General features: G+C 64.2%; 48 protein-coding genes, 1 tRNA gene, 5 pseudogenes and 1 riboswitch (2 of these 55 running past the window's edge). Of the genes and pseudogenes, 32 read left to right on the top strand and 22 right to left on the bottom strand.

What is annotated here, in order from left to right; translation table 11 throughout:
- The 5 genes from SFA35_RS21085 to SFA35_RS21105 form a co-directional block, all read left to right on the top strand.
- A protein-coding gene (locus SFA35_RS21085; protein ID WP_320572445.1) for a sensor domain-containing diguanylate cyclase crosses the window boundary here: on the top strand, positions 1–1,366 show its 3' portion. Its footprint begins 125 nt before the window's first position; the window shows 1,366 of its 1,491 coding nt (coding positions 126–1,491); its start codon lies off the left edge, out of view; it ends in the stop codon at positions 1,364–1,366.
- Complete coding sequence (locus SFA35_RS21090; protein ID WP_320572446.1) at positions 1,353–1,568, top strand: cysteine-rich CWC family protein; 216 nt, start codon at positions 1,353–1,355, stop codon at positions 1,566–1,568. The genes SFA35_RS21085 and SFA35_RS21090 overlap by 14 nt, the downstream gene beginning before the upstream one ends.
- A gap of 43 nt (positions 1,569–1,611) precedes the next feature.
- A complete protein-coding gene (locus SFA35_RS21095) occupies positions 1,612–2,304 on the top strand; it encodes a pseudouridine synthase (protein WP_320572447.1) in 693 nt (230 codons plus the stop codon).
- A gap of 197 nt (positions 2,305–2,501) precedes the next feature.
- Positions 2,502–3,386 (top strand): alpha/beta hydrolase, encoded by an 885-nt coding sequence (locus SFA35_RS21100; RefSeq protein ID WP_320572448.1) that lies wholly within the window; start codon positions 2,502–2,504, stop codon positions 3,384–3,386.
- A 62-nt stretch (positions 3,387–3,448) separates the two neighbouring features.
- Positions 3,449–3,522: transfer RNA gene (locus SFA35_RS21105), tRNA-Gly, on the top strand.
- Positions 3,523–3,605: 83 nt separating this feature from the next.
- On the opposite strand, the gene cobF is transcribed toward SFA35_RS21105, so the two are convergent.
- Positions 3,606–4,373 (bottom strand): precorrin-6A synthase (deacetylating), encoded by a 768-nt coding sequence (gene cobF, locus SFA35_RS21110; protein ID WP_320572449.1) that lies wholly within the window; start codon positions 4,371–4,373, stop codon positions 3,606–3,608.
- 118 nt (positions 4,374–4,491) lie between these two features.
- Here cobF and SFA35_RS21115 point away from each other — a divergent pair.
- The 5 genes and pseudogenes from SFA35_RS21115 to SFA35_RS26815 all read left to right on the top strand — a co-directional run.
- Positions 4,492–5,616 (top strand): annotated as a pseudogene (locus tag SFA35_RS21115) (5-methyltetrahydropteroyltriglutamate--homocysteine S-methyltransferase); the annotation flags it as partial.
- Between the two features lie 65 nt (positions 5,617–5,681).
- Positions 5,682–5,814: riboswitch (cobalamin riboswitch) on the top strand.
- 25 nt (positions 5,815–5,839) lie between these two features.
- Complete coding sequence (locus tag SFA35_RS21120) at positions 5,840–6,052, top strand: CbtB domain-containing protein (protein WP_320572450.1); 213 nt, start codon at positions 5,840–5,842, stop codon at positions 6,050–6,052.
- Between the two features lie 44 nt (positions 6,053–6,096).
- The gene (locus SFA35_RS21125; protein ID WP_320579166.1) at positions 6,097–6,798 is read left to right on the top strand and encodes a CbtA family protein; all 702 of its coding nucleotides are present in this window, start codon (positions 6,097–6,099) and stop codon (positions 6,796–6,798) included.
- 192 nt (positions 6,799–6,990) lie between these two features.
- Positions 6,991–8,097: pseudogene (locus tag SFA35_RS26810) on the top strand (FIST signal transduction protein); the annotation flags it as partial.
- 3 nt (positions 8,098–8,100) lie between these two features.
- Positions 8,101–9,012 (top strand): methyl-accepting chemotaxis protein, encoded by a 912-nt coding sequence (locus tag SFA35_RS26815; protein ID WP_414058556.1) that lies wholly within the window; start codon positions 8,101–8,103, stop codon positions 9,010–9,012.
- Here SFA35_RS26815 and SFA35_RS21135 read toward each other — a convergent pair whose 3' ends face one another.
- Positions 9,013–9,921, bottom strand: a complete 909-nt coding sequence (locus SFA35_RS21135; RefSeq protein ID WP_320572452.1) for a LysR substrate-binding domain-containing protein — start codon at positions 9,919–9,921, stop codon at positions 9,013–9,015. It abuts the gene before it with no gap.
- A gap of 115 nt (positions 9,922–10,036) precedes the next feature.
- Between SFA35_RS21135 and SFA35_RS21140 the strand changes: the two genes are divergently transcribed.
- Together SFA35_RS21140 and SFA35_RS21145 are read left to right on the top strand one after the other, a co-directional pair.
- Positions 10,037–10,825, top strand: a complete 789-nt coding sequence (locus SFA35_RS21140) for a 2OG-Fe(II) oxygenase (RefSeq protein ID WP_320572453.1) — start codon at positions 10,037–10,039, stop codon at positions 10,823–10,825.
- 82 nt (positions 10,826–10,907) lie between these two features.
- Positions 10,908–11,765: a transporter substrate-binding domain-containing protein gene (locus SFA35_RS21145; RefSeq protein ID WP_320572454.1), complete on the top strand. Its 858-nt coding sequence runs from the start codon at positions 10,908–10,910 to the stop codon at positions 11,763–11,765.
- Positions 11,766–11,922: 157 nt separating this feature from the next.
- Here the strand turns inward: SFA35_RS21145 and SFA35_RS26820 are convergent, their stop codons facing one another.
- The 4 genes and pseudogenes from SFA35_RS26820 to SFA35_RS26825 form a co-directional block, all read right to left on the bottom strand.
- Complete coding sequence (locus tag SFA35_RS26820) at positions 11,923–12,114, bottom strand: hypothetical protein (protein ID WP_414058429.1); 192 nt, start codon at positions 12,112–12,114, stop codon at positions 11,923–11,925.
- A 108-nt stretch (positions 12,115–12,222) separates the two neighbouring features.
- The gene (locus SFA35_RS21155; RefSeq protein ID WP_320572455.1) at positions 12,223–12,981 is read right to left on the bottom strand and encodes a WecB/TagA/CpsF family glycosyltransferase; all 759 of its coding nucleotides are present in this window, start codon (positions 12,979–12,981) and stop codon (positions 12,223–12,225) included.
- 513 nt (positions 12,982–13,494) lie between these two features.
- On the bottom strand, positions 13,495–14,625 hold the full coding sequence (locus tag SFA35_RS21160) for a methyl-accepting chemotaxis protein (protein ID WP_414058557.1): 1,131 nt from the start codon (positions 14,623–14,625) through the stop codon (positions 13,495–13,497).
- Between the two features lie 6 nt (positions 14,626–14,631).
- Positions 14,632–15,126 (bottom strand): annotated as a pseudogene (locus SFA35_RS26825) (MCP four helix bundle domain-containing protein); the annotation flags it as partial.
- 236 nt (positions 15,127–15,362) lie between these two features.
- Between SFA35_RS26825 and SFA35_RS21165 the strand changes: the two are divergent.
- Positions 15,363–15,626, top strand: coding sequence for a hypothetical protein (locus SFA35_RS21165; RefSeq protein WP_320572457.1), 264 nt, complete (start codon positions 15,363–15,365; stop codon positions 15,624–15,626).
- 36 nt (positions 15,627–15,662) lie between these two features.
- Here the strand turns inward: SFA35_RS21165 and SFA35_RS21170 are convergent, their stop codons facing one another.
- Positions 15,663–16,751 (bottom strand): glycerophosphodiester phosphodiesterase, encoded by a 1,089-nt coding sequence (locus SFA35_RS21170; RefSeq protein ID WP_414058430.1) that lies wholly within the window; start codon positions 16,749–16,751, stop codon positions 15,663–15,665.
- 135 nt (positions 16,752–16,886) lie between these two features.
- On the opposite strand from SFA35_RS21170, the gene SFA35_RS21175 reads away from it, so the two are divergent.
- Positions 16,887–17,903: a DUF4917 family protein gene (locus SFA35_RS21175; RefSeq protein ID WP_320572458.1), complete on the top strand. Its 1,017-nt coding sequence runs from the start codon at positions 16,887–16,889 to the stop codon at positions 17,901–17,903.
- 12 nt (positions 17,904–17,915) lie between these two features.
- On the opposite strand, the gene SFA35_RS21180 is transcribed toward SFA35_RS21175, so the two are convergent.
- Positions 17,916–19,133, bottom strand: coding sequence for an SAM-dependent methyltransferase (locus SFA35_RS21180; protein WP_320572459.1), 1,218 nt, complete (start codon positions 19,131–19,133; stop codon positions 17,916–17,918).
- Between the two features lie 201 nt (positions 19,134–19,334).
- On the opposite strand from SFA35_RS21180, the gene bglX reads away from it, so the two are divergent.
- From bglX to SFA35_RS21195, 4 genes and pseudogenes are all read left to right on the top strand, one after another.
- On the top strand, positions 19,335–21,626 hold the full coding sequence (gene bglX, locus SFA35_RS21185; protein WP_320572460.1) for a beta-glucosidase BglX: 2,292 nt from the start codon (positions 19,335–19,337) through the stop codon (positions 21,624–21,626).
- Positions 21,627–21,805: 179 nt separating this feature from the next.
- Positions 21,806–22,837: pseudogene (locus tag SFA35_RS26830) on the top strand (cache domain-containing protein); the annotation flags it as partial.
- 378 nt (positions 22,838–23,215) lie between these two features.
- A pseudogene (locus tag SFA35_RS26835) lies at positions 23,216–23,746 on the top strand (methyl-accepting chemotaxis protein); the annotation flags it as partial.
- Between the two features lie 136 nt (positions 23,747–23,882).
- Complete coding sequence (locus SFA35_RS21195; RefSeq protein WP_320572462.1) at positions 23,883–24,506, top strand: flavin reductase family protein; 624 nt, start codon at positions 23,883–23,885, stop codon at positions 24,504–24,506.
- Here SFA35_RS21195 and SFA35_RS21200 read toward each other — a convergent pair.
- Entirely contained in the window at positions 24,503–24,736 is a 234-nt protein-coding gene (locus tag SFA35_RS21200) for a hypothetical protein (RefSeq protein ID WP_320572463.1), read from the bottom strand. The two genes, SFA35_RS21195 and SFA35_RS21200, sit on opposite strands and share 4 nt — an antisense overlap.
- Before the next feature lie 48 nt (positions 24,737–24,784).
- Entirely contained in the window at positions 24,785–25,123 is a 339-nt protein-coding gene (locus SFA35_RS21205; protein WP_320572464.1) for a putative quinol monooxygenase, read from the bottom strand.
- A 331-nt stretch (positions 25,124–25,454) separates the two neighbouring features.
- Here SFA35_RS21205 and SFA35_RS21210 point away from each other — a divergent pair, with 331 nt between their 5' ends.
- The gene (locus SFA35_RS21210; RefSeq protein WP_320572465.1) at positions 25,455–26,393 is read left to right on the top strand and encodes an AraC family transcriptional regulator; all 939 of its coding nucleotides are present in this window, start codon (positions 25,455–25,457) and stop codon (positions 26,391–26,393) included.
- Positions 26,394–26,396: 3 nt separating this feature from the next.
- Here the strand turns inward: SFA35_RS21210 and SFA35_RS21215 are convergent, their stop codons facing one another.
- Positions 26,397–27,287, bottom strand: a complete 891-nt coding sequence (locus SFA35_RS21215) for a helix-turn-helix domain-containing protein (protein WP_320572466.1) — start codon at positions 27,285–27,287, stop codon at positions 26,397–26,399.
- A 146-nt stretch (positions 27,288–27,433) separates the two neighbouring features.
- On the opposite strand from SFA35_RS21215, the gene pobA reads away from it, so the two are divergent.
- Both pobA and SFA35_RS21225 read left to right on the top strand, forming a co-directional pair.
- Positions 27,434–28,618: a 4-hydroxybenzoate 3-monooxygenase gene (gene pobA, locus SFA35_RS21220; protein WP_320572467.1), complete on the top strand. Its 1,185-nt coding sequence runs from the start codon at positions 27,434–27,436 to the stop codon at positions 28,616–28,618.
- A 134-nt stretch (positions 28,619–28,752) separates the two neighbouring features.
- Positions 28,753–30,240, top strand: a complete 1,488-nt coding sequence (locus SFA35_RS21225) for an MDR family MFS transporter (protein ID WP_320572468.1) — start codon at positions 28,753–28,755, stop codon at positions 30,238–30,240.
- Between the two features lie 223 nt (positions 30,241–30,463).
- On the opposite strand, the gene SFA35_RS21230 is transcribed toward SFA35_RS21225, so the two are convergent.
- The gene (locus SFA35_RS21230) at positions 30,464–31,096 is read right to left on the bottom strand and encodes a TetR family transcriptional regulator (RefSeq protein WP_320572469.1); all 633 of its coding nucleotides are present in this window, start codon (positions 31,094–31,096) and stop codon (positions 30,464–30,466) included.
- A 200-nt stretch (positions 31,097–31,296) separates the two neighbouring features.
- On the opposite strand from SFA35_RS21230, the gene SFA35_RS21235 reads away from it, so the two are divergent.
- From SFA35_RS21235 to SFA35_RS21250, 4 genes are all read left to right on the top strand, one after another.
- On the top strand, positions 31,297–32,448 hold the full coding sequence (locus SFA35_RS21235; RefSeq protein WP_320572470.1) for an efflux RND transporter periplasmic adaptor subunit: 1,152 nt from the start codon (positions 31,297–31,299) through the stop codon (positions 32,446–32,448).
- A gap of 3 nt (positions 32,449–32,451) precedes the next feature.
- Positions 32,452–35,616 carry an efflux RND transporter permease subunit gene (locus SFA35_RS21240; protein WP_320572471.1) on the top strand — a complete coding sequence of 1,055 codons (3,165 nt, stop codon included), beginning with the start codon at positions 32,452–32,454 and terminating at the stop codon, positions 35,614–35,616.
- The gene (gene adeC / locus SFA35_RS21245) at positions 35,613–37,067 is read left to right on the top strand and encodes an AdeC/AdeK/OprM family multidrug efflux complex outer membrane factor (RefSeq protein WP_320572472.1); all 1,455 of its coding nucleotides are present in this window, start codon (positions 35,613–35,615) and stop codon (positions 37,065–37,067) included. Before SFA35_RS21240 ends, adeC begins: the two co-directional genes overlap by 4 nt.
- A 299-nt stretch (positions 37,068–37,366) precedes the next feature.
- Positions 37,367–38,692: an OprD family porin gene (locus SFA35_RS21250; RefSeq protein WP_320572473.1), complete on the top strand. Its 1,326-nt coding sequence runs from the start codon at positions 37,367–37,369 to the stop codon at positions 38,690–38,692.
- 63 nt (positions 38,693–38,755) lie between these two features.
- Here the strand turns inward: SFA35_RS21250 and pcaC are convergent, their stop codons facing one another.
- From pcaC to pcaR, 7 genes are all read right to left on the bottom strand, one after another.
- A complete protein-coding gene (pcaC, locus tag SFA35_RS21255) occupies positions 38,756–39,148 on the bottom strand; it encodes a 4-carboxymuconolactone decarboxylase (RefSeq protein WP_320572474.1) in 393 nt (130 codons plus the stop codon).
- Between the two features lie 18 nt (positions 39,149–39,166).
- Complete coding sequence (pcaD, locus tag SFA35_RS21260) at positions 39,167–39,955, bottom strand: 3-oxoadipate enol-lactonase (RefSeq protein WP_320572475.1); 789 nt, start codon at positions 39,953–39,955, stop codon at positions 39,167–39,169.
- A gap of 11 nt (positions 39,956–39,966) precedes the next feature.
- The gene (locus SFA35_RS21265) at positions 39,967–41,331 is read right to left on the bottom strand and encodes a 3-carboxy-cis,cis-muconate cycloisomerase (protein WP_320572476.1); all 1,365 of its coding nucleotides are present in this window, start codon (positions 41,329–41,331) and stop codon (positions 39,967–39,969) included.
- Positions 41,332–41,380: 49 nt separating this feature from the next.
- Positions 41,381–42,670, bottom strand: a complete 1,290-nt coding sequence (locus SFA35_RS21270) for an MFS family transporter (protein ID WP_320572477.1) — start codon at positions 42,668–42,670, stop codon at positions 41,381–41,383.
- Positions 42,671–42,810: 140 nt separating this feature from the next.
- On the bottom strand, positions 42,811–44,016 hold the full coding sequence (gene pcaF / locus SFA35_RS21275; protein WP_320572478.1) for a 3-oxoadipyl-CoA thiolase: 1,206 nt from the start codon (positions 44,014–44,016) through the stop codon (positions 42,811–42,813).
- 168 nt (positions 44,017–44,184) lie between these two features.
- Positions 44,185–45,531, bottom strand: coding sequence for an MFS transporter (locus SFA35_RS21280; protein WP_320572479.1), 1,347 nt, complete (start codon positions 45,529–45,531; stop codon positions 44,185–44,187).
- A gap of 140 nt (positions 45,532–45,671) precedes the next feature.
- Positions 45,672–46,514: a pca regulon transcriptional regulator PcaR gene (pcaR, locus tag SFA35_RS21285; protein ID WP_320572480.1), complete on the bottom strand. Its 843-nt coding sequence runs from the start codon at positions 46,512–46,514 to the stop codon at positions 45,672–45,674.
- Between the two features lie 730 nt (positions 46,515–47,244).
- Here pcaR and SFA35_RS21290 point away from each other — a divergent pair.
- Positions 47,245–47,439, top strand: a complete 195-nt coding sequence (locus tag SFA35_RS21290; protein ID WP_320572481.1) for a hypothetical protein — start codon at positions 47,245–47,247, stop codon at positions 47,437–47,439.
- Between the two features lie 265 nt (positions 47,440–47,704).
- On the top strand, positions 47,705–49,177 hold the full coding sequence (locus SFA35_RS21295; protein WP_320572482.1) for an inorganic phosphate transporter: 1,473 nt from the start codon (positions 47,705–47,707) through the stop codon (positions 49,175–49,177).
- A 77-nt stretch (positions 49,178–49,254) separates the two neighbouring features.
- Here SFA35_RS21295 and SFA35_RS21300 read toward each other — a convergent pair whose 3' ends face one another.
- Complete coding sequence (locus SFA35_RS21300) at positions 49,255–50,721, bottom strand: helicase HerA-like domain-containing protein (RefSeq protein ID WP_320572483.1); 1,467 nt, start codon at positions 50,719–50,721, stop codon at positions 49,255–49,257.
- 190 nt (positions 50,722–50,911) lie between these two features.
- Between SFA35_RS21300 and SFA35_RS21305 the strand changes: the two genes are divergently transcribed.
- From SFA35_RS21305 to SFA35_RS21320, 4 genes are all read left to right on the top strand, one after another.
- A complete protein-coding gene (locus tag SFA35_RS21305; protein ID WP_320572484.1) occupies positions 50,912–52,801 on the top strand; it encodes a methyl-accepting chemotaxis protein in 1,890 nt (629 codons plus the stop codon).
- A gap of 145 nt (positions 52,802–52,946) precedes the next feature.
- On the top strand, positions 52,947–54,071 hold the full coding sequence (locus SFA35_RS21310) for a glycosyltransferase family 1 protein (protein WP_320572485.1): 1,125 nt from the start codon (positions 52,947–52,949) through the stop codon (positions 54,069–54,071).
- Entirely contained in the window at positions 54,064–54,840 is a 777-nt protein-coding gene (locus SFA35_RS21315) for a DUF2334 domain-containing protein (RefSeq protein WP_320572486.1), read from the top strand. Before SFA35_RS21310 ends, SFA35_RS21315 begins: the two co-directional genes overlap by 8 nt.
- A complete protein-coding gene (locus SFA35_RS21320) occupies positions 54,837–55,820 on the top strand; it encodes a lysylphosphatidylglycerol synthase transmembrane domain-containing protein (RefSeq protein ID WP_320572487.1) in 984 nt (327 codons plus the stop codon). Before SFA35_RS21315 ends, SFA35_RS21320 begins: the two co-directional genes overlap by 4 nt.
- 44 nt (positions 55,821–55,864) lie before the next feature.
- Here the strand turns inward: SFA35_RS21320 and SFA35_RS21325 are convergent, their stop codons facing one another.
- Positions 55,865–56,035, bottom strand: coding sequence for a hypothetical protein (locus SFA35_RS21325; protein ID WP_320572488.1), 171 nt, complete (start codon positions 56,033–56,035; stop codon positions 55,865–55,867).
- Positions 56,036–56,059: 24 nt separating this feature from the next.
- On the bottom strand, positions 56,060–56,908 hold the full coding sequence (gene purU / locus SFA35_RS21330; protein WP_320572489.1) for a formyltetrahydrofolate deformylase: 849 nt from the start codon (positions 56,906–56,908) through the stop codon (positions 56,060–56,062).
- A 261-nt stretch (positions 56,909–57,169) separates the two neighbouring features.
- Here purU and mvaT point away from each other — a divergent pair, with 261 nt between their 5' ends.
- Positions 57,170–57,382: the 5' portion of a histone-like nucleoid-structuring protein MvaT gene (mvaT, locus tag SFA35_RS21335; RefSeq protein WP_320572490.1), read on the top strand. Its footprint extends 168 nt past the window's final position; 213 of the gene's 381 nt are visible here — the first part of the coding sequence; the start codon lies at positions 57,170–57,172; its stop codon lies off the right edge, out of view.

Below are 57,382 nucleotides of genomic sequence, written 5' to 3' on the forward strand. Positions count from 1 at the left end.
CAACATCGTCAACACCGAGCTGCCGCTGACCTCCGACAACGTCTATTCGGAAATCCAGAAGGACATCGTGCGGCCGATCCTCATCTCCTCGATGATGTCGCGCGACACCTTCATGCGCGACTGGGCCGTGGCCGGGGAAAAGAACCCTGAGCAGCTGACGCGCTACCTCAGCGAAATCATGAGTTCCTACGGTGCCTACACCACCTTTTTCGTCTCCGACGCCAGCAAGACCTACTACGTCGCCAACGGCGTGCTCAAGACCATCCACCCGGACGACCCGCGCGACCGCTGGTACTACCGGGTCAAGGAGATGAACGCAGCGTATGATTTCAACGTCGACAAGGACATGGCCAACCACGACGACCTGACCTTCTTCATCAACTACAAGGTCTACGACTACAACCACCGTTTCATCGGCGTGGCCGGCGTGGGCCTGCGCGCCACCGCGGTGGTCAAATTGATGGACACCTACCAGGAGCGCTATGAGCGCCAGGTGTATTTCGTCGACACCACCGGCCAGCTGATGCTGACCGGCGCCAGCGGCGGTCCCGAAGGCGCCCATGCCGGCAAGCGCCTGTCCGAGCTCGCCAGCACCCGCGCCATGCTGGCCAAGCTGCCCAAGCCGGCCAGCGGCACCTACCAGTACTCGGCCGAGGGCGAAGGGCACTTTCTCAACGTGCGCTTCATTCCCGAGCTCAACTGGTACCTGTTCACCGACAAGCGCGAAGACAGCGCCCTGAGCAACGTGCGCTCCTCGCTGTACGTCAACCTGCTGATCTGCCTGGTGGTGACCCTGGTCGTGCTTGCCCTGCTCTATCGTGTGGTGCGCCGCTACCAGCGCCACATCGAAATGCTCGCCACCCTCGACACCCTCACCGGCCTGCCCAACCGCCGCGGCTTCGACCTGCTGGCCGCCCAGGCCCTGCGCGAAGCCCAGCGCGATCGCCAGCCACTGGCCGCGCTGATGCTCGACATCGACCATTTCAAGCGCCTCAACGACAACTACGGCCACCTGGCCGGCGACCGCGTATTGGCCGGCTTCGCCCAGGTATTGCGCGGCTGCCTGCGTTCATCCGACATCATCTGCCGCTGGGGCGGCGAGGAATTCATCGTACTGCTGCGCACCGACAGCGCCCATGCGCAGCAGGTCGCGGAAAAGGTCCGCCAGCGCACCGAGGCGCAATCGTTCGAGTTCGACGGGCAGACCCTGCGCGCCACCACCAGCGTCGGGATGACCTCGGCGCAGGATGGCGATACCCTGCAACAACTGATCGCCCGCGCTGACCAGGCGCTGTACCGCGCCAAGCAGAGCGGGCGCAACCGCCTGTGCCTGGAGATGCCTCGTTCGCCCTATGAACCCGCCTGAACCCCTCGACACCGGCCTCTGCCCGGCCTGCGGTGCGCGCAACGACTGCACCCTGGCCGACCCGCGCCGCCTCGACCAGCCTTGCTGGTGCTACAGCGTCAGTATCGACCCCCAGGTGCTGCAGGCGCTGCCCGACGCTACGCGCAACAAGGCCTGCCTGTGCCCGCGCTGCGCCCAGGTGCTGGAGCAACTGGCGCGCTGAAAACGGTTAACATGGCGCTCTTCTCAAGCCACCACCGACTGCCATGCGCCTCGACCGTTTCCTCGGCAACCTGCCGCGCTTCAACCGCAAGCAGGTACGCCTGCTGCTGATCGAACGACGCATCAGGGTCGATGGCCAGGTGGCCAGTGACCCGCTGCACGAGGTCCGCGAGTTCAGCCGCGTGGAGCTCGACGACGAAGTGCTGCAAATGGGCCGCCCGCCGCGCTACTTCATGCTGCACAAACCACCCGGCTGCGTCAGCGCGACCTTCGACCCGCAGCACCCGACCGTGCTCGACCTGCTCGACGAACCGGACAAGCACGACCTGCACCTGGCCGGCCGGCTGGATTTCAACACCTCGGGCCTGATGCTCATCACCAACGACGGCCAGTGGTCGCGCCGCCTGACCCAGCCGAGCACCAAGCTGCCCAAGGTGTACCTGGTGCACACCGAGCAACCGATCGGCGCCGACTATGCCTCGGTATTTGCCCGCGGCCTGTACTTCGCCTTCGAAGACTTGACCACTCAACCGGCCCAACTGGACATCATCGACAGCCACAGCGCCCGCCTGAGCATCGTCGAAGGCCGCTACCATCAGGTCAAACGCATGTTCGGCCACTTCCAGAACAAGGTCGTGGCCCTGCACCGCGAACGCATGGGACCGCTGGTGCTGGACCCGGCACTGGCGCCCGGGCAGTACCGCGCCTTGAGCGGCGCGGAGATCGCGCTGATCTAGCGGTTGCCCCGGCTGAACGGTGCTTGCGAGTACGCCCGTGCACTGCTTGAATCAGAGCGTCTGCCGCCTATAACAAACAGCCCGCCCCCCTCTCCAGGCAACTGCCTACCTGTCATGAACAACGCGCAGAGTCGACTGCGCGAACCTCGTTTTTGCCACGCTTTTTTGCCACGCTTTTTTGCCAGGAGTCTGACGACATGCGGCCAGAAATCGCTGTGCTGGATATACAGGGGCAGTATCGGATCTACACGGAGTTGTACCGCGCAGAAGCTGCCGACAAGACCATCATCCTGGTCAACGGCTCGCTGGCCACCACCGCCTCCTTCGCCCAGACCGTGCGCAGCCTGCACCCCGACTTCAACGTGGTGCTCTACGACCAGCCCTACGCGGGCAAGTCCAAGGCGCATAACCACCACCCGCGCGCGGTGACCAAGGAGGAAGAGGCGCTGATCCTGCTGGAGCTGGTCGAGCACTTCGAGGCCCAGCACCTGATGTCGTTCTCCTGGGGCGGCGTCTGCACCCTGCAAGCCCTGGCCCACCGCCCCCGGCGCATCGAAAAGGCGGTGATGAGTTCGTTCTCGCCGCTGCTCAACCCGCCGATGCTCGACTACCTCGAACGCGGCGCCGAATACCTCGGCGCCTGCGACCGCTACCGCGTCGGGCACCTGGTCAACGAGACTCTCGGCAAACACCTGCCATCGCTGTTCAAACGCTTCAACTACAAGCATGTCAGCAGCCTGGCCGATCACGAATACCGGCAGATGCACTTTCACATCAGCGAAATGCTCGGCGGCGATCTCGTCGACGCCATGACCGGCGCCGCCAAGATTCAGGTACCGGTACTGTTCATCAACGGCGAATGGGACGAGTACACCACCCACCATGAGGCGCAGCAGTTCGCCCGGCACGTGCAACACGCACGCTTTGCCTGTATTTCCGGGACCGGACATTTTCTCGACATGGAGCACAAGCAGGCGTGCCGCGAGATGCGCGAAGTGATGGTGCAATTCCTGCAGCCAACAGGTGCTGAGCGGCAGAAGCGCTATCGCCCGGTGGCACCGGGGCAGACGCAGGGGATTTGAGCGCAGAGGCAAATAGCGCTTCTTTTTGCGGACGACTTCTGGTACAAAGTCAGCCGCGAAAAGCGGGTATAGTTTAGTGGTAAAACGAAAGCTTCCCAAGCTTTAGTTGAGGGTTCGATTCCCTCTACCCGCTCCAATCTTTTTCGCAGGCTCCACCGCCATTTGCTGGCCCGCCGGGCGCAACGCTCTGCTTACATTCTGAACAACTCCCCTCGTTTATCAGCGCTTATCTCGATTACGCCGCAACAGATAACTGTCCATCACCCAGCCGTTGCGAGCCCGCAGCAACGGCCTGAGTTTTTCGATAGCGCCGGACACCTGTTTCAACGGCCCGGACAGCAGCACTTCATCGGGCATGCCTAGATACGCGCCCCAGTAGATCTGGTAATCATCACCGTCGAGCGCCTGGTAACTGCCCTCGGCATCGAGCATCACCACCAGGCTATCGCCGCTTGCAGGCGCTTCGGCCGCCAGTTGCCGCCCGGTGGTGATCACGACTCTGCCGCCGATCTCGTTCAGGGGCACCTTATGGCTCGCCGCCAGCGCTTGCACACTGGTGATGCCCGGAATCACTTCATATTCGAAGGTGACCCGCCCTGCTGCCAGGATCGCCTGCAGAATCCGCAACGTGCTGTCGTACAGCGAAGGATCGCCCCAGACCAGAAACGCGCCGCACTCGCCCTCGTGCAACTCGTTTGCAATCAACCGCTCGAACACCGCCTGCTTCGACGCGTTGAGCGCTTGCACGGCCTGCTGATAATCCGCTGTGCCGCGATCACGCTCGGGGTTGTGCGCCTCGACGATGCGGTAGTCGGTGCGCGTGACGTGCTCGGCGAGCATCTGTCGGCGCAGTGCGTTCAGCTGCCCCTTGCGCTCTCCCTTGTCCATGAGGAAGAACAGGTCGGCGCGGTTCAACGCCTTGACTGCCTGCAAGGTCAGGTGGTCGGGGTTGCCGGCACCCATGCCGATGACCAGTATTGTCTTCACCGTACCTCCTGAGGGGCTGCATGAGCAGATCTTGTGTTCAACGAGAGAATAATGAGTTTGTCTCATCCCCCATGGACTGTCGACAATGCCCCCATTCAATGCATTGGAGACACCCCCCATGGCCCGAGCCCACTCCTCAGGTTTCCCACACATCGGCGCCGACCCTGAACTGCGCGAAGCCGTCGACGCCTATCGCCAGGGCGACATCGACCAACCCACGCTGCGCGCCGTCGGCAAGGATTTACGTGCCAGGCATTGGGCTGCTCAGAGCCAGGCGGGTCTCGAGTGGCTGGCGGTGGGTGACTTCGCCTGGTACGACCCGGTGCTGGGACACTCGCTGGCCTTCGGTGTGGTGCCGCAGCGGTTCGCCGGCACCTGCGACAGCCGCGGGCTGCCGACGCTGGACACTTTGCTCGCCATGGCAAATGGCGCCAGCGCAGAACTAGGCACTGATCACAGCGACGCGCAGCAGGAACAGGAGGTAACCCAGCGGTTCGATAGCCATTATCCGTGCGTAGCCCCGCAGTTCAGTGCCGAGCAGCGCTTCAAGCTCAGTTGGGAACAGCTGTTCGAAGAGGTCGACGAAGCCATGGCCTTGGGGCACAAGGTCAAGCCCGTGGTGCTGGGGCCCCTGACATTTTTGTGGCTGGGCACGACCACTGGCGCAGCGTTCGACAAGCTGGACCTGCTGGAGCGGCTGCTGCCAGTCTACGGCGAGATCCTCGGCCGGCTTGCCGCCAAGGGGGTGGAGTGGGTGCAGATCGACGAGCCGATTCTGACCCTGGAGCTGCCGCAGGCGTGGAAGAACGCGTTCGAGCGCGCCTATCACATGCTGCAGTATTCGCCGCTGAAAAAACTGGTTTCCACCGGGATCGGCGGTTTGGAAGGCAACCTTGGGCTGGCCGTGGGCCTGCCGGTGGATGGCCTGCACGTTGACCTGATGAGTGCGCCCGAGCAGTTGGCCATCGTGCTGGACCGCCTGCCGAGCTACAAGGTGCTGTCGCTGGGCGTGGTCGATGGGCGCGACCAGTCGCGCTGCGATCTGCAGCAGGTCTTGGCGCAGTTGCAACTGGCCGAGCAGCGCTTTGGCGAGAACCTCTGGGTCGCCAGCTCGCACGCCTTGTTGCACCGACCGCTGAAGACAAACCGCGAACATGCGCTGGACGCCAGCTTCAAAGGCTGGCTGGCCTTCGCCGTGCAGAAATGCAATGAGATTGCGCTGCTGGCCAGGGCCATCAGTAACCGCTGCGCCGCCCACACCGAGCCGGCGTAACCGGCGCTAAAGGTTTTGATGTGAAGCCTGCACGTCGAACGCGTACACTGTGCGGGCAGTATCAAATTGTTGCGAAGGAAGAAGTCGGTCAAAAACCGACGCGGTCGCGCCACTGTAGTCGGCACCCTGCCGTAAGCCAGACCTTCCTCCGTTTTACTCACCGTAGATGGGACGCGTAATCCCCGAGGTAATCATGGCCTATACCGCTGCAAACCAGACCGATGTCGCCATTCCAACCATCCCGCTGGGCGAAGTACTGCCCTGGGCTGTCTTCGGTGGCCTGCTGCTGATGCTGGCGATCTATTTCGTCGGCGCCGAGCAAGGTGCCACTTCGCTGATCTCCGGCACCTACGTTCACGAATTCGTGCACGACGGTCGTCACCTGCTGGGCTTCCCCTGCCACTGATCCCCTGAGGTTTTCACATGACTGGTCGTTTACTCGTCAGGGGCATGCTCGTCGGTATCATTGCCGGCCTGCTGGCCTTTGGTTTTGCCAAGGTATTCGGTGAACCGCAGGTGGATCGGGCTATTGCCTTCGAAGAAGGCATGGCGCACATGCACGGCGACGCCGAGGAAGAAGAGCTGGTCAGCCGGCCGGTGCAAGCCGGGGTCGGGCTGCTGACCGGGGTCATGGTGTACAGCGTTGCCCTGGGCGGCATCTTCGCCCTGGTGTTCGCCTACTCCCTGGGCCGCATCGGCAAGGTCGGCCCCCGTGGCCTGGCCGCGCTGCTGGCACTGGCCGCGTTCGTCACCGTGTTCGTGGTACCAGGCCTGGTCTATCCGCCCAACCCGCCGTCGGTGGGCAGCCCGGACACTATCGGCCAGCGCACCAAGCTGTTCTTCCTGATGGTGCTGGTGTCGGTGGCCGCTGCCGTGATCGCGATCAACGCCGGGCGCAAGTTCATTGCCCGCTCGGGCCTGTGGAATGGCGCGATCATGGGCGTGGCGACATACCTGGTGATTGTCGCTGTCGCCGCTTGCCTGTTCCCGACCATCAACGAAGTGCCGGAACACTTCTCCGCGGTGCTGCTGTGGAAATTCCGCACGGCGGCGCTGGGCATCCAGCTGGTGCTGTGGACCAGCCTGGGGCTGATCTTCGGTGCGGTGGCCGAGCGGACGCTGTATCCGCAGGGGCGCTTGGCCAGGGCCTGATCGCCCGGGGACGACACTGTGGGTAGCGGCCAGGCCCGATACAGTGCTGGTGCCCCTCCATCACTGCAGCCCTCGCAAGAAACTTGCGACTGCCGGGCCTTAAGCCGCGCCATCCGGGGCCGATAGCCAGAGATCTGAATCTGCCCTGCCTCTGGCAGCGGCAGGTCGTTTCTCTTTCTTGTGAGCCCTGCCATGAACCCACTGAGCCTTTTCAACAAGCAACGCGTCACCGGCAAGGGTGCCTTGAGCCTGGTGTGCAGCGCCGGCGAGCTCGCAGACAAGCTGAACGAGGTGCGCCTCAACCCGGTGCTGATCACCGGCTTCGTCTCACCCCACGTCGACCTCGACCAGGTCGCGCAACGCTTGCGCCAGCGCTTCGCCGGCAGCGTCATCAGCCTGTGCACCACCTCGGGCGAGCTGTGCAACAGCCCCGGGCAGCTGTATTGCGCCACCGGCTCGCGCTGGGATCGGGTCGTGCTGCAACTGTTCGATCGCGGTGTGGTGGGCAGCGCCGAGGTGGTGATGGTGCCACTGGAGTGCGACGACATTCGCAGCGGCGGCAAGCGTCTGGCCATGCGCGAACGTATCGCCCGGCTGGTGGCCAACATCAAGCGGGTGCAACTGAAAACCCTGATCGACCATCGGGACACCCTGGCCTACGTGCTGTTCGACGGCCTGTCGGCCTCGGAATCCTTCTTCATGGAAGCCCTCTACGAATCCGGGCGCTTTCCCTGCCTGTTCGTCGGCGGTTCGGCCGGCGGCAAGGATGACTTCAAGCAGACGCTGATCCACGACGGCCAGCGCAGCTACCAGAACCACGCGCAGATCGTGTTCATCAAGACCCCGCCGGAGGTGCGCTTCGGCGTATTCAAGAGCCAGAATTTCGAACCGTCGAACTTCAGTTTCAACGTGCTCACCGCCTCGGTGGAAGACCGCACCATCCACCAGGTGATCGACAACGCCGGCAACATCAAGACCATGGTCCAGGCCCTGTGCGACGCCTTCAAATGCGCGCCGCAGCAGCTCGACGGCCAGCTGGCGAACTATTCGTTTGCCATTCGCGTCGGCAGCGAGCTGTTCGTGCGCTCGATCGCGCGCATCGATCATGCCCAGCAGATCGTCCAACTGTTCTGCGACGTGGCCCCCGGTGAAGAACTGGTGATGGTCAAGCGCACGCCGATCAAGGAGGCCACCCGGGCCGACTACCAGCGCTTCCTGCAAGGCAAGGGCGGCCAACCCCTGGCGGCGATCCTCAACGACTGCATCCTGCGCCGCCTGAACAATGGCAATGACCTGGCCGGCATGAGCGGGATCTTCGGCGACGTGCCGCTGGCGGGTTTTTCGACCTTCGGCGAGATTCTCGGCCTGAACCTCAACCAGACCCTCACCGCCATCTTCTTTTTCAAGGTGCCGCAAGGCACGCCGTTCGCCGACGAATACGTCGACAATTTCATCGCCCACTATGGCGAGTTCAAGGCCTTCTTCCTGCGCCGCCAGATCAAGAAACTGGCCGGGCTCAACCATGTGGTGGTCAAGCAGATCATGGCATTCAAGGGTGAGGACTTCGCCAGCGCGCTGGATACCCGAGGCCTGGACGAAAACATCCTGCCGGTGTTCGACGGCCTCGCCGACCTCGGCCAGGTGCTGGCCCAGGCCAGCCAGCAGCAGGAAGAGATCGCCGAGCAGCTCAAGCACTATTCCGGTGAATTGCACCTGTCGATGGACGACCTGGCCGGGACCATCGAACGCCAGAACGACGTGGCCGCCCAGGCCGGCGCCACGGTCGAGGGCTTATCGACCCAGGCCGGCGAGGCGGTGGGCGGCGCGCGCGAACTGGCGCAGTCGAGCCTGCGTATCCAGTCGATCGTGCAGGTGATCCAACAGATTGCCGGGCAGACCAACCTGCTGGCGCTGAACGCCGCCATCGAGGCGGCGCGGGCCGGAGAAATGGGCCGCGGCTTTGCCGTGGTGGCCGACGAAGTGCGCAAGCTGGCCGAGATCACCCGCAAGAATGCCGCGGAAATCGGCGTCGACATCGACCTGCTGTCTGCCGAAATCCAGCGTGTGGCGCAGCAGATCGAAGACCAGTCGACCTCCGTGGGTGCCTTGCGCAGCATGCTCGGCGCCCTGGAAGACTCCAGCCGCATGACCGAAGGCACCGCGCAACGCACCAAGAGCATTGCCGACACCCTGACCGGCCTGACCAGCCGCTGATCAGCCTGGCGCCGGGGGCTCGCTCAACAGCGCGAGCAACCGGCGCACGTCCGCGCGCTGGCTTTTGGCGGCCGGCACGAAGGCGCAGTAGGCATGCCCCAGGCGCAGCGAAGACGATGACAGAGCAATCAGCCGCCCCGATTCGAGGTCAGCGCGGGCCAGGGTCTTCTGCCCCAGGGCAATGCCGCATCCCAGCCGCGCCAGGCTGATGGACAGGCTCGACAGCCCCGAGCGCCGCCCATGGGCAGGGTCCGGTGCCGGGGCGCCGACCTCGGCGGCGAACCAGTCGCTCCAAGTCGGGTGCGACGCGTAATTGGGCCCCCAGTGGGTGTGGATGAACAGGCTCTCGTGCACCTGGGTCAGTTCGAAATCCTGGTTGCCGTGGCGGTACCACAGCTCCGGCGCGCACAGGGGCAGCACCTCGTCATGGAACAACGGCACCGCCTCGAACGAGGCGTAGTGATAGTCGCCATAGCTGATGCGCAGGTCGACGTCGTGGCGCCCCATGTCCACCGGATCGTCCTCCACGCGCACGTCCACAGACAGCTGCGGGTGCACCTCGAGCAGCTGCGCCAGACGCGGCGCCAGCCAGTATTCGGCCAGGGAAAACGGCACACTGACGATCAGCCGGGTGCGCAGCTCGCCTTCCAGAATGCGCACGGTCATCGCGGCGATGTCGCCCAACGCCCGCGAGGTCTGCGGGTAGATGGCCAACCCGGCATCGGTCAGGGCCAGGCGGTTGCCGTTGCGCGAGAAAAGCTTCTTGCCGAAATACTCTTCCAGATGGCGGATCTGCTGACTGACGGCGGCCGAAGACACCCCCAGCTCCTGCCCGGCCATGACAAAACTGCCGAGCCGCGCCGCCACCTCGAAGGTGCGCACGGCATTGAGTGGCGGTAAACGTTGCATCACACGCCCCTTGCACAAGTTTTTCTGGGGGGAGCCTAACAATTTGTGCCGTTGTTGCGAAGATTTACGTGGGTTACGTTGGCACTCATCGTCAAACTCGCAAAGAGGGGCTGCCATGGACAACCCGATCGACCTGCAACGCTACCCACTGGATCGCGTCGGCAGCGTGCAATGGCACGAACTGGTGGCCCAGGCGCGCGACGACCTGCACCAGCACGGCATGTTCAACCTCGAAGGCTTCGTCGCCCAGGAGCAGGTGCGCCTGGCCGTCGAGCGCATTGTGCCGACCATGGCCAGCCAATCCCACGAACACAAGCGCACCCACAACATCTACTTCAAGCCGCAGCTGGACGGATTGCCGCCCGACCACCCGGCCCTGCGCACGGTCGAGACGGTCAGCCACACGCTGTGCGGCGATCAACTGCAAGACAGCCTGGTGACCGCCATTTACGAGTACCCGCCTTTGCTGAACTTTCTCGCGGCGGTCATGGACAAGCCGGCGCTGCACGTGATGGCCGACCCGCTGGCCCGGGTCAATGTGATGAGCTATCGCCACGGCGAAACGCTGAACTGGCATTTCGACCGCTCCGAGTTCACCACCACCCTGCTGTTGCAGGCGCCCGAGGCCGGCGGCCAGTTCCAGTACCGCAGCGACCTGCGCAGCGAGAGCGACCCCAATTACGCCGGTGTGGCCCGATTGCTGGAGGGCCGCGATCCGCAGGTGCAGACCCTGGCCCTGCGCGCCGGCACGCTCAACGTGTTTCGCGGCAAGCACACCGCCCACCGCGTCACCCCGGTGCAAGGCCTGCGCGAGCGCATGGTCGCGGTGTTCTCCTATTACGAACGACCTGGCGTGGTGTTCAGCGCCGAAGAACGGCTGGGGTTCTACGGCCGCGCCTCCTGAGCGCCGCCTTGGGTTGTCAAAACTATAAAAGCTGCACACCTGCTTGCCCCTGCCGACCACTTTGAGCCTCTTGGGGAAACACATGCATTGCAGAAAAAGCCTGACCCGTACCTTGCTGGCCGGCGCCGCCTTGACCGGCAGCCTGCTGTTCGCCCACCTCGCCAGTGCCAAGCCATGGACCTCGGTGCTGGTGGCCACAGAGGGCGCCTACGAGCCGTGGAACACTACCCTGGCCAACGGCGAGATCGCCGGCTTCGAGCCCGAACTGCTCAAGGACCTGTGCGGCCGTATGCAGATGCAATGCACGCTGCAGGCCCAGGACTGGGACGGCATGATCGCCGGGCTCAATGCCGGCAAGTTCGACGTGATGATGGATGCCATCGTGGTCACTCCGGACCGCGAGAAGGTCATCGCCTTCGGCAAGCCCTACGCAGCGACCCAGGGGGTGTTCGTCAGTGCCGACCAAGGCTTGATCGCCAGCCTGCCGAGCAATCAGATCATCAAACTCAGCGGCGATCAGAAGGCCGACCAGACGGTGATCGACAGCCTCAAGCCGATGCTCAAGGGCAAGACCATCGGCATCCAGTCGGGCACCGCCTACACCGATTTCATCGAAACCAACTTCAAGGACATCGCGACGATTCGCGAATACAAGAAGTCCGGCGAGCACGTCATGGACCTGACCGCCGGGCGCATCGACTTTGCCTTCGACGACGTGACCTTCTTTACCTCGGTGCTGGAAAAGCCAGAGAACACTTCGGTGCACATGGTCGGGCCCAAGATCGGCGGGCCGATCTGGGGGCCGGGCGAGGCGCTGGCGTTCCGCCAGGGCGATCAGGACCTCAAGGCCAGGTTCGACCAGGCGCTGAACGCGGCCCTGGCCGACGGCACCGTGAGGAAACTCTCGCAGAAGTGGTTCAAGGCGGATATTACGCCGTGAAGGGGGCGCCCTCCCCGACCTGCCGCGTCTAGCGCCGCGCCAGCTCGTGCTTGATGCAGCCATCGTAGTAGGCCCGCTTGACGGCCAAAGGCCCCAGGCGGCTCTTGCTGTGATAGGTCTGGTCGGTGATGCCCAGGGCCATCTTGCGCATCCAGCCTTAGGAGTAATGGCGGGTCTGAATCTTCTTGTGGGCGCTCCACAGGCTCACGCCCGCCAGTTTGGACTGCTGCGCGCCGCGCGCCGTCTCGGCGCCCCATTTGCACATCTGCAGATCCTTGGGGCGCAGATCACGCGCCTGCACGGCGTCCGCGCCCGCTGCCAGCAACAGCCCTGCCACTACAGTCGTCATCCACCGCATACCGCACCCATAAGCCATCATATTGAATCGAAATATTACCGAAATTCAACAGGTTGAAGGGGCCATCATTGAGCCCCTACGGATGGCGTCGGTGGACGGTCAGGACTGTTTGCTGTCCTGCCCCCCCGCGCGGCGGGCGGACATTTCGCGCGAGACGATCGGGATGATGCGCACCAGGTCGACCACATAACGCTTGGCCAGGCGCTGCGGCTCGCTGAGGATACGATGGGCCCACTCCAGCGAGAGCTTCTGCACCCACTCCGGAGCACGCTTGACCTTGCCCGAGACGAAGTTCAGCGAAGCGCCGGCGCACAGGCCCATGCCCACCGCGCCGCCGCGCTCCATGACCTTGAGCGCCAGTTCTTCCTGGCGTGGCGCGCCAACCGAGTAGATGATCAGGCGAGCCGGGTGGGCGATCACGTAATCCACGGTCTTTTCGACCTCGGCCGGTTGCTTGATGAAGCCCATCGGCGGGTTGTAATGGTTGAAGCGGATGGCCGGGTACTTGGCACGCAGGCTGTCCATGACCTCGTCTTCGCAACCGATCACGGTGATCGGCCAGGCCTGCTGCTGGGCCACGTCGAGCATGGCCACGGTCAGGGTACTGCCGGGGATTACCTCGGAAATGTTGGCGCCCAGCTTGTTCATCCACGGCAGCAGGATTCGGCTGTCGCAGATACGGAAGGTCGCATTCTGGTAGGCGGCGATCAGCCCCTGGTGGCGGTCGTGCTCAAGCATGACCACGTGGTTGACGTTGGCGGTGACCACGTAGCCATAGGGGCCACGGCTCAGCACTTCGAGTTCCTTGACGAACTCGGGCAAAGTGCCTGTGTACAAATCGATACCGAAAACTTTCATTGGCCAGTCCTTGAATCGCATCATCGAGTTGCCGCCTGCCCGTTGACTCAGGACAGTGGCACGCCGTCACGAACTCGCCCGCGGGCGATCAGTGGGAAACTGCACGGGCGGCCCTTGGGGCCCCAGTTGCAATTTCGGGCTTGTGTTTCGCTTAGGCTTATGCCCGGAGCCGGGCGTAGTACGCGTGTCTGCGCCGCCTCTACTGACGCCGCCTCTACAGACCCTGTATCGGCCAATTTGTTGCCGACTGCAGCCTATATCGTTGCGGTTTTTTTTCGCCAGAGAGAGCTGGGGGGGCTTCCATCGCCCTTGTCGTGCGCCACTGCGAGTGGTGCACTTATATCATTTAGCCACTACTGCAGGAAAGTGCTGCCCATCCAGTCTACTCCAGCACCGGAAAGAGTGAGCATTGTCTGTTACAACTTGACCGCGAGCTAGAGCGGTCGGCGCGCCGATCGTCGGGCAGCGCGGCGACCAGTGGCCTTGCCTGGTGCCGCCGCTGCCCCTGCGGTGCTAGACCTTGAAGCGCATCACCACCTGATTGAGGCCAACTGCCAGCTGCGACAACTCGCCGCTGGCGGCGGAGGTCTGGTGGGCACCGGCAGCGGTCTGGGTCGACAGGTCGCGAATGCTGGTCAGGTTGCGGTCCACTTCACGGGCCACCTGAGCCTGCTGCTCGGTGGCCGTGGCGATGCTGGTGTTGCGTTCGTTGATCTGCACGATGGCAGCGGTGATCTCGGCCAGGGCCTGGCCGGCGGCTGCCGCCACATCGAGGCTGGCGCGGGCCCGCTCGCTGCTGGTGCCCATGGCGCTGACCGCCTTGCTGGCGCCGCCCTGGATCGAGCTGATCATCTTCTCGATCTCTGCGGTGGACTGCTGTGTACGATGCGCCAACGCCCGCACCTCGTCGGCGACCACGGCAAAGCCTCGGCCCGCTTCGCCGGCACGGGCGGCTTCGATGGCGGCGTTGAGCGCCAGCAGATTGGTCTGCTCGGCGATGCCGCGGATCACATCGAGAACGCCGCTGATGCCCTGCACCTGTACGGCCAGGCCGTCGATCTCGTCGGCGGTCACGCCCACGGCCGTGTGCAGCTCGGTAATCACCTGCACTGTCTCCTGCACGCGCTGGCTGCCATGCTCGGCCGACTGGCTGGAGTCACGGGCCGCCGTGGAGGCCAGGGCGGCGTTGCGCGCCACTTCCTCGACCGCCGCGCTCATCTGGTTGATGGCGGTGGCGGCCTGGTTGATTTCGTCGTTCTGGCGCTGAATGCCGCGCATCGCGTCTTCGGTGACGGCGGTCATTTCCTCGGAGGTGGAGGCAAGTTGGTTGGACGAGTCGCCCAGCTCGCCCAGGGTGCGCCGCAGGTTCTGCTGCATCAAGGCCAGCGCTGCCAGCAGGCGAGCCGGCTCGTCGCGGCCCCGCTGGTCGATGCTATGGCTGAAGTCGTTGCGGGCGATCTGTTCAGCCACGGCCAGCGCGTCGGCAATCGGCGCGGTCAGGCTGCGGGTGAACAACCCGGCCAGCAGCAGGGTCGCGGCCAGGGCCACCACCACGGCGGCGATGGTGACGTTGCGTGACTGCTGGTAGGTCTGGTCGGCGGCCGCGGCCGAGCGTTCGACCTTGCCGTCGGCAAGGTCGCCGATGGTGGCGATCTCCTGGGCCAGTTTTTCTGCGGCCTGGGTCATTTCACCGCTGGCCGACGTCAGGCTACTGACCAATTCAGTGCGCTTGTTTTCCACGGCATCGAGAAAGCGCGCGTGCACTGCCAGGTAGGCGCTCAGATCGCGTTGCATGTCGCTGAACACCTGCTTGCCCTGGTCGCTGACCAGCAACGGCTGCAACTGCCGGACATCGGTGTCCAGGCCCGCACGCGCTTGCGCGATGCGCTGCTGGGCCATATTGGAAGTGGCCGTATCCTGGGCGTTGCGCAGGTTGCCGTTGTACAGGCGGATGCTCAACAGGTCGTTCTTGATCTGACCGATGGCGCGCACGGTGGGCAGCACGTTGTTCTGGATCTCCTCGCGCGACGCTTTCAAGTCGGCTGACTGCAGCAGCGAAAACACGCCGAGCGCCGCCACCAGCAAGGCGAAAAAACCAAAACACAGCAATGAGCGAGGAGCAATATTCAGCGATCTGAGGTTCATGCGAGCCTTCCGGCAGTTGAAAGTGGATATCCGCCTTATCGTCAAAAATCGTTTCAGCTTTAATCGCCCAACGTCTTGTCTGCTGAATGGTACCGGTTACAGAGCCTACCCTAGAGCCGTTGCCATCATTGAGCTAGTATCTGCCATGGAAGCGTTCCATCGTCCCGAAAGAACGTCTGAATCAGCGTGCGGTCATCAGGTAATGGACGATTCGATGATCGTTGAGGAGAACCCCCATGCAGGAACGACACTCGCTGCCAGCGATGCTCGACAAGCTGTACGAAAACCAGCTGGCCCTGGCGGCCGCCGTCGAGGAGCTGGCGTTGTGGATCGAAGTACGCGCCGACGATGCCGACGTCGCCGGCAACGTGCGCAGCGCGCTGGACACCCTCGACCGCAATGCCGATTTCATAAACGGCACCATTGCCCAGTTGCGAGCGGAAGTCGTGGTGCAGCATCAGGTGGAAGCGGCCAGCCGTTCAGAGCCCACTCCACTTTAGTGAGGGGTAGCTGGAGTCAGGGGTAGCCGGGCGGGATCAAAACCCTTCGCGCACCAATATCTGCTCGATGCTGCTCCTGGCCGGTCGCCCGTAGAACTTCAGCAGTTCGGCCGTGCGGTTGGTGAAAATGCCGTCCACGCCGGCGTCACTGACTTTCTGGAAATCCACCGGGTCGTCCACGGTATACACGTGCACCAGTAGCCCCTTGTCGTGGCTGAGCTGGTTCATCCAGGGTTGCACCAGGTCCATGTAGCTCTGCTCGCCGCCGTGGGTCAGCGCGGCTGAAGGGCCGGTGGCCACCGCGCCGCCGGCCTTGGCGATGTCCAGCCAGCGCTCGAACTCGGCGCGGTCCCTGGGTTGCTGCCTGGCATACCAGGCGGCCTTGTCCGGCTCACCGGAATCGGCGAAGGCGACGCTGGACTGCGGCTCGATGCTGCCAGCACCGACCCACAGCAGCAGCACCTTGGGCACGTGGGGCATCTCTTTGTTCAGCAGCACCAGGCTGTCCTTGTCGAAGGTCTGCAACACCACCTTGTGCTCCCCTTGCAGCCAGCCACGGGCCTTGAGCACATGCTTAAGGTCGCGCTCGATGCCGGGAAACTGCTGCGGCACCTTGGTTTCGATGTACAGCCCGGGGCGGTGCGCCGGGTTGGCTTCGGCGATGTCGATCACCTGGTCGAGGGTCAGTATGTGCAGTTTGCCGTAGCTGTCGCGCGCGCGGGCCGGGTAGGCCTGGTTGAACCAGCTGCCGGCGTCGAGGGTTTTCAGCTCGGCCAGGGTGAAGTCGCTGATTGGCTTGTCCTTGCGCTCAGGGAATTTGCGCGCCACGTCGGTGGTACGTTGCAGGGTGTCGTCATGCATGACGATCAGCACGCCGTCGCGGGTGCGTTGCAGGTCCATTTCCAGATAGTCGGCGCCCAGCTCGCGCGCCAGCACGTAGGACGCGCGGGTGGATTCCGGAGCGTCGAAGGAAGCACCACGATGGGCAATGACCGCCGGACGCGGGATGCCGGCGCGCTCGGCCAGTACCGCAGGGTCTTCGGCCCGAGCCATGCCCTCGGCGCCCACCAGCAGCCAGGCGGCGATGATGCCTTGAGACAGATGCTTGCTCCACTGTGCCGACATGCCAACTCCTTGAATGAATGATCGTCAGCGCCACCTGCGCGCCGTTGCCAAGGATAGTCGCCGCTGCGCATGACAGCGGTATGTCCCGTGCTAAAGTCGCCGCCTGAATGATTGCCGGATATTTGAATCGCACCTATGGATCTCGATCAACTGGATGCCCGCCTCCCCGATTGGCGCGACCTGGCCCCGACGCAACCCTGCACCGGCCTGCTGCTGGGCAATGGCGCCAGCCGCGCGATCTGGCGCAACTTCGCCTACGACTCGCTGTTCGAGCGCGCGCAGAAGGTACGCAACAAACCGCTGGGGCAAACCGACCTGGCGCTGTTCCGCTCCCTGGCCACGCAAAGCTTCGAGCAGGTCCTGACCAGCCTCAAGAGCACAGTGCGGGTCAACGCCGCGCTGGCCATCAGCTCGACCTCGCCGCTGAACCGCTACTACGCGATCAAGGAAGCGCTGATCCACGCCATGCGCAGCGTGCACATCCCTTTTCAGCAGGTGCCGGTCAACACATTGGCCGTCATCAATCGAGAATTGCGCCGCTACCCCACGGTGTATTCGAGCAATTACGACCTGCTCTGCCATTGGGCCGTGCAGCACGAGCCTGGCGGCTTTGCCGACCTGTTCAATGGCGATGACGGCTTCGACCTGCGTGCATTGCCCGGCGCCGGCCACCGGGTGCTTTACCTGCACGGCGCCTTGCACCTGCTCAAGAACGCCGACGCCAGCAGCCGGCAACGCCTGGCCACCGGCAGCGCCCTGCTCGACGGTTTCGCCGTCAACCAGCCGGGCGACGTGCCGTTATTCGTCAGCGAGGGCGCCAGCGAAGACAAGCTGCGCAGCATCCGCAGCAACGATTACCTCAATTGGTGTCATGGCCAGCTGGCCAGCCATGTCGGCGGCCTGTGCATCCTGGGGCACAAGCTCAATGCCGAGGATGCCCACCTGATCGACGCCCTGCGCCGGGCGGCGCCTACCTGGCTGGCCATCGGCATCTTCCCGCTCAGCGATGCCTGGGTGGTCAGCCAGAAGCGTCACTACGCGACCTTGTTCGAAGGCCTGCCGATGTCGTTTTTCGATGCCACCAGCCATGGGCTGTGCCGCCCGGAGCTGAATGTTCCGGTGCCGGCGGTGGTGGGCAGGAAGCGGCGCTAGAGGGAGCGGGTCTTACAACAAGCCATCGCCGCGCAACAGCACCTCCAGGCAATGCTCCCGGATGCTGTAGAACTGCTTGAGCTCCTCGATGCGCGCCAGCAGCGGCGCCCGGTCCAGCGGGCGCTGGCGCTTGACCGCGAGGATCATCTTGTTCTTGTTGGTGTGCTCCAGAGAGATGAACTCGAAGACCTTGGTCTCGTAGCCGCAGGCTTCCAGGTACAGCGCGCGCAGGCTGTCGGTGACCATCTCGGCCTGCTGGCCCAGGTGCAAGCCGTATTGCAGCATCGGCTTGAGCAATGCCGGGCTCTGGATCTGCAGACGGATCTGCTTGTGGCAGCACGGCGAGCACATGATGATCGCAGCGCCCGTGCGGATGCCGGTATGGATGGCGTAGTCGGTAGCGATATCACAGGCATGCAAGGCGATCATCACGTCGATGGCGCTGGGCACCACCGTACGCACGTCGCCATGTTCGAAGGCCAGGCCGGGGTGGTCCAGGCGCGCCGCGGCAGCGTTGCACAGCTGGACCATGTCGGCGCGCAGCTCCACCCCGGTGACCAGGGCCTGACGCTGCAGGGTATTGCTCAGGTAATCGTGGATGGCGAAGGTCAGGTAACCCTTGCCCGAACCGAAGTCGGCGACGCGCACCGGCTGCTGTGGGTCCAGGGCGGCACCGGCGAAGGCATGGGCAAACACCTCGATGAACTTGTTGATCTGCTTCCATTTGCGCGACATGGACGGGATCAGCTGCTGCTGCGCATCGGTCACGCCAAGGTCGCGCAGGAACGGTCGGCTCAGCTCCAGGTAACGTTTCTTTTCGCGGTCATGGGCGGCACTGGCCGGCGCCGCCGTGCCCTGCGCCAGCTCGGTGCGGTGCAGCATCGGCTTGCCCTTCTTGCTGAATTCCAGCTGCACTTCATCGGTCAGGGTGAGCAGGTGGGCGTTGCGGAAACTCTCCGGCAGCAGTGTCGCGATCAACGCCTGGGCGTCGGCCAACGGCAGGTTGCGGGTGATGTCGCGGGTCTTGTAGCGGTAGACGAACGACAGGCAGGCCTGCTCCCTGACGGTCACCTGCTTGATGACCACCCGCTGCAGATCGACCTCGGCACCCACGTGCCGCGCCAGCACCAGCTTGAGGAATGCATTCTGCTGCAGGCTGGTGTCAAGCATGGCCGTGAAGTCGGCAAGCGGGTCACGCAGCGCGCGGGCGGGGCTGGCGGAAACGGACATCGAGCGGGAACCTCAAGACGGGGAAAGCGCGCAGTTTACGGCATTGCTCGCACCCTGCCGGGCAAATTCGACGGACGCCGCCGAGGCTCGGGCTGGATTGAAACGGCGCGATAGGCTAAAAGAGGCGCTGCAAAAATTATTACAAAATGCCGTTCAATCATTTTTTTGGTGATGCTGTCGCCGGCTTAGAGAAAACTATCAATGAGAAAGTTGTGTGCGCTGGCCGTCCTGGCCAGCCTGGCCGCCGCCCCGGCGTTTGCCCAAACTCCACCTTCGCCACTCAAGAGCAAGGAAGTGTTCATCCGCGACCTGATGCAGCGCATGACCCTGGACGAGAAGATCGGCCAGTTGCGCCTGATCAGCATCGGCCCGGAAATGACCAAGCCGCAGATCCGTGAAGAGATCGCTGCAGGGCGCATCGGCGCCACCTTCAACTCGGTGCGCCGTGACGAAAACCGGCCGATGCAGGACGCCGCCCTGCGCAGCCGCCTGAAGATCCCGATGTTCTTCGCCTACGACGTGATCCACGGCCATCGCACGATTTTCCCCATCAGCCTGGGCCTGGCCGCCAGCTGGGACATGGACGCCATCGGCCTGAGCGCCAAGGTGGCAGCCCAGGAAGCCTCCGCCGACAGCCTCGACATGACCTTCGGGCCCATGGTCGACGTGTCCCGCGACCCACGCTGGGGCCGCACCAGCGAAGGCTTCGGTGAAGACACCTACCTGACCTCGCGCATCGCCAAGGTGATGGTCGAAGGCTTCCAGGGCAAGGACCCGGCCGCGCCCGACCGGGTCATGGCCAGCGTCAAGCACTTCGCCCTCTATGGCGCGGTGGAAGGGGGCCGCGACTACAACATCGTCGACATGAGCCCCACGCGCATGTACCAGGACTACCTGCCGCCCTACCGCGCCGCGCTGGACGCCGGCGCCGGTGGCGTGATGGTGGCGCTGAACTCGATCAACGGCGTGCCGGCCACCTCCAACCGCTGGCTGATGCAGGATTTGCTGCGCAAGGACTGGGGCTTCAAGGGTGTGACCATCAGCGACCACGGGGCCATCCTCGAGCTGGTCAAGCACGGCGTCGCTGCCGACTCGCGCGAGGCGGCCAAGCTGGCGATCAAGGCCGGCATCGACATGAGCATGAACGACAAGGTCTATGGCGATCAGCTGCCGCTGCTGCTCAAGGCCGGCGAGATCGACCAGCGCGACATCGACAACGCGGTGCGCGAAGTGCTTGGCGCCAAGTACGACATGGGCCTGTTCGCCGACCCGTACCGGCGCATCGGCAAGGCCGCCGATGACCCGGCCGACGTCAATGCCGAAAGCCGCCTGCACCGCGACGCCGCCCGCGACGTGGCGCGCAGGACCCTGGTGCTGCTCAAGAACGAGCATCGCACCTTGCCGCTGAAGAAGCAGGGCACCATCGCCCTGGTCGGCCCGCTGGCCGACGCCCCGATCGACATGATGGGCAGCTGGTCGGGCGCCGGCGTGCCGGAGCAGTCGATCACCGTGCTCAAGGGCCTGCAGGACGCCGTCGGCGACCAGGCGAAGATCGTCTATGCCAAAGGCGCCAACATCACCGAAGACCCTCGCGAGATCTCCTTCCTCAACCACATCATCTTCGACCGCAAGGAAATCGACATCGACCCGCGCCCGGCCAGTGAAATGATCGCCGAAGCGCTCAAGGCGGCCGCAGGCGCCGACGTGATCGTCGCGGCCGTCGGCGAGTCGCGCGGCATGTCCCACGAGTCGGCCAGCCGCACCCACATCGACATCCCGGCGCCGCAGCAGGCCCTGATCGATGCCCTCAAGGCCACCGGCAAACCGCTGGTGCTGGTGCTGATGAACGGCCGTCCGCTGACCATCGAGCGCCAGTTGAACCAGGCCGACGCGATGCTGGAAACCTGGTTCGCCGGCACCGAGGGCGGCCACGCCATCGCCGATGTGCTGTTCGGCGACTACAACCCGTCGGGCAAACTGGCCGTGACCTTCCCGCGTTCGGTCGGGCAGATTCCGGTGTACTACAGCCACCTGAGCATCGGCCGCCCGTGGAGCCCGGGCGACCAGCCCAACTACCACTCGCAGTACTTCGACGAGCAACCCGGGCCACTGCTGCCGTTCGGTTACGGCCTGAGCTACACCGACTTCAAGTTGTCGGACGTCAGCCTGTCCAGCGCCACCTTGAACAAGGGAGGCAGCCTGGACGCCAGCGTCACCGTCAGCAACGTCGGTGCCCGCGACGGCGAAACCGTGGTGCAGCTGTACCTGCGCGACGTCGCCGCTTCCATGGCGCGCCCGATCAAGGAGCTGAAGAACTTCCAGAAGGTCATGCTCAAGGCCGGCGAGTCGCGCACCCTGCACTTCTCCATTGGCGAAGACGACCTGAAGTTCTATAACAGCCAGCTGCAGTACGCCGCAGAGCCTGGGCAATTCCTGGTGCAGATCGGCCTGGACTCCGATGACGTCAAGCAGCAGAGCTTCGTGTTGAAGTAACCCACTACACCGACGAGGGGCATTGAACAACCACTCGTCGGTTTTTCCTCAAGCTTGCCCGAGCACAGTCGAAGACGCTGGAGAGCCTCCGACTATCTATAACAATCCCGCTCAGGACAGGTGCCCTTCCCATGTTCAAGACCATTCAGGCCCGCTACACCTTGTTTCTCCTGCTGTTCATGCTGGTTCTGCTGGTCTTGACCGTGGTGGGCATCAGCCAGCTGGTCGCGCCCAAGCTGCGCGCCACTGAGGAGCAGGTCGCGCTCAATCGCATCGGCGAAGTGGCCGAGCAGATCAAGGGCGAATTGGCCAAGGTCCAGGCGCAACAACGCAGCATCACCCAGACCATCCCCCTGCTCGACAGCGACGCCATCGACGTGGTGCTGCCCGGCCTGGTGGACCAGTACGGCGAGCTGAAAGTTTTCGGCGGCGGCATCTGGCCACTGCCCAACCAGCGCACCCCGGGGCGCAACAAGCACAGCACCTTCTGGCACCGTGATGCTTCCGGCAAGCTGGCGGTGAACACCTTCTGGAACAGCGACGCGGCGCCCAACTACTACGACCAGAGCTGGTACAAGGGTGGCCTCGCCACTGCGCCTGGGCAGTGCGCCTGGGCGGCCGCCTACAAGGACGACGCCAGCCAGGAGCCGCGCACCAACTGCGCCATGAGCATTCTGAAGAACGGCGCGCCCTACGGCGTGGCCACCATCGACGTGACCCTGGGCTTCTTCAACGACCTGGTGGCGCGCAAGGAGAAAGACCTTGGCGCCGAAATGTTGATCGTCGAAGGCGATGGCAAGATCATCAGCAACAGCACCCACCTCAACAGCCCGGTGGTACTGAAAAACGTGTCCGACCTGGCCGGCAGCTCGAAATTCGTCGCCCAGGTGCAGGCCGCCCTCGCCCACCGTGATCAGGGCCCGCAGCGCATCGACTTCAGCAACGACGGCACAGCCAGTGTGTTCTTCATGCGCAGCATCGAAGGCACGCCATGGTTCCTCGCCACTGCCATGCCGGAAACCCTGCTCACCGCGCAACGTGACGATGTGCTGAAAACCCTCGGCCTGCTGCAGATTCCGCTGGTGATCGTGCTGGTGCTGCTGCAGATCTTTGCCATCCGCAAGCTCACTCAACGCCTGCAGGCGCTCAAGCTGAACATCGACGCGCTGTCGGCCGGCGACGCCGACCTGACCAAGCGCATCACCATTCGCGCCGAGGATGAAGTGGGCGCCATCGGCCATTCGGTAAACCACTTCATCACCTACCTGCAGAACCTCATCGGCGAAGTCAACGAGGCCACCGGCGCCATGGCCACCAGCCTCGCCGAGCTGCAGCGGACCTCAACCCAGACCGGTGAGATCCTCGCCCGCCACGCTTCGGAGACCGATCAGACGGTCACGGCGATCAACGAGATGAGCTCCACCGCCGAGAACGTTGCGCAGAATGCCGCCGAAACGGCCGAGTTCACGCAACGCGCCAACGAGCACGCCGATCGCTCGCGAGTCATCGTCAGCGAGGCCTCGAACAGTGTGGTGGCCCTGGTCGACGAAGTGGCCAGCGCCACGGCCAAGGTCGAAGGCATGCAGCAGGACGCCCAGCGCATCACCGAAACCCTGGGAGTCATCGGCGCCATCGCCGGGCAGACCAACCTGCTGGCGCTCAACGCCGCCATCGAGGCCGCGCGCGCCGGTGAGCAGGGCCGCGGCTTTGCCGTGGTAGCCGATGAAGTGCGCGCGCTGGCCGCCCGCACCCAGGCCAGCACCAGCGAGATCAACGAAATGCTCGGCCGCCTGACTCGCGGCGTGACCACCTCGGTCACCGCCATGGAAAACACCCAGGCCAGTTGCCAGTCGGCCGCCGACGCCACCGCGCGGGTCAACGCCGGGCTCGACGAGATGGCCAGTTCGGTCGGCCAGATCAACAACCTGAGCACGCAGATCGCCACCGCCGCCGAGCAGCAGAGCGCCGTCACCGAGGAGATCAACCGCAGCATGGTGCAGATCCGCCACATGGTCGACGAACTGCTGCGCAGCGGCGAAGCCACTGACAACAGCACCCGCGACCTGCTGGTAGCCAATGGACGAGTCAGTGCGTTGATGAAGCGCTTCCGGGTGCGCTGATCGCGCCAACGCCTCGCCCGTAGGACCGAGCTTCATGAGCGAGCTCGGTTCTACGTAGTTGCGTCCGCCCGGACGGCAACGCGGTCGTCCTGGTTCAGGCTACACTGGCGCTTTCCCAGACCAGGACCCGCGCGCCATGCCTGACGACATCCATTTCTACGAACCCGCCAAAGGCCACGGCCTGCCCCATGATCCGTTCAACGCCATCGTCGGCCCGCGGCCGATCGGCTGGATCTCCTCCCAGGACGAACAGGGCCGCCTGAACCTGGCGCCCTATAGTTTCTTCAACGGCTTCAACTACATCCCGCCCATCGTCGGGTTCTCCAGCGTCGGGCGCAAGGACAGCCTGAACAACATCGAGAAGACCGGCGAGTTCGGCTGGAACCTGGCCACCCGCAGCCTGGCCGAGGCCATGAATCAAAGCTGCGCCGCCGTGGGCCCCGAGGTCGATGAATTCGACCTCAGTGGCCTGACCCCGGTGGCTTCGCGGGTGATCGCGGTGCCGCGCGTGCAGGAAAGCCCGGTGTCGTTCGAGTGCAAGGTCACCCAGATCATTCAGCTGCAACGCGCTGACCGTCAGTTGATCCCCAGCTGGCTGGTGCTGGGTGAAGTGGTGGCCGTGCACATCGCCACCTGGCTGCTCAAGGATGGCGTCTACGACACCGCTGCCGCCGAGCCCATCCTGCGCGGCGGCGGCCCGGCCGACTATTTCCAGATCGGTGAAGCGGCCAAGTTCCAGATGTACCGGCCCAAAGTCTAGGCCCAGACCAGCTCGCCCTCGTCGTCGACATCGCGCAAGGCGTCGAGGCGCGCGCTGGCCGCCTGGTCGGCGTCATCGGCGGTCTTGAATCGCTGCTCGTCGAGAATCCTGTGAAAGCGTGGTGCGCCGCCGTCCACCAGGGCCTTGACCGCTATCGCGGCGCTGTAACCGCCCTCGCCCGGCACCACCGCCGAAACTGCCTCGTACTGCTGGAAAACCTTGCGTGCCATACCTGTGTTGCCTCGGCCAGTTCATGGAAAGGCCGTCATTCTAATCGCTTAGCGAGCCTGCACCAGCCTGAGCTTGGCCTTGGCCTGGTCGACGCTGGCGAAGGTGTGCAAATCCAGACTCTTGACCAGCAAGGCCTGGACCACGTCGCTGAACACCTGCATGGCCGGCGAGGCGAAATAGTCGTCCATGGCCTGTTGACTGCTCCAGAACCCGGAAACATGCCACAGGCCTTCCTCGCAGTGGCTGTGCTGCAGGGCGAAATGCAGGCACCCGGGCGCTTGCCGTGAAGGTTCGAGCAGGCTGCTCAAGCGTGCGCCCAGTTCGGCCGAGTGGCCAGGGCGAGCACGGACGAAGGCTGAATGACTGACGGTCGAAGATTGCGTCATGTTCTGCACTCCCGTAACTATTGCCGGATTGAGCCCGATTCCCCGCGAACCAGGCAGTCTGTCCGACAGGTACAGAGATTAGCCACGCGCCGCTGCAGGCGTTAGCCGATTCCTGTCGCAGGCTTGCCTGATCCTGTCAAAAGCCGATTTAGGTCGGCAACGGCGCTGGCGCGCCCATCGTGATTCCAGGCAAGCGCCATGCCCAGGTGTGCCAGTATTTACGGCGCAGCGCGACCGCACGGCAGAATCAGGCAAGCATGGCGCAGGATCCGACTACCCTTGCCGCTTGCATGATCGTACGCTTGGCGCCATCAACGACGGAGGATCAGACATGTCCACGCAACAGTCCATGCCCCTCAAGCCCGCGCCCTCGCTGGAGTTGCAGCGGGTGGAGCTGGCGGATCTGATCCGCCGCTACGTCACCGCCGAGGGTTGCCTGAAGACCGCTATCGCGCCGCTGCACCTGGTGCGCTACGACCATTGCACCCAGTCGTTTCCGGCCCTGGCGCAGCCGGCCCTGTGCATCCTTGCCCACGGTAGCAAGCAAGTGCAACTGGGCGATGAGCGCTACACCTACGACCCGTTGAACTTCATGGTGGTGTCGGTGGCCATGCCCATCAGCGGGCGCATCCTCGAGGCCAGCCCGAGCAACCCCAGCCTGTCGGTGCGCCTGGACATCGACCCGGCGGAGATCAACGCCTTGATCGCCGAGGCCGGGCCCATGGGCGTGCCAGCCCGCCCCACCGGCCGCGGGCTGTACGTCGAGCAGATGGATCAGGCGCTGCTCGACGCCGTGCTGCGCCTGGTGCGCCTGCTCGACACGCCCAAGGATATCGCCATGCTCGCGCCGTTGGTGCGCCGGGAAATCCTCTATCGGTTGCTGCGCGGCCAGCAGGGCCACAAGCTCTACGAGATCGCCCTGGGCAACAGCCAGACCCACCGGGTCAGCCGCGCCATTCAATGGCTCAACGGCCATTACCAGGAGCCGTTGCGCATCGACGACCTGGCCCGCACGGTCAACCTCAGCGTGTCCACCCTGCACCACCGCTTCAAGGCGGTCACCTCCATGAGCCCGTTGCAGTACCAGAAGCAGTTGCGCCTGCAGGAGGCCCGCCGGCTGATGCTCGACCAGGGCCTGGAAGCCTCGGCCGCCAGCTATCAGGTGGGCTACGAGAGCCCCTCGCAGTTCAGCCGCGAATACAGCCGACTGTTCGGCGCCCCGCCGCTGCGCGACCTGGCCCGATTGCGGCAGAACTCGGCCACCCTCTGAGCACTAGTTGGCTTCCGCGCTGCCGCCGGCCTGGCGAAACGCCTTGGGCGAGAAACCGGTCAGGCGGCGGAAGAACCGGGCGAAATACGCCGCATCGGCAAACCCCAGGCTGTCGGCCAACTGGCTGACCGACAGGTTGGTGTAGATCAACCCGCGCTTGGCCTCCAGCAGCAGGCGCTGATGAACGATCTGCAACGCCGAAAGCCCGGCCAGTTCCCGGCAGATGCTGTTCAAATGGGCCACCGAGATGCCCACCCCGTGAGCCAACTCCTCGATGGTCAGGTGGCGACGAAAATCCTCCTCCACCCGGGTCATGAAGCGGCCCATCCAGGCCTGCGCCCGACCGGTCACCTGGCCCGCGGCCCGATGCCTGAGCACCTGTCGACCGACCCACACCAGGGCCGCGCCCACCAGCGAATGCAGAAGTACGTCGCGCGCCGGTTCCTCGTTCTGGTATTCGCGCAACACGGCGCCGAACAGGCGGTGGATGTAGGCGCGCTCGCTGCCTACAGGGTAACTGGCCGGGCGCGCGAACACCGCCATGGCCGGCCCCATCTGCGCCTGCAACTGATGCACCAGGGGCGCCGCCAGGGTCAGCACATAGCCGTCGATGTCGGCAGAGAAGTTGAACCCGTGCACGCACAGCGGCGGCACCACCTGCACGGTGGGCCGGGAGATCAGCTGCTGCTGGCCCTCGATGTCGATGCGCGCCTGGCCGCGATGCACGTACAGCAACTGATAGAGGTCGGCGTGCTGATGCGGCTGGATCTGCCAATGGTGCAGACGGCTGCGCTTGGAAATGGTCTCGCAGTGCAGCAGGTCCGGGGTCGCCCAGCGCTGGGCTTCGCCGTAGAGCTTGAACACCGGAATGGTGGTGGCAGGCGAATGGGGCACGACAGGTCTCCCGTGCGAGCCGGTGCGATTACCGCACCGATTGGTGAAAAGTACCGGTTAAAACGCTGAAATGGCCTTCATTAAGCCGGCAATCAAGCGAAAAATGCCAGCAATCCCAATCATAAGATCCACCAGAGACAATAATAATGAAGACTCAAGTCGCCATCATCGGCGCCGGTCCGTCCGGCCTCCTGCTCGGCCAGCTGCTGCACAACGCCGGCATCTCCAACGTCATTCTCGAACGCCAGACCCCGGACTACGTGCTCGGCCGCATCCGTGCCGGCGTGCTCGAACAAGGTATGGTCGAGCTGCTGCGCAAGGCCGGCGTGCACCAGCGCATGGACCGCGAAGGCTTGGTCCACACCGGCGTCGAACTGGCCGTGCGCGGCCGCCGTGTGCACATCGACCTGCACGGCCTGACCGGCGGCAAGACGGTGATGATCTACGGTCAGACCGAAGTCACCCGCGACCTGATGCAGGCGCGCGAGGCCGCAGGTGCACTGACCGTCTATGGCGCGGCGAACGTTGAGCCCCAGGGCATGAAGAGCGACGCGCCGTGGCTGACCTATGAGAAAGATGGTGAGCTCCAGCGCCTCGATTGCGACTACATCGCCGGCTGCGACGGCTTCCACGGCATTGCCCGCCAGGCCATCCCCGCCGAGGTGTTGCAAACCTTCGAGCGGGTCTACCCCTTCGGCTGGCTGGGCATCCTCGCCGACACTCCGCCGGTCAACGAGGAGCTGGTGTACGCCAGCCACGAACGCGGCTTTGCCCTGTGCAGCATGCGCTCGGCCACCCGCACCCGCTATTACGTCCAGGTCGATGCCGACGAGAAGGTCGAGAACTGGTCCGACCAGCGCTTCTGGGACGAGCTCAAGTCGCGCCTGCCGGCGGATCTGGCCGAACGCATGGTCACCGGCCCGTCGATCGAGAAAAGCATCGCGCCACTGCGCAGCTTCGTGGTCGAGCCTATGCAGTACGGGCGCATGTTCCTGGTGGGTGACGCGGCGCACATCGTTCCGCCCACCGGCGCCAAGGGTTTGAACCTGGCAGCCAGCGATGTCAGCACGCTGTTCGACATCCTGCTCAAGGTTTACCGCGAAGGCCGCACCGACCTGCTGGAGCAGTACTCGCCGATCTGCCTGCGGCGGGTATGGAAGGCCGAACGCTTTTCCTGGTGGATGACCTCGATGCTGCACCGCTTCCCGGATGCCGACCCCTTCAGCCAGCGCATTCAGCAGACCGAGCTGGACTACTTCGTCGACTCCCAGGCTGGCCGCCAGACCATTGCCGAAAACTACGTGGGCCTGCCCTACGAAAAGGTCCAGTAGCGCATTGTGAACTGAAGGCCCGGCACAAATAGCCGGGCAACAAATAGAAACATAGCTAGCTATCGAGTAAACTGGCCGGCATCCGGCCTGCGACGCGATGTCGCAGGCGCTTGTCCAGCCAAGGCCGCCTGCCCGTGACCAATCTCAACCAGCCCGCCCCGGCGATTCGCAGCGTCCTGGTCGCCCTGATGCTGGCGATCTTCCTCGGGGCGCTCGACCAGACCATCGTCGCCGTCTCCCTGCCGGCCATCTCCGCACAGTTTCATGACGTCGAACTGCTGGCCTGGGTGATCTCCGGCTACATGGTGGCAATGACCGTGGCCACGCCCATCTATGGCAAGCTCGGCGACCTGTATGGCCGGCGACGGATGATCCTGTTCGGCACCAGCCTGTTCACCCTCGCCTCGCTGTTCTGCGGGCTGTCGCAGAGCATGGAGCAGCTGGTACTGGCGCGAATCATCCAGGGCATCGGTGCCGGGGGCATGGTCTCGGTCAGCCAGGCGATCATCGGCGACATCGTGCCGCCGCGCGAACGCGGGCGCTACCAGGGCTACTTCAGCGGCATGTACGCCCTGGCCAGCGTGCTCGGGCCGGTGCTGGGCGGCTACATGACCGAGTTCGTCTCCTGGCGCTGGGTGTTCTGGATCAACCTGCCGCTGGGGCTGTTCGCATGCAACTATATCCGCAGCAAGCTGCTCGGGCTGGCGATCCCCAATCGCACGCCGGTCATCGACTACCTCGGCACGCTGCTGATGATCGTCGGCCTGAGCAGCCTGTTGATGAGCATCACCGAGCTGGGCCTGGGCCATGCGCCGAGCGACCCGCCGGTCTACGCGCTGCTGGCCCTGGCGGTGCTGGCCCTGCTGGTGTTCGTCTGGCACGAGCGGCGTTTTCGCGAACCCCTGCTGCCGATGAAGCTGTTCACCGTTTCGGCCGCCGTGCTGTGCTGGGCCACGGTGTTCTTCACCGCCTTCCAGAGCATCGGCCTGAGCGTGATCATGCCCCTGCGCTTTCAGACCGTCACCGGCGCCGGTGCCGACGCGGCCGCCCTGCATCTGCTGCCCCTGGCCCTGGGCATGCCGATCGGCGCCTTCATCGGCGGGCGCCACACCTCCAAAAGCGGGCGCTACAAGCCGATCATCCTTACCGGCGCGATCATCCTGCCCCTGGCCATTACCGGCACCGCGTTCACCGCCCCCGACAACGCCTGGCTCAGTGCGCTGTTCATGGTCATGACCGGGATTGCCTGCGGCCTGCAATTTCCAACCTCGCTGGTGGGCGCGCAGAACTCGGTGCAACCGCGCGACATCGGCGTGGCCACCAGTACCCTGGCGCTGTTCCGCTCGCTGGGCGGCGCGGTGGGGGTTGCCAGCCTGTCGGCCGCGCTGCTGGCCATGCTGCACGGGCTGAACCTGGCGGCGGGCAACATCGAGGGCAACGCCCTGCTCTCCAGCCTGAATGCTGCGGGCGCTGCGCAGGCGCACCTGCGCGGCGAGCTGGAGCTGACCTTTCGGCACTTGTTGCTGGTCAGCGCCGCCATCTCGCTGCTGGGGCTGGGGGTAGCGATCGCACTGCCCAACCATCTGCTGCGCGGGCGGGAGCCGGAGGCACAGGTGAAATGACGAGGCAAGCCTGGGAGCGGGCGCAGCCACGATCTTTCGAGGTCAAACCGGCCCGGCGCCCGCTGGGGGCCGAGCCCTTCTCATACCCGCGACCATTCAGCGCACCCAGATGAAATAGTTAGCCCGCTAACTACAAAAAACGATTAACTGGGGATAATATCGGCGAGCCAGCTTTACCGGACAAATCGCCATTGACGGCATTTGAAATAGTCTGTTACAGCCATTATTTGCGCAGCGCAGGGCTCAAGCGCAGCATGTCCAGCCCGGCATTCACCCACACCTCGGCTTCGCTGTAGAGGTCATGGGTCTCGGGGATCAACAACCATTGACCAATCACCCCATCGATATAGGCGTGCAAGGCGATCGCACTGCGGTGCGGGTCGAGGTTGGCCGGCAGTTGTTCGCGGCGCATGGCATTGCTCAGGGACAGTTCGATACGCACGTTGCATTCGACGGCAGCCGTATGGCGTTGGCGGCGCAGATCACACATTTCATCGGTGAACTCGCATTTATGAAACAGGATTTCATTGATTCGGCGAACTTTCGGGTCGCGAGCAATCTGCTGAAACAAATGCACGAGAAGCTTGTGCAGGCAGCCCAAAGGGTCCAGCTCGTCCTCATCCTCGCTGGCGCGGGCCAGTTCTTCCAGCGGCTCGGTCAGGCTGTCGAGCATCGCCTGCACCACCGCCGCCTTGTTGTTGAAGTGCCAATAGATGGCGCCCCGGGTCACTCCGGCCAGCGTGGCAATGTCAGCCAGCGTGGTACGCGCCACGCCGCGCTCGTAAAAGGCCTTTTCGGCGGCCTCGAGTATCTGGCTGCGCGTTTCCAGAGCTTCCTCTTTGGTACGTCGAACCATGGCAGTCAACCTCTTTCAAAATCTTCGCGCCGGCCCGGTGGCAAGCACCGCAGAACCCCAGTGGAGCAATCCAAGACGGGTATTTACAAACAACCGTGAATGTAAGTATATTCGTTAGTAAGCTACTTATCTAGTCGAATCAATTTTTCTGCCTTTCCACTATTCTTGAGCATCCCCCCGCTCCTGACCCGAGGATCTTCATGCAATTCAAGCCAGCTGTTACCGCTCTGGTATCCGCCGTCGCCCTGGCAACCTTGCTCAGTGGCTGTAAGAAGGAAGAAGCTGCGGCCCCTGCGCCGCCGCCTCCTCAGGTCGGCGTGGTTACCCTGCATCCGCAGTCCTATACCCTCACCACCGAGCTGCCGGGGCGCACCACCGCGTTCCGCGTCGCCGAAGTGCGGCCACAGGTCAACGGCATCATTCTCAAGCGTCTGTTCACCGAAGGTGCCGACGTCAAGGCCGGCCAGCAGCTGTACCAGATCGACCCGGCGACCTACGAGGCCACCCAGGCCAGCGCCGAAGCCAACCTGGCTTCGGCCAAGTCGCTGGCCGATCGCTACAAGCAGTTGATCAGCGAGCAGGCGGTCAGCCGCCAGGAATACGACAACGCCCGCTCCACCCAGCTGCAGGCCGAGTCCACCCTGCGCAACGCGCAGATCAACGTGCGCTACACCAAGGTACTGGCGCCGATCTCGGGTCGTATCGGCCGCTCTGCGGTCACCGAGGGTGCCCTGGTCAGCGATGCGCAGACCACCGCCATGGCCACCATCACCCAGCTCGACCCGATCTACGTCGACGTGACCCAGTCCTCGGCCGATCTGCTCAAGCTGCGCAGCGCTCTGGCCAGCGGGCAGTTGCAGAAGGCCGGCGACAACGCCGCCAAGATCAAGCTGACCCTGGAAGACGGCAGCGCCTACGGCCAGGAAGGCACCCTGGAGTTCCAGGAAGTCTCGGTCGACCCGACCACAGGCTCCGTGACCCTGCGCGCCAAGTTCGCCAACCCCGACCACCAGCTGCTGCCCGGCATGTTCGTGCACGCCAAGCTGCAAACCGGTGTCGCTGCCAAGGCCATCCTGGTGCCGCAACAAGGCGTGACCCATGACATCAAGGGGCAGCCGACCGCACTCATCGTCAACAAGGACAACAAGGTCGAGCAGCGCTCGCTGACCGCCAGTCGCACCGCCGGCAACGATTGGCTGGTGGACTCGGGCCTCAACGAAGGTGACCGCGTGATCACCGAAGGGCTGCAGTACGTCAAGCCAGGTGCCCAGGTCAACCCGACCGAAGCCACCAATGTCCAGAAAGCCGATGCAGCGCCCGCCGCAGCCAACGCGAGCGGCCAAGGGAAGTAAACCATGTCGAAATTCTTTATCGACCGTCCCATCTTTGCCTGGGTGATCGCGCTGGTGATCATGCTGGTCGGGGCGATCTCGATCTTAAACCTACCGATCAACCAGTACCCCTCGATCGCGCCTCCGGCCATCGCCATCCAGGTCACCTACCCAGGTGCCTCGGCGCAGACCGTGCAGGACACCGTGGTACAGGTGATCGAGCAGCAACTCAACGGCATCGACAACCTGCGCTATGTGCAATCCGAGAGTGACTCGGACGGCACCATGGTCATCACCGCCACCTTCAACCAGGGCACCAACCCGGACATCGCCCAGGTTCAGGTGCAGAACAAGCTCAACCTGGCGACCCCGCTGTTGCCCCAGGAAGTGCAGCAACAGGGTATCCGCGTCACCAAGGCGGTGAAGAACTTCCTGCTGGTGATCGGCCTGGTGTCCGAAGACGGCACCTTCACCAAGGACGACCTCTCCAACTACATCGTTTCCAACATCCAGGACCCGATCTCGCGCACCAGCGGCGTGGGTGACTTCCAGGTGTTCGGTGCGCAGTACGCCATGCGCATCTGGCTCGACCCGGCCAAGCTGAACAACTACCAGCTCAACCCGGGCGATGTGACCGAGGCCATCACCGCGCAGAACGTGCAGGTGTCATCCGGCCAGGTCGGCGGCTTGCCGGCCGTCAAAGGCCAGCAGCTCAACGCCACGATCATCGGCAAGACCCGTCTGCAGACCGCCGAGCAGTTCAAGAACATCCTGCTCAAGGTCAACCCGGACGGCTCGCAGGTGCGCATCAAGGACGTCGCCGACGTCGCCCTGGGCGGCCAGACCTACGCGGTCGACGCCCAGTACAACGGCAAGCCGGCCTCGGGTATGGCGATCAAGCTGGCTCCCGGCGCCAACGCGCTGGACACCGCCAAGGCGATTCGCGCCACTGTTTCCACCCTGGAGCCGTTCTTCCCGGCCGGCATGAAGGTGGTGTACCCGTATGACACCACCCCGGTGGTCAAGGAATCCATCCACGGCGTGGTCGAGACCCTGATCGAAGCCATCGTGCTGGTGTTCCTGGTGATGTACCTGTTCCTGCAGAACCTGCGGGCAACCATCATCACCACCATGACCGTGCCTGTGGTACTGCTGGGTACCTTCGGTATCCTCGCTGCCGCCGGCTTCACCATCAACACCCTGACCATGTTCGGCATGATTCTGGCCATCGGTCTATTGGTGGACGACGCCATCGTCGTGGTGGAGAACGTCGAACGGGTGATGGCCGAGGAGCACATGTCGCCCAAGGAGGCGACGCGCAAATCCATGGGGCAGATCCAGGGGGCCCTGGTCGGTATCGCCATGGTGCTTTCGGCGGTACTGCTGCCCATGGCGTTCTTCAGCGGTTCCACCGGTGTGATCTACCGCCAGTTCTCCATCACCATCGTCTCGGCCATGGCCCTGTCGGTGTTCGTGGCCCTGGTGTTCACCCCGGCGCTGTGCGCGACCATGCTCAAGCCGATCGAGGCCGACAAGCACGGCCAACCGAAGAAAGGCTTCTTCGGCTGGTTCAACCGCATGTTCGACAGTGGTGTGAACCACTACGAAGGCGGCGTGCGCGGCATCGTCACCCATCGCATCCCGGCCTTTCTGGTGTACATCGGCATCGTTGCCCTGATGGTGTGGATGTTCACCAGCATTCCGACCGCGTTCCTGCCTGACGAAGACCAGGGCGTGATCTTCGCCCAGGTGCAGACGCCGCCCGGCTCCACCGCCGAGCGGACCCAGCAGCAACTGGACCTGATGCGCGAATACCTGCTCGACGCCGACAAGGGCGAAGGCAAGGCGGTAGGCTCGGTGTTCAGCGTCAACGGCTTCAACTTCGCCGGTCGTGGCCAGAGCTCGGGCCTGGCGTTCGTGTTGCTCAAGCCCTGGGGCGACCGCGACTCGAGCATGAGCGTGTTCGAGGTGGCCAAGCGCGCGCAGCAGAAGTTCTTCAGCTTCCGCGACTCGATGATGTTCGCCGTGGTCCCGCCTTCGGTACTGGAACTGGGTAACGCCACCGGTTTCGACTTCTTCCTGCAGGACCAGGGTGGCGTCGGCCACGAAAAACTGATGGAAGCGCGCAACCAATTCCTTGGCATGGCCGCCCAGAGCAAGATCCTGGCCGGCGTACGTCCCAACGGCCTGGGTGACGAGCCTCAGTACCAGCTGGTGCTCGATGACGAACGCACGCGGGCCCTGGGCCTGTCGATCGCCGACATCAACACCACCATCACCACTGCCCTGGGTAGCGCCTACGTCAACGACTTCATCGACCGCGGCCGGGTCAAGAAGGTCTTCGTGCAAGGCATCGCCAGCGCGCGCATGACCCCTGAAGACCTGAACAAGTGGTACGTGCGCAACTCCTCGGGAACCATGGTGCCATTCTCCGCCTTTGCCACCGGCAAGTGGATCTACGGCTCACCCAAGCTGGAGCGCTACAACGGCGTGGCGGCAGTGGAAATCCTCGGTACCCCGGCGCCGGGCTACAGTACCGGCCAGGCCATGGCCGAAGTCGAGGCGCTGGCCAAGAAACTGCCAGCGGGCATCGGCTACTCGTTTACCGGCCTGTCGTACGAAGAGCGCCTGTCGGGCTCGCAGACCCCGGCGTTGTACTCGATCTCGATCCTGATGGTGTTCCTCTGCCTGGCAGCGCTGTATGAAAGCTGGTCGATCCCGATCGCGGTCATCCTCGTGGTGCCATTGGGGGTTGTCGGTGCACTGGCGGCCAGCATGTTCCGCGGCCTGTCCAACGACGTGTTCTTCCAGGTCGGCCTGCTGGTGACGGTGGGTCTGGCGGCGAAGAACGCCATCCTCATCGTCGAGTTCGCCAAGGAGTTGCACGAACAGGGCAAGGGCATCATCGAGTCGGCGGTGGAAGCCTGCCGGATGCGTCTGCGCCCGATCGTCATGACCTCCATGGCCTTCGTCCTCGGTGTGGTTCCGCTGGCGATCTCCAGCGGCGCCGGCTCGGGCAGCCAGCACGCCATCGGTACCGGCGTGATCGGCGGTATGCTCACGGCTACCACCCTGGCAATCTTCTGGGTGCCGATGTTCTTCGTGGCGGTGTCGTCGTGGTTCAAAGGCAAGAACAAAGACGAAGATTCGAAACAAGCTCACATTTCACACGATGAGGCTGGCCAATGAGCAAGTCACTGTTGACCCTTGCGGTCTCTGCCATCGTGCTCGGCGGCTGCTCGCTGATTCCCGATTACCAGCAGCCCGCCGCGCCCGTGGCGGCGCAGTACCCGCAAGGCCCGGCGTATTCGCCGGCCCAGGCGGCCGATGTGGCCGCCGCCGAACAAGGCTGGCGCCAGTTCTTCCGCGACCCGATCCTGCAGCAGCTGATCCAGAACTCGCTGCAGAACAACCGCGACCTGCGCGTCGCCGCGCTGAACGTGCAGGCCTACCAGGCGCAGTTCCGCATCCAGCGCGCCGACCTGTTCCCTTCGGTCGGCGTACAGGGTGACGGCGTGCGCCAACGGGTCCCGGCGGACCTGTCCAGCTCAGGCCAGGCCGGCATCAGCAGCTCGTACTCGGTCAATGCCGGTTTCAGCGCCTACGAGCTGGACCTGTTCGGGCGCATCCGCAGCCTCAGCCAGCAGGCACTGGAGGTCTACTTCTCCAGCGAAGAGGCGCGCCGCTCGACACAGATCAGCCTGGTGGCCAGCGTGGCCAATGCCTACCTGACCTGGCAGGCCGACCAGCAACTGCTCAAGCTGACCCAGGACACCCTCAAGGCGTACGAAGAAAGCTTGCGCCTGACCTCGCGCAGCACCGATGTCGGCGTGTCGACGGCGCTGGACCTGGCGCAGGCGCGCACCCAGGTCGAAACCGCGAAGATCAGCCTGGCACGCTACACCCGTGCGGTCGCCCAGGACTTCAACAACCTGGTGGTGCTGGTCGGTGCGCCGATCCCCAACAACCTGCCGCAACCGATGCACCTGGACGACGACATGCTCGCCGAGGTGCCGGCCGGCATTCCTTCGGACCTGCTGACCCGGCGCCCGGACATCCTCGAGGCCGAACACAACCTCAAGGCGGCCAACGCCAACATCGGCGCCGCCCGCGCGGCGTTTTTCCCGCGCATCAGCCTGACCGCCACCGGCGGTGCCGGCAGTTCCAGCCTGGGCGACCTGTTCAAGGGAGGCCAGGGCACCTGGCTGTTCGAGCCGACCATCACCCTGCCGATCTTCACCGGTGGCAGTCTGAAGGCCAGCCTCGACTACTCGAAGATCCAGAAAGACATCAACGTTGCCAACTACGAGAAAGCCATCCAGACCGCCTTCCAGGAAGTCTCCGATGGCCTGACCGCACGCAAGACCTATGTCGACCAGCTGCAGGCGCAACGCGACAACGTGCAGGCCAACCAGGATTACTACCGCCTGGCCGAGCGTCGCTACCGCATCGGTATCGACAGCAACCTGACCTTCCTCGACGCCCAGCGCTCGCTGTTCGCCGCGCAGCAGTCGCTGATCACCGACCGCCTCGCGCAACTGCAGGCCGAGGTCAATCTGTACAAGGCCCTGGGTGGCGGCTGGTACGAGCGCACCGGGCAGGCCCAGGTGGCTCAAGGCGTGACCCCTTCGACCTGGTAGCCGGGCCGCTGGACGAAAAAACCCACCTTGCGTGGGTTTTTTTTCGCGCAGAGAAATGTTGACTGACGACTGATGACTTAGACTAAAAAAACCTTCACACTGGGGCTTGGAATTGTAAAAAAATGTGTTTAGATGAAACTAACGAACTGGTTAGTGTTCGCTGATCGCCCACTATAGGGTGCGACGAATTGAAACACCCGAGGCGAGCACGCAAGATCGCCTCGAAACGACCCAGCGTTAGCATTGAAGCCAGCTAGAGTTCGATTTTGCCAATAAAACCAATAACAAAGGTTCGCCACATGCTCAAACAAGCCCCCCGTCTGTTGCCGACTCTCATCGCCCTGGCTGTCACCAGCAGCGCTCTGCCCGCTTTTGCCGACGACGCAAGCAGCGGCGGATTCCTGCAGGACGCCAAGGTCAACCTGAACCTGCGTAACTTTTACTTTAACCGCAACTACCTGCGCTACGGCGGCACCCCGGCGACGCAGAACGCCACCCGCGGCCAGGCGGCCGAGTGGACTCAGGCGTTCATCCTCGATGCGAAATCGGGCTTCACCCAGGGTACCGTCGGCTTTGGCGTCGACGTACTGGGCCTGTTCGCACAGAAGCTCGACGGCGGTGGCGGCACCTACGGCACCCAGCTGTTGCCCGTGCACGACGGCAACCAACCGGCCGACAACTTTGGTCGCCTGGGCGTGGCCGGCAAGGTGAAGATCTCCAAGACCGAGCTGAAGATCGGTGAGTGGGCCCCGGTGCTGCCAATCCTGCGCATCGATGACGGTCGTTCCCTGCCGCAGACCATGAAAGGTGGCCAGATCACCTCCAAGGACATCGAAAACACCACGCTGTATGCCGGCCAGATCCAGGCCAACAGCCAGCGTAACGATGCCAGCATGGAGCGCATGTCGCTGAACAACGCCGACAAGGTGGTGCACGGCAGCCCTACCGTCTATGGCGACGACTTCAACTTCGCCGGCGTCGAGTACACCTTCAACAACAAGCACACCTTGGTAGGCGCCTGGTACGACCAGCTGACCGACGTCTATCACCAGAAATATTTCCAGATCCTGCACTCGCAGCCGATCGTCGACGGCCTGACCGCCGGCGCCAACCTCGGCTACTTCGTCGGCGACAGCGACGGCAGCGCGCTGGCCGGCGACCAGGACAACCGCACCATGTCCGGCCTGTTCTCGCTCAAGTACGGCTTCAACACCTTCTTCATCGGCCTGCAGAAGGTCATGGGTGATGCCAACTGGCAGCGTATCAGCGGCACCAGCGGCGGCACCCTGGCCAACGACAGCTACGGCTGGAGCTATGAGCTCAAGGGTGAGAAGTCCTGGCAGATCCGCCACGACTACGACTTCGCCGGCCTGGGTGTACCTGGCCTGACCCTGATGAACCGCTTCATCGAAGGTACCAACGTGCATTTCGGTACCGAAACCGACGGCGAGGACCGTGGCCGCGAGACCGAAGTGGCCTACGTGTTCCAGAGCGGGACCTTCAAGAGCCTGAGCGTGCGCTGGCGCAACTCGACCTTGCGTCGCAACTACGGCACGGCTACCCCGACCAACAGCAGCTTCGACGAGAACCGTTTGATCATTCAGTACCCGATCTCGATTCTGTAATTGCCCAGGTCATGAAAAAGCCCGCGAAAGCGGGCTTTTTTTTGTCTGCTGGCAACACGACACTCAGCCGCGCGACTCCACCCCCAGCTCATCCCAGACCGACTCGGCCAGGTGGAACGTCGCGTTGGCCGCCGGGATGCCGCAATAGATCGCGCTCTGCATCAGCACCTCCTTGATCTGCTCACGGGTCACACCGTTGTTGGCGGCGGCACGCAGGTGCAGCTTGAGCTCCTCGGCGCGGTTCATGCCGATCAGCATGGCGATGGTGATCAGGCTGCGGGTATGACGCGGCAGGCCCGGGCGGGTCCAGATATCACCCCAGGCGTGGCGGGTGATCATCTCCTGAAACTCCGAGTTGAACTCGGTGAGGTTCTGCAGGCTGCGGTCGACATGGGCCTCGCCCAATACCGCGCGGCGCACCTGCATCCCTTCGTCGTAGCGTTGTTTCTCGTCCACGGGTTGCTCCCTTTGCAATCAGGCGGTCAGGAAGTCGATCACGCGGCGGCTGAACGGCTCGCCGACTTCGACATTGGAAAGATGCGCGGCATGGAACTCGGCGTATTGCGCGCCCTTGACGCGCTCTTCGATGAAGTGGCCGCCGGCCGGTGGCGTCACTGCGTCTTCGCTGCCGGCGATGACCAGGGTCGGCACCTGAATGGCACCCAGCTGCTCACGCAAGTCGGCATCGCGCACGGCGGCGCAGTTGGCGGCATAGCCCTGCGGCGAGGTCGCTGCGAGCATGTCGGTGATGCGCTTGGCCTGGTCGGGGTTGGCGGCGGCGTAGCCAGGGGTGAACCAGCGGGCGATCGAGGCATCGCGCAGGGCGACCATGGCGGCCTGGCCGTCGCGCAGCACGGTCTCGATGCGCGGGTTCCAGACATCCGGCCCGGCGATCTTGGCTGCAGTGTTGCACACCACCAGCCGGTGCAGGCGTGCACCGGCGTTGATACCCAGCCACTGGCCGATCAGCCCGCCCATGGACAGCCCGCAGAAGTGCACGCGCTCAAGGTTCAGCGCGTCAAGCAGCGCCAGCACATCGTGGCCCAGCTGTTCGATGCTGTAAGGGCCTTCGGTGACCAGCGAAGCGCCGTGACCACGGGTGTCGTAGCGCAGCAGCTGGAAGTGTTCGGTGAAGGCAGCGACCTGGGTGTCCCACATGTGCAGGTTGGTGCCCAGCGAATTGGACAGCACCAGCACCGGCTTGCCGGCCGTTCCGTCCAGTCTGTAGTTCAGCTCGCCATCGGCGAGGGTTACATGTGCCACGGGCAGTCTCCTTAGACGCTCAAGCGTGAATGTTCGGCCAGCGCGCGCTGGACCCAGACCTGGGCCTGGCCCAGGTAATGGGCCGGGTCCAGCAGGCGATCAAGCTCGGCGCTGGACAGTTCGGCAGTGACCTTGGGCTCGTCGCCGAGCACTGCGCGCAGATGCCGGCCTTCGGCCACGGCGCGCTTGCAGCATTGTTCGAGCAGATGATGCGCGGCATCGCGGCCCAGGCGCTGGGACAACACGATGCTGACCGCCTCGGCCAGCACCAGGCCCTGGGTCAGGTCGAGGTTGCGCAGCATGCGCGCGCTGTCCACTTCCATGCCGCGGGCGATCAACAGCGCCTGCTGCAAGGCCCCGGAGACCAGGCAGCAGATCTCCGGCAGGGTTTCCCATTCGGCGTGCCACAGGCCCAGGCTGCGTTCGTGCTCCTGGGGCATGGCCGCGAACAAGGTCGACAGCAGTCCGGGCACGCGGGTGGCCGCACCGATCAACACCGCCGCGCCCACCGGATTGCGCTTGTGCGGCATGGTCGAGGAACCGCCCTTGCCCGGCGCCGAAGGCTCGAACACCTCGGCCGCCTCGGTCTGCATCAACAGGCTGATGTCGCGGCCCAGCTTGCCGAGGGAGCCGGCGACCAGACCCAGCACGCTGGCGAACTCCACCAGGCGATCGCGCTGGGTGTGCCAAGGCTGTTCAGGCAGCGCCAGTTCGAGCTCTTCGGCCAGCGCTTCGGCCACGGCCAGGGCCTTGTCGCCCAGTGCCGCCAGGGTCCCCGACGCGCCGCCAAACTGCAGCACCAGCAGACGCGGCTTGAGCTCGCGCAGGCGCTCGCGGCTGCGGTTCAGCGCGCCCAGCCAGCCGGCGATCTTCATGCCCAGAGTTACAGGGGTGGCATGTTGCAGCCAGGTGCGCCCTGCCAATGGCGTAGCCGCATATTTTTCCGCCTGCTCGGCCAGCGCGTTGGCCAGTGCCGCCAGGTCGCCTTCGATAAGGTCCAGGGCGTCGCGCAGTTGCAGCACCAGGCCAGTGTCCATCACATCCTGACTGGTCGCGCCCAGATGCACATGACGCTCGGCGCCAGCGTCGCTGGCAGCGATCTGCCTGCCGAGCATCTTCACCAGCGGAATCGCCGAGTTGCCTGCGCTGGCAATGGCTTCGCCGAGCTGTTCGAAATCGTATTGCCAGGCGTCGCAGGCACTTTCAATGGGGCCCACGGCTTCCTTGGGGATGACCCCGACCCGCGCTTCGGCACGGGCCAGGCCCGCTTCGAAATCGAGCATGCCCTGGACGCGCCCGCGGTCGGAGAAGATCTCGCGCATGTCCCGCGAGGTGAAATAGGCATCGAACAATTGGTTGTTCGGGCGTTCGCTCATGGTCACTCCTCAAGGGGCCGCGCCGGTCGCCCGGCGTGGCCTGGGTGGATCAAAGATCGTGATGCAGGTACTTGGGCTGCTTGGGCAGGCGCAGGCTGAACAGGAAGGCAATCACCATCATCACCGTCACGTACCAGTAGAAGGCGTTTTCATTGCCACCGGTTTTCAAGCTCAGGGCCACCACCTCCGCCGTGCCGCCGAAGATCGCGTTGGCCACCGCGTAGGCCAGGCCGACACCGAGCGCGCGCACCTGCGGGGGGAACATCTCGGCTTTGACCAGACCGCTGATCGAGGTATAGAAGCTGACGATCGCCAGGGCGAAGGTGATCAGCACGAAGGCCAGGAACGGGCTGGTGATGGTCTTGAGCAGCATCAGGATCGGCAAGGTGCACAGCGCACCCAGGGCGCCGAACCAGAGCATCGAAGTGCGCCGGCCGATGCGGTCGGCGAGCATGCCGAACAGAGGCTGCATGCACATGTACAGAAACAACGCGCCGGTCATGATCAGGCTGGCGGTCTTGGCGTGCATGCCGGCGGTGTTCACCAGGTACTTCTGCATGTAGGTGGTGAAGGTGTAGAAAATCAGCGAACCGCCGGCGGTGTAGCCCAGCACGGTGAGGAAGGCCGGGGTGTGGTGCTTGAACAGGGCGACGATGCTGCCGGCCTCCTTGTCCGCGCGCTGCTCGGCGGTGGTGGTTTCTTTCAGCGTCCGGCGCAGCAGCAGGGAGATCAGGGCGGCGATGGCGCCTACCACGAACGGAATGCGCCAGCCCCAGGCCTTGAGTTCGGCTTCGTCGAGAAACTGCTGCAGGATAACCACGGTCAGCACCGCCAGCAGTTGCCCGCCAATCAGCGTCACGTACTGGAAGGACGCGAAGAAACCGCGCTGGCCGCGCAGGGCCACCTCGCTCATGTAGGTTGCCGTGGCGCCGTACTCGCCGCCCACCGAAAGGCCCTGGAACAGCCGCGCCAGCAGCAGAATGATCGGCGCGCCCACGCCGATGCTGGCGTAGGTGGGCAGGAAGGCGATGACCAGCGAGCCGAAACACATCATCAGCACCGAGATCAACATGGAGTTCTTGCGCCCGTGCTTGTCGGCCACCCGGCCGAACAGCCAGCCACCGATCGGCCGCATCAGAAAGCCCGCGGCGAAGACCCCGGCGGTGTTGACCAACTGCACGGTGGGGTCGTCGGAGGGGAAAAAGGCCGGGGCGAAATAGATGGCGCAGAAGGCATAGACATAAAAGTCGAACCACTCCACCAGGTTCCCCGATGAGGCGCCGACAATCGCGAAGATGCGCTTGCGCCGCTCTTCGCCGGTGTAATGAGCTGTTGTCATAGTTATTGAGTTCTCGTTAGGGCCGGACAGGTTTGCCACTACTCAGACATACCCTGTAATAACCCTGGACTGCAAGTCGTCGATGCCTGCAAGCCCGGTGCGGCAGGGACAGGGTCGACGCCGAGCCCTGCCGAAACGGATCAAACCCGCTCGATCGCCAGCGCCAGCCCCTGCCCTACCCCTACACACATGGTCGCCAAGCCCTTCTTGCCGCCGCTTTTCTCCAGCTGATGCACCGCTGTCAGCACCAGCCGCGCACCGCTCATGCCCAGCGGGTGGCCCAGGGCGATGGCGCCGCCGTTGGGGTTGACCTGCGGCGCATCGTCGGCCAGGCCCAGCTCGCGCATCACCGCCAGACCCTGGCTGGCGAAGGCTTCGTTGAGTTCGATGACATCGAAATCGGTCACCGCCAGCCCCAGCCGCTCGACCAGTTTGCGCACCGCAGGCACCGGGCCGATGCCCATGACCCGCGGGGCCACGCCACCACTGGCCATGCCCAGCACCCGGGCGCGGGCGGTCAGCCCGTGTTTTTTCACCGCTTCGGCCGACGCCAGAATCAGCGCGGCCGCGCCATCGTTGACCCCCGAGGCGTTGCCGGCGGTGACGGTCTTGTCGGCGCCGTTGACCGGCTTGAGCTTGGCCAGGGCCTCCAGCGTGGTGTCGGCACGCGGATGCTCGTCGTGCTCGACCACGGTCTCGCCCTTCTTGTGGGCGATGCGTACCGGGACGATTTCCTCGGCAAAATAACCGGCAGCCTGGGCGGCGGCGGTGCGCTGCTGGCTGCGCAGGGCGAAGGCGTCCTGGTCGGCGCGCGACACCTTGAAGTCATCGGCGACGTTGTCACCGGTCTGCGGCATCGAGTCGACGCCGTACTGGGCCTTCATCAGCGGGTTGACGAAGCGCCAGCCGATGGTGGTGTCTTCCAGTTTCATGTTGCGCGAGTAGGCACTGTCGGCCTTGCCCATGACGAACGGCGCGCGGGACATCGACTCGACGCCGCCGGCAATGGCCAGCTCCATCTCGCCGCTGGCGATGGCGCGAAAGGCGGTGCCGACGGCATCCATACCCGAGGCGCAGAGGCGGTTGAGGGTGACCCCGGGAATGCTCTCGGGCAGGCCGGCGAGCAGCGCCGCCATGCGTGCGACGTTGCGGTTGTCTTCACCGGCCTGGTTGGCACAGCCCAGAAACACTTCATCGACCTGGCTCCAGTCGACCGACGGGTTGCGTTCGATCAGCGCCTTGATCGGCGCGGCCGCCAGGTCATCGGCGCGCACGCTGGACAGGCCGCCACCGAAGCGGCCGATGGGGGTACGAATGGCGTCGCAGATAAAGACTTCACGCATCACGCTTCTCCAAAGACGAGGGGGCCGGCGAGGCGGGCCCGCCGGGCCGGCAAGCCAGGTCCATGGATGCACCCGGCTGGCTGAAAGTGGCAACAGGTTAAGCCTAGCCCAAGCCTGTCACAATCCGATAATCGACTAACTGTTCGATAATCGAACCGACGATTCAGGCCATCAGGTGGCGTCGGCGTGGCTGACGAAGCCTTTGACCACGACTGCGGTGGTGGCCAATGCCGCCGGAATCACCAGTGCGGTCAACACCTGCTCGAAATTCCAGCCCAGGCCCAGCAGGGTTGCCCCCATCCAGGCGCCGAGGATGGCGCCGAAGCGGCCGATGCCCAGCATCCACGATACGCCGGTGGCGCGGCCCTGGGTCGGGTAGAAACGCGCCGCCAGGGAGGGCATGGCCGATTGCGCGCCGTTGACGCACATCCCTGCCACCAGCACCAGGGTCGCCAGCAGCGCCATGTGGCCCAGGCTTTGGCCGACCGCATAGGCGAACAGCCCGGCCATCAGGTAGAAGCAGCCGATCACCTTGTGCGGGTTGAAGTTGTCCATCGCCCAGCCCACCCCCACCGCGCTGAGCACCCCGCCGAACTGGAACAGGGCACCGATGAAGGCGGCCTGTTCCATGGTCGCGCCGCTGTCGCGCATCAGCGTCGGCAGCCAGCTGGTGAGCAGATAGACGATCACCAGGCCCATGAAGTAGGTCAGCCACAGCAGCAGCGTGCCGGTCTTGTAGGTGCCGGAGAAAATCACCGCCAGGACGTTGCTGGCCTTGACCGTTTTCTGTTCCGGCACGCTGAAGCTGCCGGCCTGGGCGACCACCGCCGGGGCGATCGGCGCCAGCGCCTTGCGCACCCGCTCTACGCCGCGGTTACGCACCACCAGGTAGCGCGCCGACTCCGGCAGCCACACCAGCAGCACCAGGCCCAGCACCAGCGGCAGCACGCCACCGAGCAGCAGCAACGAGTGCCAGCCGTAGGCCGGGATCAACTTGGCGGAGATGAAACCACCGCCGGCCATGCCCAGGTTGAAGCCGCAGAACATGGTGGTCACCAGCAGCGAGCGAAAACGCTCCGGGGTGTATTCCGACAGCAGCGTGGTGGCGTTGGGCATGCCTGCGCCGAGCCCCAACCCGGTCAGCAGGCGCAGCACCAGCAGTTGATCGACTCCAGTGCTGTAGGCCGAAGCCAGGCTGAACACGCCGAACACCAGCACGGCACAGACCAGCACCACCTTGCGCCCGAAGCGGTCGGCCAGCGGGCCCGAGCCCAACGCACCAAAGACCATGCCGATCAGCGCGGCGCTCATCACCGGCCCCAGGCTGGCGCGGTCGATACCCCAGTCCTGAGACAACGCCGGGGCGATGAAGCCCATGGCGGCGGTGTCGAGGCCGTCGAGGAAGACAATCAGGAAACACAGGATCACCACCCGCCACTGGTAGGTCGAGAGCGGTTGGGAATTGATGAAGGACTGCACATCCAAACTATTGCCGACGGCAATTTCGGGACGGTTCATGTTGGCATGCTCGCATTTGTTTTTATTGGCATCCGATGCAGGGCCCGGACAGTGCGAGGACAGTAATGATCGGTGTCGAGCAGCGTCAATTCGATAAACGCATGAGTGGGCGTTTATCGAACAGGTTCAGCGGGGTCCATTCAAGAGAATAGCTGAGTACTCAGGTCGCGGCTGGCGCCGAGCATGATCGGCAGCACTCGCTGCTGCAGATCGGCGGCACTGACCCGCCCGGCATGGGTGCTGACATTCAACGCGGCCAGCACCTGCCCGGAGGCGTCGTAGACCGGCACGGCGATCGACCGCAGGCCCTGTTCGAGCTCCTGGTCGACGATGCACCAGCCCTGCTCGCGGACCTTGTGCAGACACACCAGCAGGTCATCCTTGCTGACGATGGTGCGGCTGGTGCGCGGCTGCAGCTCGACCCGTTCCAGGTACTCGGCCAGCGAAGCGTCATCCAGCGCGGCCAGCAGAATGCGGCCCATGGATGTGCAATAGGCCGGCAGGCGCCCGCCCACCGACAGGTCGACCGAGATCAGTCGCTGGGTGGTGGCCGAGCGGGCGATATAAAGAATGTCGTCGCCTTCCAGAGTGGCCATGTTGCAGGCCTCGTGCAGCTGCTCGCTCATGCGGTCCAGGTAGGGCTGCGATGAGACCGCCAGCGGCGTCGACGACAGGTAGGCATGGCCGAGGGTCAGCACCTTGGGCAGCAAGGAATAGGTGCGCCCATCGGTGGTGGCGTAGCCGAGCTTGATCAGCGTATGCAGGCAACGGCGCACGGCGGCGCGGGGGATCTCCGTGCGATGGCTGATCTGCGCGATGGTCAGGTGCCGCTTGCGCTCCTGAAAGGCATGGATCACCGCCAGCCCACGGGCCAGCGAGGTCATGAAGTCCGGATCACCGGTCAGCGCCTGGATGCGCTTGGCCGGGGAGGCGACGATGGGCGGTGCCAGCGACGTGAATGAATTGCGCAATTGATCGTTCATTCCTGATCCTTGCAAGGTCTGGCCAGGTGAATAGTCACGGCCCCCGCTGGACGACGCTGCGGCAGTCCATGGGTGGCGCTTCAGGGGGCGAAGCTAGCGGCCGGGCAGGCAAAAAGCAACGAAGCGCGGCGGGCTCTGGGCGATTATCGAACCATTGGCCGATAATCGCAATTGACCGATGCCGCACATGCTTATACATTTTACCGCGCCACTGTGTGGCTTCTTGGAGATACTGGTCAGGTACCCACCAGAGAAGCCTGGGGCACGGCCTTGGCTTTTGTGGCGAGGCCGTTTTGTTTCCCGGCCAGTTGGCACATCGCCTGGCACATCGAACAGGCAATGATGAAACTTGTGCAAGCGTTCGCACTCTTAATAGTGCATGGCGCAACCTGTCTGTTACTGTTTTTGCAAATTGCAACTGGCGCTGGAGCGCTGTTGCCACAGTTTGCTATGATTCGAGCGTTCACTTCGAGCAATCCTTGAAGCATGATAGGCCACGCCGGTAATTACTCGAGCCAGCCCCACCCGGCATCGGCTCGAACCGCGCAGGTGCTCGGCAGCCCTCGCCCGACTCGATGCAGGTCTGCACCGCCCCCGTTACCCTTGCGGCTGGCGTTGGATCATCCCTGTTATTGATCCCGTATCGACCCTGTGTAACGACAATGACCCTGCGTATTCGCTTCAAGCATTTCGATATGGCCATTGAAACTATTTGATCAAGGTAATTAATGTGACTAAAGATGAATTACGCGCCGAACTTGAGCGCCAGGAACAAAAATTCAAAGAAGTATATGGCGGTGAAGTGACCACCTATGCGGCCCAACCCGAACCGGAACGCAAAGCCTGGCGCAAGCGTGCCACGGTGCAGGACCAGGCATTCCAGCAAGAACTGCAACGTATGGAAAAAGAACTTCACGCCGACTGAGCGAGCATCACCGGTCAGGCACCAGGCCCCGCTTCCCGACTATTTTCATACGCCCGTTTGAATTGTTTCCGGCCATGGCAATCGTCGTGCAAACCCGTCTGCGTCCCCGATTCTGCGCTGTGAACCGCTCACCGATTGGGTCGAGCGCCGGGTGCCACTCGTCATACTACTGTTGCAAAAGTGTAACCCGAGCGCCGCCGAGGCTTCGACGCACAGGGTTTTCTGGCATAATCGCGCCCCCTTATGACCGGGTCAGAAAACCTTCATGATCGATTTATTCAGCGGACTGGACCCATGGGTAATTGTCAGCCTGTGCCTGGCCCTGGCCTTCGTGCTCGCCTTCGAGTTCATCAACGGCTTTCATGACACGGCCAACGCGGTCGCCACTGTCATTTATACCAAGGCGATGCCACCGCAGCTGGCGGTGTTCTTTTCCGGGCTGTTCAATTTCCTCGGCGTGCTGCTCGGTGGCGTGGGGGTGGCCTATGCCATCGTTCACCTGTTGCCGGTCGAGCTGTTGATCAACGTCAACACCGGTCACGGCCTGGCGATGGTCTTCTCGTTGCTGGCCGCCGCCATCACCTGGAACCTCGGCACCTGGTACTTCGGCATTCCGGCTTCCAGCTCGCACACGCTGATCGGCTCGATCCTTGGCGTGGGCATGGCCAACGCCCTGCTCAACGGCATCCCCCTGGCCGACGGGGTCAATTGGCAGAAGGCGATCGACATTGGCTCCTCGCTGGTGTTTTCCCCGGTGGTGGGCTTCCTTGCGGCAGCGCTGCTGTTGCTGGCGTTCAAGCGCTGGCGGCCGCTGTCGAAGATGCACAAGACCCCCGAGCAGCGCAAAAAGCTCGACGATAAAAAGCATCCGCCCTTCTGGAACCGCCTGGTGCTGGTCATCTCGGCCATGGCCGTGAGCTTCGTGCACGGCTCCAACGATGGCCAGAAAGGCATCGGCCTGATCATGCTGGTGCTGATCGGCATCGTGCCGAGCCAGTTCGTGCTCGACCTGTCGACCACTACCTACCAGATCGAACGCACCCGCGACGCGACCCTGCACCTGAGCCAGTTCTATCAGCGCAACAGCGCCACCCTCGGCGACTTCCTGGCCCTGGGCAAGTCGCAGCCGGGCGACCTGCCGGCGCAGTCCAGCTGCAACCCGCAGCAGACCGAGCCGACCATCGCCGCCCTGCAACGCACCCTCGAGGGCGTGGCCGACTACCATTCGATCGCCCCGGAAAAACGCATCGAAGTGCGTCGCTACCTGCTGTGCCTGGACGACACTGCGCGCAAGGTCGGCAAGCTGCCCGAGCTCGGCGCCCGTGAGAAATCGGACCTCGACAAGCTGCGCAAGGACCTCACCGTCACCACCGAATACGCCCCGTTCTGGGTGATCCTGGCGGTCGCCCTGGCCCTCGGCCTGGGCACCATGGTCGGCTGGAAGCGCGTGGTCCTGACCATCGGCGAGAAAATCGGCAAACAGGGCATGACCTATGCCCAGGGCATGTCGGCGCAGATCGTGACCGCCGGCTCCATCGCCCTGGCCAACGTCTTCGCCTTGCCGGTATCCACCACTCACATCCTCTCGTCGGGGGTGGCCGGGACCATGGTCGCCAACCGCAGCGGCCTGCAAGGGGGCACGGTGCGCAACATCATGCTGGCATGGGTGCTGACCCTGCCGGCCTCGATGGGCCTGGCCGCCGGGCTGTTCTGGTTGGCCAGCAAGGCGCTGGGTTGATCAAGCCCAGTTCGATCCTGATTTGAATGGCGCGGGTGGGAAAGGGCTGAGCCCATCCCACCTTTGCGCCACAGCGCCTACTTGCGCTTGCCCGTCAAAGACCCCAGCAACCCCCGCACCAGCTGCCGGCCGAACTGATTGGCCGCCTGGCGCATGGCCGATTTCAACGCCTGCCCCGCCGCGCCGCTGAGCAACTCCCCGGCCTTGTCGGCAAGACTCTGCTCCTGCACCTCGGCGGGTCGTTCGGGCAACCGGGCTTTGCGCTGGGTGAGCATTTCATAGGCCGACTCACGGTCCACCGCCTGGTCGTAACGGCCCGCCAGTGGCGAGGCGGCGATCAGTGCCGTGCGTTCGACGCCAGTCAGTGGGCCGATGCGCGACTGCGGCGGGGCAATGGCCACCCGCTGCACCGGCGCCGGCGTACCGTTGGCCTGCAAGGTGCCGACCAGCGCCTCGCCGGTTCCCAGTTCGGTCAGCACCGCCAGGGTGTCGAGCGCAGGGTTGGGCCGAAAACCCTCCGCCACCGCCTTCAATGAGCGCTGTTCCCTGGCCGTGAACGCCCGCAGGCCATGCTGAATACGCAGGCCCAGCTGTGCCAGCACGGCATCGGGCAGATCGCTCGGCGACTGGGTGACGAAATACACCCCTACGCCCTTCGAGCGGATCAGCCGCACCACCTGCTCCAGCCGGTCCTGCAGGGCCTTCGGCGTGCCGGCGAAGAGCAGATGCGCCTCATCGAAGAACAGCGCCAGCAAAGGCTTGTCGGCATCGCCACGCTCGGGCAACTGCTCGAACAATTCAGCCAGCAGCCACAGCAGGAAAGTCGCGTAGACCTTGGGTGCTTCGTGCACCAGGCGGCTGGCATCGAGCAGATGGATCGCCCCGCGCCCATCCGCAGCCGGCTGCAGCAGATCCTGCAGGTGCAGCGCCGGCTCGCCGAACAACGCCTCGGCGCCCTGCTGCTCCAGCCCGGCCAGGCGCCGCAGCAGCGCCTGGCTGGAAGCGGCGTTGAACAACGCACTGTCCTCGCCGAGCACCTGCGGGTGGTCCTTGAGGTGGTTGAGCAGCGCCTTGAGGTCCTTGAGGTCAAGCAGCAACAGGCCTTCACGGTCGGCGACCTTGAACGCCGCGTACAGCGCCGCCTGCTGGCTTTCGGTCAGCTCCAGCAGGCTGCCCAGCAGCAGCGGCCCCATCTCGCTGAGGGTGGTGCGCAGCGGGTGCCCGCTCTGCCCGTGGACATCCCACAGCCGCACCGGGTACGCCTGCGGGCGATGCGGCAGCCAGGGCATGCTGGCGATGCGCTCGGCCACCGCCCCGCGGGGCTCGCCGGCCGCGCCGAGGCCGCACAGGTCGCCCTTGATGTCGGCTGCGAACACCGCCACACCGGCATCGCTGAAGGCTTCGGCCAGGCGCTGCAAGGTGACCGTCTTGCCGGTGCCGGTAGCGCCGGCGATCAGGCCGTGGCGGTTGCCCAGGCGCAACAGCTGGCCCACCGGCTGACCGTCCGGGCCGGCGCCACACACAAGCAGAGCTGAGTCAGTCATTTTTTTCGCTCCTTGACCCTGCCGGGCTCAGGTTTCGCCCCGCACAGTCGATATCAAGCATGCAGAAGACCGCAAATAATCAGAAAGCAGGTCGCATAACAACTCGAACGCTATCTGCGCGCATCTCAAGGACGGGACTTGAAGCTCGTTGTGACTGCTTTGCCTAGCCCCAGACCTTTGGACCGTTCCCATGAAAAGAACCTTGCGTTTCAGCCACAAGATCCTCATCGCCGCCGCGCTGATCGTCGCCGTGGCCTTTGCCCTGTTCACCAGCTACAACGACTACTTGCAGCGTAATGCCATCCGCCAGGACCTGGAGAATTATCTGCATGAAATGGGTGCCAGCACGGCCACCAACATCAGCAACTGGTTCGACGGCCGCGTGCTGCTGGTGCAGAACCTGGCGCAGAACATCGCGCTCAACCCCGACCCGGCCAACGTGCCGCAGCTGCTGGAACAGCAAGCGCTGACCAGCAGCTTCCTCTACACCTACCTGGGCACCACCCAGGGCACCTTCACCATGCGCCCCGACGAGCAGATGCCAGCCGGCTATGACGCGCGCACCCGGCCCTGGTACCAGGCGGCCCTGGGCAGTGCCGGGCCGGCCCTTACCGAGCCTTATGTCGATGCCGCCTCGGGCAAGCTGATCATCACCGTGGTCTCGGCCGCCAGCAAGGCCGGGCAGAACCTCGGCGTGGTCGGTGGCGACCTGTCGCTGGAGCGCGTGGTGCAGATCATCAACTCGCTGGACTTCGGCGGCATGGGCTACGCCTTCCTGGTCAGCGCCGACGGCAAGGTGCTGGTGCACCCGGACAGCAAGCTGGTGATGAAGAACCTCGCCGACCTGTACCCCGGCAACACCCCGAGCATCGGCCCGGCCCTGAGCGAAGTGCAAGTGGACGGCAAGACGCGCCTGGTGACCTTCTCGCAGATCAAGGGCTTGCCGTCGGTGAACTGGTACATCGGCATCTCGGTGGACAAGGCCAAGGCCTACGCAATGCTCAGCGAGTTCCGCCAGTCGGCCATCGTCGCCACGGTGATCGCGGTGATCTTCATCATTGCCCTGCTGGGCATGCTGATTCGCGTGCTGATCCAGCCGCTGCACACCATGACGCGCGCCATGGAAAACATCGCCGAGGGCGAAGGCGACCTGACCCGCCGCCTGGACATCCAGAGCGGCGACGAATTCGGCGTGCTGGGCAGCGCCTTCAACCGCTTCGTGGAACGGGTCCACGGCTCGATCCGCGAGGTCGCCTCGGCCACCGAACGGGTCAACGAGGTGGCGTTGCGGGTGGTCAGCGCCTCCAATTCCTCGATGGTCAATTCCGACGAGCAGGCCAACCGCACCAACAGCGTGGCGGCGGCAATCAACCAGCTCGGCGCGGCCGCCCAGGAGATCGCCCATAACGCCGCGCTCGCCTCGCAGCAGGCCAGCGACGCCCGGCAACTGGCCGAGGAAGGTCAGCAGGTAGTCGGCCAGAGCATCACCGCGATGACCCGCCTGAGCGACATGATCAGCACCTCCAGCGGCCACATCGAGACGCTCAACAGCAAGACAGTGAACATCGGCCAGATTCTCGAGGTGATCACCAGCATTTCCCAGCAGACCAACCTGCTGGCGCTCAACGCTGCCATCGAAGCGGCCCGTGCCGGTGAAGCCGGGCGTGGTTTCGCGGTGGTGGCCGACGAAGTTCGCAACCTGGCGCATCGCACTCAGGAGTCGGCCCAGCAGGTGCAGACCATGATCGAGGAGCTGCAGGTCGGCGCCAAGGCATCGGTCGGCACCATGGGTGAAAGCCAGCGCCACAGCCAGGACAGCGTCGGCATCGCCAACCAGGCCGGCGAGCGCCTGAGCAGCGTGACCCAGCGCATCGGCGAAATCGACGGCATGAACCAGTCGGTGGCCACCGCCACCGAAGAGCAGACCGCCGTGGTCGACGCCATCAACATGGACATCAGCGAAATCAACACCCTCAATCAGGAAGGCATGGAAAACCTGCAATCGACCTTGCGCGCCTGCGCCGACCTCGAACAGCAGGCCCAGCGCCTGAAGCAATTGGTGGGCAGCTTCAGGATCTGACCGGCCGTTGCCAGCCGCCGTAGTGGGCCGCAGCCATTCGCCCCGCTCCGGCAGCCTGCGGCAGCTGACTCGCAGCCGGCCGCTGCTGCTTAGAACCATACCCCCGACGGCAGGGTCCACTTTATGGACTCATACCACTGGAGGGATGGCCACCGTGCATATCGCTGACATCACCATGTTCTATGCCCCCGCCAGTGGCGGGGTGCGGACCTATCTTGATGCCAAACACCGGCGACTGGGGCTCAACCCAGGGGTGCGTCACAGCCTGCTGATTCCCGGTGCCAGCCTGTCCCAGCAGGATGGCATCTACCATGTGCCGGCTCCGGCCCTGCCGTTTGGCAACGGCTATCGCTTCCCCCTGCGCCTGGCGCCCTGGCGCAACGTGCTCAGGGACCTGCAACCGGACCTCATCGAGGTCGGCGACCCTTACCTCACCGCCTGGGCGGCGCTGGATGCGCGGCGCCAGCTGGACGTGCCGGTGATCGGTTTCTACCACTCAGACCTGCCCCTGCTGGTCAGCAACCGCATGGGCAACTGGTTCACACCCAATGTCGAAGCCTACGTCAGCAAGCTGTACGGCAATTTCGACCGAGTGCTGGCGCCCAGCCAGGTCATGGCCGACAAGCTGCGCGGGCTGGGCATCGCCAATGTGCACGTGCAGCGCCTGGGCGTCGACCTGCAGACCTTCGACCCCAGTCACCGCGACCCGGCGCTCAAGCGTCAGTTGGGCATAGCCGACGACTGCCAGCTGCTGATCTTCGCCGGGCGCGGCTCGCGCGAGAAGAACCTGCCAGTGCTGCTCGACTGCATGCGTCATTTGGGCGCCGGCTATCACCTGCTGCTGGTCGGCTCGAACATGCCGGCCAATGTCCCCGAAAACGTCTCGGTGGTGGGCCACTTCTGTCCTCCCGCCGAGGTCGCCCGCCTGCTGGCCAGCGCCGATGCCCTGCTGCATGGCGGCGATCAGGAAACCTTCGGCCTGGTCATCCTCGAGGCGATGGCCAGCGGCATCCCGGTGGTGGCCGTGGCCGCCGGCGCGTTCAGCGAAATCGTCCAGCCGACCTGCGGCCTGCTGTGCCGGCCCAATGACAGCCGGGCGATGGCGGCCGCGGTGCGCGAGCTGTTCGCCGGCGACAGCCGTCAGCTCGGCCGCCAGGCGCGGGCGCACGTGGAGCGACATTACAACTGGGACAGCGTGGTGGCCGGGTTACTGGAGCATTACCACGCGGTGCTGGGCAACAACCTGCGCGCGGTGGCCGCCCATGGCTGAGCCCCGGACCTTGATGCTGGTGCTGCACGACGTGGCGCCGGAAACCTGGAGCGACTACCAGCCCTTCGTCGAGGCGGTGGATGCCATGGGTTCACTGCCCATGACCTTGCTGGTTGTGCCGAACTTCCACGGGCGCAACCCGCTGGAGCAAGCGCCGGCCTTCTGCCAGGTGATGGAGCAGCGGCTGGCGCGGGGCGACGAACTGGCCCTGCACGGCTACTACCACGCCGATGTCGGCGACCGCCTGCGCTCGCCCCGGGACTGGTTCATGCGCCGGGTCTACACCTGGGAGGGCGAGTTCTACCGTCTCGATCACCAGCAGGCGCTGGCGCGGCTGCACGCCGGCATCGAGCTGTTCGACCGCCGGCAGTGGCCGCTGGCAGGCTTCGTCGCCCCCGCCTGGTTGATGAGCGAAGGCACCCGTCAGGCGCTGCGCGAACTGCCGCTGCAATACACCAGCGATCCGCAGAACTTCTATCGGCTGCCTGACTTCACCCGCATCCCGGCCCCAGGCCTGGTATGGAGCGCGCGCAGCGCCTGGCGCCGCGCTCTGTCCAAGGCCCTCAGCGATGCCCGCGCACAGCGCTGGCAACAGGCACCCTGCATCCGCCTTGGCCTGCACCCGGTCGACATGCGCCACGAATTTTCCCGCCATTACTGGCTCGATCTGCTGCAGCGCCTGCTCGCCGACGGCCGTATCGCCAGCACCAAGCGCGACTGGTTGCAGGCCAACGCCGGCCTCCTGACGTTGCCCCGGCAGGTGGCATGAGCCGACTGCTGTGGCTGAGCCTGGCCCTGCTTGCAGCGCTGGCAGTGCCATGGTGGCTGGGCGGCAGCGAGCTTTGGGCACGCCTGCAAGGCTTTCCACGGCCGCTGCTGCTGATTCTGTTCGGCATGATCGGCCTGTGCTGGTGCGTCAACGCCTGTCGCATGCGCCTGCTGCTGGCCGGCGGGGCCGGTGCCCCGAGCTTCGGCAAGAGCGTAGCCGTGGTCATGGCCACCGAGTTCGCCATGTGCGCCACGCCCGGCGGCAGCGGCGGCGCCTTGACCCTGATGGCCTTGCTGGCCCGCAACGGCGTCCCCCCGGCGCGCAGCAGCGCGGTATTTGCCATGGATCAGCTGAGTGACCTGGTATTTTTCTTCTGCGCGCTGCTGGGCATCCTGCTGTACGCGTTCTTCCATCGCCTGGACCGCAACATCGAGGCAATGCTGGCGATCAGCGCAGCGCTGCTGGTATTGGCCATGGCGGCTTGCTACGGGCTGGCGCGCTATCACCGGAGCCTGCTGGGGCTCAGCGCCAGGCTGTTGGCCCGCTTGCGCATCCACCGCACGCGGCGCTGGCGTTGGGCGCGCAGGAGCCTGCGCTTCATCGATTCGTTCAGCGACACCCTGCGTCTGCCGCTACGCCGCCTGCTGGCGGTGTTCAGCCTTACCTGCCTGCACTGGAGCCTGCGCTTGAGCGTGCTGTACCTGGCGGCCCGGGGGCTGGGCGCGGACCTGCCGTGGGCCTGGAGCTTTCTGGTGCAGATGGTTTCACTGAGCGCCGGGCAGTTCAGCCTCCTGCCGGGGGGTGCCGGCGCCGCAGAATTGACTTCAGCAGCGCTGCTGGCGCCGATGATCGGCAAATCCAGCGCGGCGGCAGCGATCCTGATCTGGCGGGCGGTGACGTATTACTTCTATCTGATCGCCGGCGGGCCGGTGTTCGTGGCGATGCTGGGGCGCGGCCTGCTGAGCAAGCGCGAGGCCTGAGGCCGCAATCCTTGCCGCCTCCAGAACCGCTCTCGGGGCGAGCATCACTCCGGCTGCCGTTGCTCATCAGGATGCAGTTCGCGCCACAAATCCGCAGCACCAGGAAACTCGGTGCCATCGTCCTCATTCAGCGCCTCGGGGTCGTAGCGGCTCAGGCAGCCTTCACCGAGCGTCGGCGGCGCACGCGATGTGGCCTTGTCCAGTGGATCGGTCATCGCGCGCCCTCCTCCAGGCTCGAATCAGAACACTACGGTCTTGTTGCCGTGCACCAGCACGCGGTCTTCCAGGTGGTAGCGCAAGCCGCGCGCCAGCACCATCTTCTCCACGTCGCGGCCGAACCGCACCATGTCCTCGATGCTGTCGCTATGGCTGACCCGCACCACGTCCTGCTCGATGATGGGGCCGGCGTCCAGCTCTTCGGTGACGTAGTGGCAGGTCGCGCCGATCAGCTTGACGCCACGCAGGGAGGCCTGGTGATAGGGCTTGGCGCCAACGAACGAGGGCAGGAAACTGTGGTGGATGTTGATGACCTTCTGCGCGTAGGCCTGGCACAGCTGGGGTGGCAGGATCTGCATGTAGCGCGCCAGCACCACGACGTCGGCACTGTGCTCGTCGACCAGGCGCGAGACTTCGGCGAACGCCGGCTGCTTGTTGGTCGGGTCCACGGGCACGTGATAGAACGGGATGCCGTGCCATTCGACCATGCTGCGCAGGTCGTTGTGGTTGGAAATGACGCAAGGGATGTCGCAATCCAGTTCGTCGCTGTGCCAGCGGTGCAGCAGGTCGGCCAGGCAGTGCGACTCGCGGCTGGCCATCAGCACGACACGTTTCTTCTGGTCGGTGTCGGTAATGCGCCAGGCCATCGAAAACTCTTCGGCGATCGGCGCAAAAGCCTCGCGCAGCGCTTCGATACCGAAGGGCAGGGAGTCGGCGCGAATTTCGTGACGCATGAAGAACCAGCCGCTCTGGTCATCGGAGTGATGACTGGCCTCGGTAATCCAGCCGTTGTGGGATGCCAGGAAATGACTGACCTTGGCGACGATGCCGACGCGGTCCGGGCAGGCGATCACCAGCCGAAAAGTGCGCATGAGGGAAAACTCCACTACTTCATAAAGGCGGCCATTCTAGGGGCTTGGGCAAATGGAGTCGAGCAAAGCCCCATGTCGCGCATCGGCTCGGCTGCGGCGCGCGTGCCCACATATATTCGTATCTCGCTGCGCAGGGGGCTGTCGGACAATTAAGAAATTAACTTCATTTCACTCGCTGACTCTTTTTTAATGTTTACTTGAACAATCACTGTGCCTATTATTGCCCCCACTGTTCCCAGCATCACACCAAGGTAGTCCCTCATGTCCCTGATCAACGAATACCGCGCCACCGAAGAAGCCATCAAAGAACTGCAGGCGCGCCTGAAAAACCTGTCGCAAGACGACAAACTGCAAACCGAACTGGAATTCGAAGGCAAACTGCGCACCTTGATGGGCGAATACCAGAAGTCGCTGCGCGATATCATCTCGCTGCTGGATCCAGAATCCAGAACCGCCAAGGCGCCACGTGGCACC

Source organism: Pseudomonas sp. HR96 (genome assembly GCF_034059295.1).
Lineage (GTDB): Bacteria > Pseudomonadota > Gammaproteobacteria > Pseudomonadales > Pseudomonadaceae > Aquipseudomonas.

Bases quoted from the DNA above. Each gene is read 5' to 3' on its own strand.
- SFA35_RS21155 (WP_320572455.1), bottom strand. From the start codon at position 12,981: ATGAAAGTTTTCGGTATCGATTTGTACACAGGCACTTTGCCCGAGTTC.
- SFA35_RS21265 (WP_320572476.1), bottom strand. From the start codon at position 41,331: ATGAGCGAACGCCCGAACAACCAATTGTTCGATGCCTATTTCACCTCG.
- SFA35_RS21250 (WP_320572473.1), top strand. From the start codon at position 37,367: ATGCTCAAACAAGCCCCCCGTCTGTTGCCGACTCTCATCGCCCTGGCT.
- SFA35_RS21230 (WP_320572469.1), bottom strand. From the start codon at position 31,096: ATGGTTCGACGTACCAAAGAGGAAGCTCTGGAAACGCGCAGCCAGATA.
- adeC (WP_320572472.1), top strand. From the start codon at position 35,613: ATGAGCAAGTCACTGTTGACCCTTGCGGTCTCTGCCATCGTGCTCGGC.
- SFA35_RS21195 (WP_320572462.1), top strand. From the start codon at position 23,883: ATGCCTGACGACATCCATTTCTACGAACCCGCCAAAGGCCACGGCCTG.
- SFA35_RS26815 (WP_414058556.1), top strand. From the start codon at position 8,101: ATGAGCGGGATCTTCGGCGACGTGCCGCTGGCGGGTTTTTCGACCTTC.
- SFA35_RS21095 (WP_320572447.1), top strand. From the start codon at position 1,612: ATGCGCCTCGACCGTTTCCTCGGCAACCTGCCGCGCTTCAACCGCAAG.
- SFA35_RS21205 (WP_320572464.1), bottom strand. From the start codon at position 25,123: ATGACGCAATCTTCGACCGTCAGTCATTCAGCCTTCGTCCGTGCTCGC.
- pcaR (WP_320572480.1), bottom strand. From the start codon at position 46,514: ATGAACGATCAATTGCGCAATTCATTCACGTCGCTGGCACCGCCCATC.
- SFA35_RS21315 (WP_320572486.1), top strand. From the start codon at position 54,064: ATGGCTGAGCCCCGGACCTTGATGCTGGTGCTGCACGACGTGGCGCCG.
- SFA35_RS21270 (WP_320572477.1), bottom strand. From the start codon at position 42,670: ATGACAACAGCTCATTACACCGGCGAAGAGCGGCGCAAGCGCATCTTC.
- SFA35_RS21165 (WP_320572457.1), top strand. From the start codon at position 15,363: ATGCAGGAACGACACTCGCTGCCAGCGATGCTCGACAAGCTGTACGAA.
- SFA35_RS21280 (WP_320572479.1), bottom strand. From the start codon at position 45,531: ATGAACCGTCCCGAAATTGCCGTCGGCAATAGTTTGGATGTGCAGTCC.
- pobA (WP_320572467.1), top strand. From the start codon at position 27,434: ATGAAGACTCAAGTCGCCATCATCGGCGCCGGTCCGTCCGGCCTCCTG.
- SFA35_RS21200 (WP_320572463.1), bottom strand. From the start codon at position 24,736: ATGGCACGCAAGGTTTTCCAGCAGTACGAGGCAGTTTCGGCGGTGGTG.
- SFA35_RS21135 (WP_320572452.1), bottom strand. From the start codon at position 9,921: ATGCAACGTTTACCGCCACTCAATGCCGTGCGCACCTTCGAGGTGGCG.
- SFA35_RS21175 (WP_320572458.1), top strand. From the start codon at position 16,887: ATGGATCTCGATCAACTGGATGCCCGCCTCCCCGATTGGCGCGACCTG.
- SFA35_RS21120 (WP_320572450.1), top strand. From the start codon at position 5,840: ATGGCCTATACCGCTGCAAACCAGACCGATGTCGCCATTCCAACCATC.
- SFA35_RS21305 (WP_320572484.1), top strand. From the start codon at position 50,912: ATGAAAAGAACCTTGCGTTTCAGCCACAAGATCCTCATCGCCGCCGCG.
- SFA35_RS21100 (WP_320572448.1), top strand. From the start codon at position 2,502: ATGCGGCCAGAAATCGCTGTGCTGGATATACAGGGGCAGTATCGGATC.
- SFA35_RS21325 (WP_320572488.1), bottom strand. From the start codon at position 56,035: ATGACCGATCCACTGGACAAGGCCACATCGCGTGCGCCGCCGACGCTC.
- bglX (WP_320572460.1), top strand. From the start codon at position 19,335: ATGAGAAAGTTGTGTGCGCTGGCCGTCCTGGCCAGCCTGGCCGCCGCC.
- SFA35_RS21125 (WP_320579166.1), top strand. From the start codon at position 6,097: ATGCTCGTCGGTATCATTGCCGGCCTGCTGGCCTTTGGTTTTGCCAAG.
- purU (WP_320572489.1), bottom strand. From the start codon at position 56,908: ATGCGCACTTTTCGGCTGGTGATCGCCTGCCCGGACCGCGTCGGCATC.
- SFA35_RS21235 (WP_320572470.1), top strand. From the start codon at position 31,297: ATGCAATTCAAGCCAGCTGTTACCGCTCTGGTATCCGCCGTCGCCCTG.
- SFA35_RS21170 (WP_414058430.1), bottom strand. From the start codon at position 16,751: ATGTCGGCACAGTGGAGCAAGCATCTGTCTCAAGGCATCATCGCCGCC.
- SFA35_RS21210 (WP_320572465.1), top strand. From the start codon at position 25,455: ATGTCCACGCAACAGTCCATGCCCCTCAAGCCCGCGCCCTCGCTGGAG.
- SFA35_RS21145 (WP_320572454.1), top strand. From the start codon at position 10,908: ATGCATTGCAGAAAAAGCCTGACCCGTACCTTGCTGGCCGGCGCCGCC.
- SFA35_RS21300 (WP_320572483.1), bottom strand. From the start codon at position 50,721: ATGACTGACTCAGCTCTGCTTGTGTGTGGCGCCGGCCCGGACGGTCAG.
- SFA35_RS21090 (WP_320572446.1), top strand. From the start codon at position 1,353: ATGAACCCGCCTGAACCCCTCGACACCGGCCTCTGCCCGGCCTGCGGT.
- SFA35_RS21310 (WP_320572485.1), top strand. From the start codon at position 52,947: ATGGCCACCGTGCATATCGCTGACATCACCATGTTCTATGCCCCCGCC.
- SFA35_RS21295 (WP_320572482.1), top strand. From the start codon at position 47,705: ATGATCGATTTATTCAGCGGACTGGACCCATGGGTAATTGTCAGCCTG.
- SFA35_RS26820 (WP_414058429.1), bottom strand. From the start codon at position 12,114: ATGACGACTGTAGTGGCAGGGCTGTTGCTGGCAGCGGGCGCGGACGCC.
- SFA35_RS21320 (WP_320572487.1), top strand. From the start codon at position 54,837: ATGAGCCGACTGCTGTGGCTGAGCCTGGCCCTGCTTGCAGCGCTGGCA.
- SFA35_RS21140 (WP_320572453.1), top strand. From the start codon at position 10,037: ATGGACAACCCGATCGACCTGCAACGCTACCCACTGGATCGCGTCGGC.
- SFA35_RS21180 (WP_320572459.1), bottom strand. From the start codon at position 19,133: ATGTCCGTTTCCGCCAGCCCCGCCCGCGCGCTGCGTGACCCGCTTGCC.
- SFA35_RS21240 (WP_320572471.1), top strand. From the start codon at position 32,452: ATGTCGAAATTCTTTATCGACCGTCCCATCTTTGCCTGGGTGATCGCG.